This is a genomic window from Pseudomonas sp. R84 (assembly GCF_009834515.1).
Classification (GTDB): Bacteria; Pseudomonadota; Gammaproteobacteria; order Pseudomonadales; family Pseudomonadaceae; genus Aquipseudomonas.
This window is the reverse complement of the sequence record NZ_CP019426.1, coordinates 5,190,981-5,248,651: the sequence shown is the minus strand read 5'-3', so window position 1 is coordinate 5,248,651 and position 57,671 is coordinate 5,190,981. Positions and strand designations below refer to the sequence as shown.

Annotated in this window: 48 protein-coding genes (2 of these 48 cut by a window edge); 17 read left to right on the top strand and 31 right to left on the bottom strand. The window is 58.5% G+C overall.

Translation table 11 applies throughout. The features are described 5' to 3' along the window. Window positions 1-3,080 carry the 3' portion of a hypothetical protein gene (locus PspR84_RS23180; RefSeq protein ID WP_160059275.1) on the top strand. The gene continues 169 nt to the left of window position 1, outside the view, so only the last 3,080 of its 3,249 coding nucleotides appear in the window; the start codon falls outside the window, past its left edge; the stop codon is at window positions 3,078-3,080. 240 nt (window positions 3,081-3,320) lie between these two features. Further along, window positions 3,321-3,683, top strand: coding sequence for a polysaccharide synthesis protein GtrA (locus PspR84_RS23175; RefSeq protein ID WP_160060134.1), 363 nt, complete (start codon window positions 3,321-3,323; stop codon window positions 3,681-3,683). Between the two features lie 36 nt (window positions 3,684-3,719). On the opposite strand, the gene PspR84_RS23170 is transcribed toward PspR84_RS23175, so the two are convergent. Further along, window positions 3,720-5,339 carry an FMN-binding glutamate synthase family protein gene (locus PspR84_RS23170; protein ID WP_160059274.1) on the bottom strand — a complete coding sequence of 540 codons (1,620 nt, stop codon included), beginning with the start codon at window positions 5,337-5,339 and terminating at the stop codon, window positions 3,720-3,722. Window positions 5,340-5,510: 171 nt separating this feature from the next. Beyond that, window positions 5,511-6,311 (bottom strand): LuxR C-terminal-related transcriptional regulator, encoded by an 801-nt coding sequence (locus tag PspR84_RS23165; protein ID WP_038368479.1) that lies wholly within the window; start codon window positions 6,309-6,311, stop codon window positions 5,511-5,513. 125 nt (window positions 6,312-6,436) lie between these two features. On the opposite strand from PspR84_RS23165, the gene PspR84_RS23160 reads away from it, so the two are divergent. The 5 genes from PspR84_RS23160 to PspR84_RS23140 all read left to right on the top strand — a co-directional run bounded on the left by PspR84_RS23160 (window position 6,437) and on the right by PspR84_RS23140 (window position 10,553). Next, window positions 6,437-7,258, top strand: a complete 822-nt coding sequence (locus PspR84_RS23160) for a carbon-nitrogen hydrolase family protein (RefSeq protein WP_160059273.1) — start codon at window positions 6,437-6,439, stop codon at window positions 7,256-7,258. A 316-nt stretch (window positions 7,259-7,574) separates the two neighbouring features. Further along, window positions 7,575-8,900 carry an APC family permease gene (locus PspR84_RS23155; RefSeq protein WP_160059272.1) on the top strand — a complete coding sequence of 442 codons (1,326 nt, stop codon included), beginning with the start codon at window positions 7,575-7,577 and terminating at the stop codon, window positions 8,898-8,900. 68 nt (window positions 8,901-8,968) lie between these two features. Beyond that, window positions 8,969-9,388: an NUDIX domain-containing protein gene (locus tag PspR84_RS23150; protein ID WP_160059271.1), complete on the top strand. Its 420-nt coding sequence runs from the start codon at window positions 8,969-8,971 to the stop codon at window positions 9,386-9,388. A gap of 23 nt (window positions 9,389-9,411) precedes the next feature. Next, complete coding sequence (locus PspR84_RS23145) at window positions 9,412-10,050, top strand: LysE family translocator (RefSeq protein ID WP_160059270.1); 639 nt, start codon at window positions 9,412-9,414, stop codon at window positions 10,048-10,050. A gap of 2 nt (window positions 10,051-10,052) precedes the next feature. Next, window positions 10,053-10,553, top strand: a complete 501-nt coding sequence (locus PspR84_RS23140; RefSeq protein WP_160059269.1) for a GNAT family N-acetyltransferase — start codon at window positions 10,053-10,055, stop codon at window positions 10,551-10,553. A 94-nt stretch (window positions 10,554-10,647) separates the two neighbouring features. Here the strand turns inward: PspR84_RS23140 and metR are convergent, their stop codons facing one another. The 4 genes from metR to PspR84_RS23120 form a co-directional block, all read right to left on the bottom strand. Beyond that, window positions 10,648-11,565 carry a transcriptional regulator MetR gene (gene metR / locus PspR84_RS23135; protein ID WP_007916739.1) on the bottom strand — a complete coding sequence of 306 codons (918 nt, stop codon included), beginning with the start codon at window positions 11,563-11,565 and terminating at the stop codon, window positions 10,648-10,650. A gap of 203 nt (window positions 11,566-11,768) precedes the next feature. Continuing rightward, complete coding sequence (locus PspR84_RS23130) at window positions 11,769-14,660, bottom strand: hypothetical protein (protein WP_160059268.1); 2,892 nt, start codon at window positions 14,658-14,660, stop codon at window positions 11,769-11,771. A gap of 206 nt (window positions 14,661-14,866) precedes the next feature. Then, window positions 14,867-15,520 carry a hypothetical protein gene (locus tag PspR84_RS23125; protein ID WP_160059267.1) on the bottom strand — a complete coding sequence of 218 codons (654 nt, stop codon included), beginning with the start codon at window positions 15,518-15,520 and terminating at the stop codon, window positions 14,867-14,869. Further along, window positions 15,507-21,068 carry a DUF6543 domain-containing protein gene (locus PspR84_RS23120; RefSeq protein ID WP_160059266.1) on the bottom strand — a complete coding sequence of 1,854 codons (5,562 nt, stop codon included), beginning with the start codon at window positions 21,066-21,068 and terminating at the stop codon, window positions 15,507-15,509. The genes PspR84_RS23125 and PspR84_RS23120 overlap by 14 nt, the downstream gene beginning before the upstream one ends. Window positions 21,069-21,282: 214 nt before the next feature. Between PspR84_RS23120 and PspR84_RS23115 the strand changes: the two genes are divergently transcribed. Together PspR84_RS23115 and PspR84_RS23110 are read left to right on the top strand one after the other, a co-directional pair. After that, window positions 21,283-22,317, top strand: a complete 1,035-nt coding sequence (locus tag PspR84_RS23115) for an alpha/beta hydrolase (protein ID WP_160059265.1) — start codon at window positions 21,283-21,285, stop codon at window positions 22,315-22,317. 178 nt (window positions 22,318-22,495) lie between these two features. Beyond that, complete coding sequence (locus PspR84_RS23110) at window positions 22,496-23,161, top strand: DsbA family oxidoreductase (RefSeq protein ID WP_160059264.1); 666 nt, start codon at window positions 22,496-22,498, stop codon at window positions 23,159-23,161. 198 nt (window positions 23,162-23,359) lie between these two features. Here PspR84_RS23110 and PspR84_RS23105 read toward each other — a convergent pair whose 3' ends face one another. From PspR84_RS23105 to PspR84_RS23035, 15 genes are all read right to left on the bottom strand, one after another. Next, entirely contained in the window at window positions 23,360-23,698 is a 339-nt protein-coding gene (locus PspR84_RS23105; protein WP_160059263.1) for a GlpM family protein, read from the bottom strand. An 11-nt stretch (window positions 23,699-23,709) separates the two neighbouring features. Further along, a complete protein-coding gene (locus PspR84_RS23100; RefSeq protein ID WP_160059262.1) occupies window positions 23,710-25,038 on the bottom strand; it encodes a sigma-54 dependent transcriptional regulator in 1,329 nt (442 codons plus the stop codon). Then, window positions 25,035-26,936 (bottom strand): sensor histidine kinase, encoded by a 1,902-nt coding sequence (locus tag PspR84_RS23095; protein ID WP_160059261.1) that lies wholly within the window; start codon window positions 26,934-26,936, stop codon window positions 25,035-25,037. The genes PspR84_RS23100 and PspR84_RS23095 overlap by 4 nt, the downstream gene beginning before the upstream one ends. A 144-nt stretch (window positions 26,937-27,080) precedes the next feature. Next, complete coding sequence (locus PspR84_RS23090; protein ID WP_007916729.1) at window positions 27,081-27,815, bottom strand: amino acid ABC transporter ATP-binding protein; 735 nt, start codon at window positions 27,813-27,815, stop codon at window positions 27,081-27,083. Continuing rightward, a complete protein-coding gene (locus PspR84_RS23085) occupies window positions 27,812-28,483 on the bottom strand; it encodes an ABC transporter permease subunit (RefSeq protein WP_095190467.1) in 672 nt (223 codons plus the stop codon). Before PspR84_RS23085 ends, PspR84_RS23090 begins: the two co-directional genes overlap by 4 nt. Beyond that, the gene (locus tag PspR84_RS23080; protein WP_160059260.1) at window positions 28,483-29,229 is read right to left on the bottom strand and encodes an amino acid ABC transporter permease; all 747 of its coding nucleotides are present in this window, start codon (window positions 29,227-29,229) and stop codon (window positions 28,483-28,485) included. Before PspR84_RS23080 ends, PspR84_RS23085 begins: the two co-directional genes overlap by 1 nt. Before the next feature lie 194 nt (window positions 29,230-29,423). After that, complete coding sequence (locus PspR84_RS23075; protein WP_095112346.1) at window positions 29,424-30,338, bottom strand: glutamate/aspartate ABC transporter substrate-binding protein; 915 nt, start codon at window positions 30,336-30,338, stop codon at window positions 29,424-29,426. A 261-nt stretch (window positions 30,339-30,599) separates the two neighbouring features. Then, window positions 30,600-31,859: a tryptophan permease gene (mtr, locus tag PspR84_RS23070; protein ID WP_160059259.1), complete on the bottom strand. Its 1,260-nt coding sequence runs from the start codon at window positions 31,857-31,859 to the stop codon at window positions 30,600-30,602. A 136-nt stretch (window positions 31,860-31,995) separates the two neighbouring features. Further along, a complete protein-coding gene (locus PspR84_RS23065) occupies window positions 31,996-33,324 on the bottom strand; it encodes an amidase family protein (protein WP_160059258.1) in 1,329 nt (442 codons plus the stop codon). A 30-nt stretch (window positions 33,325-33,354) separates the two neighbouring features. Next, window positions 33,355-35,064: an NAD(P)/FAD-dependent oxidoreductase gene (locus PspR84_RS23060; protein WP_160059257.1), complete on the bottom strand. Its 1,710-nt coding sequence runs from the start codon at window positions 35,062-35,064 to the stop codon at window positions 33,355-33,357. An 18-nt stretch (window positions 35,065-35,082) separates the two neighbouring features. Beyond that, the gene (locus PspR84_RS23055) at window positions 35,083-35,568 is read right to left on the bottom strand and encodes an aromatic-ring-hydroxylating dioxygenase subunit beta (protein ID WP_160059256.1); all 486 of its coding nucleotides are present in this window, start codon (window positions 35,566-35,568) and stop codon (window positions 35,083-35,085) included. After that, complete coding sequence (locus PspR84_RS23050) at window positions 35,549-36,847, bottom strand: Rieske 2Fe-2S domain-containing protein (protein ID WP_160059255.1); 1,299 nt, start codon at window positions 36,845-36,847, stop codon at window positions 35,549-35,551. Before PspR84_RS23050 ends, PspR84_RS23055 begins: the two co-directional genes overlap by 20 nt. A gap of 14 nt (window positions 36,848-36,861) precedes the next feature. Beyond that, window positions 36,862-37,794 carry an iron-sulfur cluster-binding domain-containing protein gene (locus PspR84_RS23045; protein ID WP_160059254.1) on the bottom strand — a complete coding sequence of 311 codons (933 nt, stop codon included), beginning with the start codon at window positions 37,792-37,794 and terminating at the stop codon, window positions 36,862-36,864. Then, window positions 37,791-38,207: a DUF4440 domain-containing protein gene (locus PspR84_RS23040; protein ID WP_160059253.1), complete on the bottom strand. Its 417-nt coding sequence runs from the start codon at window positions 38,205-38,207 to the stop codon at window positions 37,791-37,793. Before PspR84_RS23040 ends, PspR84_RS23045 begins: the two co-directional genes overlap by 4 nt. Next, on the bottom strand, window positions 38,188-39,555 hold the full coding sequence (locus tag PspR84_RS23035) for an MFS transporter (RefSeq protein WP_160059252.1): 1,368 nt from the start codon (window positions 39,553-39,555) through the stop codon (window positions 38,188-38,190). Before PspR84_RS23035 ends, PspR84_RS23040 begins: the two co-directional genes overlap by 20 nt. Before the next feature lie 105 nt (window positions 39,556-39,660). On the opposite strand from PspR84_RS23035, the gene PspR84_RS23030 reads away from it, so the two are divergent. Then, complete coding sequence (locus PspR84_RS23030) at window positions 39,661-40,548, top strand: LysR family transcriptional regulator (RefSeq protein ID WP_160059251.1); 888 nt, start codon at window positions 39,661-39,663, stop codon at window positions 40,546-40,548. A 306-nt stretch (window positions 40,549-40,854) separates the two neighbouring features. Here the strand turns inward: PspR84_RS23030 and glpD are convergent, their stop codons facing one another. From glpD to PspR84_RS23010, 4 genes are all read right to left on the bottom strand, one after another. After that, on the bottom strand, window positions 40,855-42,393 hold the full coding sequence (gene glpD, locus PspR84_RS23025; RefSeq protein ID WP_160059250.1) for a glycerol-3-phosphate dehydrogenase: 1,539 nt from the start codon (window positions 42,391-42,393) through the stop codon (window positions 40,855-40,857). Window positions 42,394-42,652: 259 nt separating this feature from the next. Beyond that, entirely contained in the window at window positions 42,653-43,408 is a 756-nt protein-coding gene (locus tag PspR84_RS23020; protein ID WP_007916700.1) for a DeoR/GlpR family transcriptional regulator, read from the bottom strand. 95 nt (window positions 43,409-43,503) lie between these two features. Next, window positions 43,504-45,006, bottom strand: a complete 1,503-nt coding sequence (glpK, locus tag PspR84_RS23015; RefSeq protein ID WP_007916698.1) for a glycerol kinase GlpK — start codon at window positions 45,004-45,006, stop codon at window positions 43,504-43,506. A 77-nt stretch (window positions 45,007-45,083) separates the two neighbouring features. Then, window positions 45,084-45,935 (bottom strand): MIP/aquaporin family protein, encoded by an 852-nt coding sequence (locus PspR84_RS23010; protein WP_141128446.1) that lies wholly within the window; start codon window positions 45,933-45,935, stop codon window positions 45,084-45,086. A gap of 362 nt (window positions 45,936-46,297) precedes the next feature. Here PspR84_RS23010 and ybaK point away from each other — a divergent pair, with 362 nt between their 5' ends. Together ybaK and PspR84_RS23000 are read left to right on the top strand one after the other, a co-directional pair. After that, window positions 46,298-46,768 carry a Cys-tRNA(Pro) deacylase gene (gene ybaK / locus PspR84_RS23005; RefSeq protein ID WP_160059249.1) on the top strand — a complete coding sequence of 157 codons (471 nt, stop codon included), beginning with the start codon at window positions 46,298-46,300 and terminating at the stop codon, window positions 46,766-46,768. A 95-nt stretch (window positions 46,769-46,863) separates the two neighbouring features. Further along, on the top strand, window positions 46,864-47,646 hold the full coding sequence (locus tag PspR84_RS23000; protein WP_160059248.1) for a PhzF family phenazine biosynthesis protein: 783 nt from the start codon (window positions 46,864-46,866) through the stop codon (window positions 47,644-47,646). A 118-nt stretch (window positions 47,647-47,764) separates the two neighbouring features. Here the strand turns inward: PspR84_RS23000 and PspR84_RS22995 are convergent, their stop codons facing one another. Continuing rightward, on the bottom strand, window positions 47,765-48,874 hold the full coding sequence (locus PspR84_RS22995) for an ABC transporter ATP-binding protein (RefSeq protein ID WP_160059247.1): 1,110 nt from the start codon (window positions 48,872-48,874) through the stop codon (window positions 47,765-47,767). After that, window positions 48,871-49,791, bottom strand: a complete 921-nt coding sequence (argF, locus tag PspR84_RS22990) for an ornithine carbamoyltransferase (RefSeq protein WP_042704963.1) — start codon at window positions 49,789-49,791, stop codon at window positions 48,871-48,873. Before argF ends, PspR84_RS22995 begins: the two co-directional genes overlap by 4 nt. 404 nt (window positions 49,792-50,195) lie before the next feature. Between argF and PspR84_RS22985 the strand changes: the two genes are divergently transcribed. The 3 genes from PspR84_RS22985 to grxD all read left to right on the top strand — a co-directional run bounded on the left by PspR84_RS22985 (window position 50,196) and on the right by grxD (window position 53,165). Then, window positions 50,196-50,486 carry a hypothetical protein gene (locus PspR84_RS22985; RefSeq protein WP_016986650.1) on the top strand — a complete coding sequence of 97 codons (291 nt, stop codon included), beginning with the start codon at window positions 50,196-50,198 and terminating at the stop codon, window positions 50,484-50,486. 134 nt (window positions 50,487-50,620) lie between these two features. Beyond that, window positions 50,621-52,726, top strand: a complete 2,106-nt coding sequence (locus PspR84_RS22980) for a molybdopterin oxidoreductase family protein (RefSeq protein WP_160059246.1) — start codon at window positions 50,621-50,623, stop codon at window positions 52,724-52,726. Window positions 52,727-52,823: 97 nt separating this feature from the next. Beyond that, window positions 52,824-53,165 carry a Grx4 family monothiol glutaredoxin gene (gene grxD / locus PspR84_RS22975; protein ID WP_007916674.1) on the top strand — a complete coding sequence of 114 codons (342 nt, stop codon included), beginning with the start codon at window positions 52,824-52,826 and terminating at the stop codon, window positions 53,163-53,165. 188 nt (window positions 53,166-53,353) lie between these two features. Here the strand turns inward: grxD and bfr are convergent, their stop codons facing one another. Together bfr and PspR84_RS22965 are read right to left on the bottom strand one after the other, a co-directional pair. Further along, the gene (bfr, locus tag PspR84_RS22970; protein ID WP_007916671.1) at window positions 53,354-53,827 is read right to left on the bottom strand and encodes a bacterioferritin; all 474 of its coding nucleotides are present in this window, start codon (window positions 53,825-53,827) and stop codon (window positions 53,354-53,356) included. A gap of 200 nt (window positions 53,828-54,027) precedes the next feature. Beyond that, a complete protein-coding gene (locus tag PspR84_RS22965; protein ID WP_160059245.1) occupies window positions 54,028-54,246 on the bottom strand; it encodes a bacterioferritin-associated ferredoxin in 219 nt (72 codons plus the stop codon). 314 nt (window positions 54,247-54,560) lie between these two features. On the opposite strand from PspR84_RS22965, the gene PspR84_RS22960 reads away from it, so the two are divergent. Then, entirely contained in the window at window positions 54,561-55,163 is a 603-nt protein-coding gene (locus PspR84_RS22960) for a peroxiredoxin (RefSeq protein ID WP_003227723.1), read from the top strand. A gap of 78 nt (window positions 55,164-55,241) precedes the next feature. Here the strand turns inward: PspR84_RS22960 and rnt are convergent, their stop codons facing one another. Beyond that, the gene (gene rnt / locus PspR84_RS22955) at window positions 55,242-55,919 is read right to left on the bottom strand and encodes a ribonuclease T (protein WP_007916667.1); all 678 of its coding nucleotides are present in this window, start codon (window positions 55,917-55,919) and stop codon (window positions 55,242-55,244) included. Further along, window positions 55,916-56,962, bottom strand: a complete 1,047-nt coding sequence (gene pyrC, locus PspR84_RS22950) for a dihydroorotase (RefSeq protein ID WP_007916661.1) — start codon at window positions 56,960-56,962, stop codon at window positions 55,916-55,918. The genes rnt and pyrC overlap by 4 nt, the downstream gene beginning before the upstream one ends. 160 nt (window positions 56,963-57,122) lie before the next feature. Here pyrC and PspR84_RS22945 point away from each other — a divergent pair, with 160 nt between their 5' ends. Next, a protein-coding gene (locus tag PspR84_RS22945) for an OmpA family protein (RefSeq protein WP_160059244.1) crosses the window boundary here: on the top strand, window positions 57,123-57,671 show its 5' portion. The gene runs 360 nt beyond the window's last position; only the first 549 of its 909 coding nucleotides appear in the window; it begins with the start codon at window positions 57,123-57,125; the stop codon falls past the right edge of the window.

Sequence of the window (57,671 nt, the reverse complement as noted above, 5' to 3'; positions counted from 1 at the left end):
AAGTCTTGCAAGTCACCAGCCTGTATCTGGACAGCCTCGATCACATTTCGACACCCGGGGCAGGAGTGCTGGATTATTTGAACAGTGAAAATCCTCTTTCAGATACGGCACTCCGGGATCCGTCCTCGGCATTGGCAACACTGATTACCGGTTCCCGTGGGCAAGCGCTGGGGCAAGCGATACAAACCCGTCTGAACGCAATAGCTACGGATGTCAGCATCAGTGAATACACCATGGCCGGCATTCATTTGAGCCTGCATCAGGGTGAGATTGATCGTCCGACGCGCACCACCACTGCGGGTTTTGATCTGCTGGATGAAAAGCTCTGGGGCAAACCTGCTTCGGCGGTATTCGATCGTCTTGTTGATTACTTGACCAACGCAGGCTTGAGCAGCTCCAGGTTGGCCGGATTGGCCGCCAACTTGTTACTCGCGCGCAAGGCGCCCGAATGCCTTATCGAGAAGCTGCCCGACAGTTTGAAATACGGCAGCGCGGCATGGGTCAACCTGACTGTTGCAGCGCGGACGATTGAAGTTCACACGCCCGGCAAAGTCCCGCAAATGACATTTGCCCAAGTCATGGCCAGCGCGGACAGCGCTGCAATGATCGACCCACAAGTCGCTCCGCCGGTCCATGCCGCCGCTTTGGCGGACTGGGGTGTGATCAAGGGTGTGATCAAAAAAAACCACGAGGAGCATTACACTCTCGACGAACTGGACAAAGTCAAAACGCAGTTCAATCAGCAACTGACCGACCGCCTCAATATTTCGATCCTGTTGAACAGCGAACTCCCAAACCGCAAAGCAATCGCGCTGACCAGGCTCAAGGCGACGTTCAAGGGTGACGTCCCTTTTGAAGAGCGGCTTCTGGAGCAGCCAGCGGCAGATCCGAGCGGTTTGTACCCGACGCTCAATGGCAGATATTCCCTGCTGGACATCGTGATGATGGGAGGACCTCCTTACTACCGATGGACTACTCGTGATCCACGCTTGCGTCCGCTTCTTGACGAAATCAACACGCCCCTCGAACTGGGCGTAAAAGATATCTTTCAAACGCAGTTCGACAGTGCACTCCGCAACATCAAGGAAGGCGCTCGCCTGAGCGTAAAACATCTGGTAGCCGAGTTACCGCTGAAGGACAGAAAAAGTCTCGAATATGGCAATGTCTCGTTCTATCAGCATAAGACTTATAGGCTCAATCTGGATTTCTTTGGCAAAAAACTGGAATCCACACGTAGCGCCCTGACAATGAAAGTCGAGTGGGACGGTGACACAAAACTCTATGAAATTGATTTGAAGCGCAGCGTTATCGAGAGCAAACCTTATGACCCGGCGGAGCCCGTAAAGCGCGTCAATCCCTTGGTCCCGAGCCTCATATACACGATCGAACCCATGGATCTGACTGACAAATCGAAAGCCGGGAAGCTGTCTCCACAACCCGTCAATGATTCGTTACCGCTCAACAGTTATTCCAGCGAGAGAACCGAACTGATCGCCCAGGCCTTCGTTCAACATCTGGACCTGGATAACGAGGACATTCTGCAGGCAGCCAAAGGCCAGACGACTCAAGAGCGGGAAGACGCGGTCACGCAGAAGGTAATCGATTTCGTGGTTGACTTGGTTCCCTTCAAGTCAGCCATTACCAACTTTATAAAAGGAAACTATTTCGACGGTGCGGTGGATCTGTTCTTCGATGCCTTGGGATTCATTACCGCCGGAGCGTCGACCGCAGCCAAACTGACTCAGGTCGTGGGCAGGACCGCTTCGGCAATCAGCCGGGGACTCCGGGCCGCGAGGATAATCGGAGCATTCGTCATTGGCGAACTCAATCCGTTCAGTGGTTTGCCCGCTCTGGCGGTGGCAGGAAGTAAGCTGTTAGGAAAAGGGCTCGGCTTGGTAGGTGCCTTCGCCGTACGACAACTCGACAAATTGCGCAATGCGCCGGATGGCTTCAAGTTTCTCCACGCAGTGGGCCAACAGCATGGGCCTACCCTGATAGGTACCTTCAAGGTAGGTGAACAAACTATCGACAGTGTGGGCGTGCTGAAAAATGACAATTGGTATCAGTACAACATTGATACCAGTCAACTTTATGGCCCTCCGAGAGAGTTCACGGCGCGTGGGGTCAGTTGGGGAGGGACGCTGGGCAGTGAGGCCAACTCCCGTGTCTACGTTGGCTTTTATCACAACATTGAATTTGCGAAAAACCCGAGAAATATTGCTGATTTCAATCATGGCTACCTCGAAGGTCGGTTATTGGATATCAGTGGCTATCGACCGAGAATGAAGTTTGATGACCTGATTGATCTGGCATCGGAACCCGGGCTCACGCCAACAGAGATAGGCGCTCTGACAAAAGAACTGAAAACAAGAATGATTCAGGACGCCAAGTATTCTTCCGCGCTGCTTGTTCAGGATTTGAAGGGCGTAAATGTCAAAGTCACTGCCTATTCGCAAGGGCATTATCTGGCGCACGTCAATATGGTTTCCAAAGGTCAGTGCGCAGGGCTTTCAAACGCGATGGCACTGGCCATTCTCAAAGGCAATGAAGACAAGCTGATGGAGAACCTGTCCAAGGCGGCCAAGATGCCCTACAGTCCTGACGCCACAAAATTTATCTCCAACCTGGAGCAGTTCCACAATACGGTGAATAACAAATACACCTTTCATATGGGCGCACCCCGCACAAAAATGGATGCTGACGATATTATCGAAGCACTGGAAACTTCTCCGAATTCGAAAATTCTACGACTGACCAGTAAAGACCATGCAATGCTTGCAGCAATAAGAGTCAGGAACGGTAAACCCGAGTGGCTTTTTTACGAACCCAATTCCGGATTAGTGAAGTTTGCCACTCCAGAAGCCATGAAGGAGGGTTTGCATAAAGCATTGGAAAGCGGAGCGTTGAGCGTTACGTTCAATACCTATGGGAGCAAGCGTGCTGGTCGTGATTTCAATGTCAGCGAGTTTCATCCCGCCGACATCGACAATGGTTTCATCAGTCGCAACCATGTTGAAGATCTCTCATCCTTCGAGTTGCCTGATCCTGACGTACTGATTGCGGTTAACGTCGTCGCCTGAAACATTAGTTGCAACCGGGCAATGCAATGCAAAGTGCGAGCGTTTGGCGTTGCAGGTCGGAAAACCCGATAGCAAAAAAGATCGCAGCCTCGGGCAGCGCTTCAACGTCTTTGTGGGCTTGGTGAAGTGCTGACCGTTGGTCGCAATCAGCCCTGTACCTGTAATTTCTGACAGTAGACCACCAGCGTGTAATGACCTAGGTTGGCTGTTCGCCAAAAACGGCTTTGGCAAGGAACCGAGATGAAAGGATTCTCTGCATTGACTGTGATCGGCCTCGCCGATGGACTGATTCACTGGCAGATATTTTTTGTCCTGTTCACCGCCGCGGGGCTGACGCAGGCTGCCAGTAATTTCACCGCGTTTTGCGTGGCCGCGGCGTTCTCGTTTTACGTGAATGTGCTGTATACCTTCGAGCGCAATACGTCGCTGCTCCGCTACCTGTTGTTTATCGGCGGCATGGGCGGAGTGAGTTTTGCCATCGGCGCTATTGCCGATGCGCAGCATTGGCATGGATTGGCCACAGTGGTGTCTTTCACACTGTTCAATCTGTCGTCGGGTTACCTTTTTTTCCGGTTTGTCTTGTTGCGCCAAAATCAGCAGTAACGCGCCGGTCCGTTGCGCAGACCGGCGCATTGGCCGTTACGCGGCCGCGACTTCCTGCGGCTCAAAACTGTCCGCCCGCGCCATCTGCCACATCCGCGAATAGAACTCGCCGTTGACTTCCCCGGTGAGCAATTCCCCCGGTTTCAGGAACACGTGCAACTGCGAAAACAGTTTGATCTCGGTCGCCGACATGCGCCGTACCAGATGCTTGGCCGACAGTTGTGATGGATGTTCAAGCCCGGCCGCTGCGAGCATTTCCGCCAGAGCCTTCAAGGTATTGCGGTGGAAGCTGAAGACGCGCTGCGCCTTGTCCGGCACCACCAGCGCGCGTTGACGCAGAGCATCCTGAGTGGCCACGCCGGTCGGGCATTTGTTGGTGTGGCAGCTTTGCGACTGGATGCAGCCGATGGCAAACATGAAGCCGCGTGCGGAGTTGGCCCAGTCGGCGCCGATGGCCAGCACGCTGGCGATGTCGAAGGCGCTGACGATCTTGCCGCTGGCGCCGAGTTTGATCTTGTCGCGCAGGTTCAGGCCGACCAGGGTGTTGTGGACAAACAGCAGGCCTTCGCGCATCGGCACGCCGATGTGGTCGGTGAATTCGACCGGGGCGGCGCCGGTGCCACCTTCCTTGCCGTCGACAACGATGAAGTCCGGGAGGATGCCGGTTTCCAGCATGGCTTTGGCGATGCCCATGAATTCCCACGGATGGCCAAGGCAGAACTTGAAACCCACCGGTTTGCCGCCGGACAGCTCACGCAATTGCTGAATGAACTGCATCATTTCCAGCGGTGTGGAAAACGCGCTATGGCGCGACGGCGAGACGCAGTCTTCGCCCATCAGGATCCCACGGGTTTCGGCGATTTCCTTGGTGACTTTGTGCTTGGGCAGGATGCCGCCGTGGCCGGGTTTGGCGCCCTGGCTCATCTTGATTTCAATCATCCGCACCTGCGGATTCTGCGCCTGGGTAGCGAAGCGTTCCGGGTCGAAACGGCCGTCGCTGGTGCGGCAACCGAAGTAGCCGCTACCCAGTTCCCAGGTCAGGTCACCGCCATGTTCGCGGTGATACGGGCTGATGCTGCCTTCACCGGTGTCGTGGGCAAAGTTGCCGAGTTTCGCGCCCTGGTTCAACGCGCGAATGGCATTGGCGCTGAGCGAACCGAAGCTCATCGCCGAGATGTTGAACACCGACGCCGAGTAGGGCTGGCTGCACTGCGGGCCGCCGACGGTGACGCGGAAACTGCTCGGGTCGCTCAGCGGTGCCGGACGCATCGAGTGGCCGATGAACTCAAAACCCGATTGATAGACATCGATCAGCGTGCCGAACGGTTTGTCGGCGGTTTCGTTTTTCGCTCGCGAATAGACCAGCGAACGTTGCGCGCGAGAGAAGGGCAGGGCGTCGCTGTCGGACTCCAGCAGGTACTGACGGATCTCCGGACGGATGCCTTCGACCAGATAGCGGATGTTGCCGAGGATCGGGTAGTTGCGGCGCACCGCGTGCGGGCTTTGCAGCAGGTCGAACAGACCGAGCAGGCTCAACACACCGGTGACGGCGGTGATCGGCCACAGCCAGTCATGTTCGAGAAAGGGCAGGCTGGCGAGGGTAAATATCACGCAGACGGCAAAGAAGGCGTAGCGGCTCAGGAGTGACAGGCTCATACGGTTTCCTTGGTTCGGACTCGGAATAATCAGCGAAGATTCAGGGATAAACACATTCCCCTGTAGGAGTGAGCCTGCTCGCGATAGCGGTATATCAGCTACAAATGATTTGACTGACCCGACGCCATCGCGAGCAGGCTCACTCCTACATGAGGCAACTTCACCAAACGATCAGGCGTTTTGCGCCTGAAGAAAAATCGAAAACAGCTCGGACTGGGATTTGATCCCCAGCTTGCTGTACATGTGTTTCTTATGGACTTTCACGGTTTCTACGGAGATTTCCAGCTTACGGGCGATTTCTTTACTGGAGCAACCGCTGAGCATCAAACGCCCTACATCCAGCTCGCGGGCGGTCAGTTGCGCACCTTTGAGTTGTTGCACCGACGCCTCCAGTTGCACCCGCCAGTCTGCCCGGACAGGGGCGGCGGCGAGGGCCACGGTTTCGTTGATCTCATAGGGTAGTCGTTGGCGCAGCAGGCCCAGCACCCAAGGCTGGATCAATGACAGCAAGGCGATGTGTTCGCCAGTGAAACGTTTTTCACTGCCTAGCGACAGACACAGCGTGCGATCACCTTCGAGCTGACAATTGAACTGGATTTCGTCGGCCACGACATTCAGACGAAAGTATCGCTGGTAATACTCGGTCAGTTCGAAATGCTCCGGCGCCACCTCGGACAAGCGATACAGACCGGTGCGCGTTTGCTCGCGACAGGCGATGTAGAACGGGTCGAGCAGGTACAGGCCGCGCAGATAATCCTGAAACAACGGGTCAGGGCTGCCGTCTGCGCCCGGGCATTCGGCGAAGACCTGCGGGTGTTGATCGGCGCTGAACAGCAGCACCACCCAGCTATCGAACGGCACGTACTGATCGAGCAGTCGCACCAGTTGCGCCCAGAAGTTCGGCTTGTCCAGCGCGTCGATCAATTGCCCGACGGCGCGGTGCCAGGTGATGTCGTCAAACGAAAGTGTCATCGATCTACCCCTATCGGGTTACCCCGGCCGCGTAATTCCCTGGCCGCTCGCTTGCTGCGCATACTGGCCCACAGACAGCCACCGGGCAATCTTTCAGCGCCCGACGCTCATAACAAGGAACTCCCATGAAAGTCGAACTCGCCCAACTGGCGGGCCGTGACAATGCCACGGCATATAACCTCGAACGCGCACTGGCAGCGATCGCCGCGTGCGCTGCCGACACGCAATTGATCGTGTTCCCGGAAACCCACCTGATGGGCTTCCCGACGGCCGAGACCGTGGCGCAAACCGCCGAATCCGTCGACGGCCCGACTGTCAGCGCCGTGTTGGCCGCAGCGCGCAAACGCAATATCGCTGTGGTGATCGGCATGGCCGAGAACGACCACGGTCGCTTCTACAACACCACGCTGCTGATTACTCCTGAAGGCATCGCCCTGAAATACCGCAAGACGCATTTGTGGGCGTCGGATCGCGGCGTGTTCGAGGCCGGCGACCGCTACGTCACCTGCGAGTGGAACGGTGTGCGCGTTGGCCTGCTGATCTGCTACGACATCGAGTTTCCGGAGTCGGCCCGTGCCCTCGCGCAACTCGGTGCCGAGTTGCTGATCGTGACCAACGGCAACATGGACCCGTACGCGCCGACTCACCGCACCGCGATCATGGCCCGTGCCCAGGAGAATCAGGCCTTTGCGTTGATGGTCAATCGCGTGGAGGCGGGGGATGACGGTTTGATGTTTGCCGGCGGCAGTGCGCTGGTCGATCCGCTGGGCGCGCTGTTGTTCGAGGCCGGACGGGAAGAAGGGACGTTCTGCGTTGAGCTGGATTTCGCGCGGTTAGAGATTGCGCGCAGGGATTACCGCTATCTGGATGATCAGCGCTTGAAGTTGCCGGGGGAAGTGGTGGAGCACGGCGATGGTGTTCGCGAGTTGCTGATTCCACGCCGTTGACCGATGCCCTCACCCTAGCCCTCTCCCGGGGGGAGAGGGGACTGACCGAGTTGATTGTTCGAGGTACGCCGACCTGACGGATCCAGTCGCACTCAGGGTTTGAAACTGCGAGTTCAAGTCCTACTCAGGAGTTGAAACCCATGGATATCGGCTCCCTTCCCCCACTACCCCCTGGGGGAGAGGGCTGGGGTGAGGGGGAAAAGATTTCAAGCCGAACAAAAAACTCAAACAACACCAGAACAACAAAGCCACACCCGAAAATATTCGCCGAACTCGGCTCTGCCATAAATCCAATAAAATTCGGAGTAAGTCGCCCATGGCTCGTTTGCAACGCACCCTTTCATTAGGGTCGGTGGTGCTGTTCGGCATCGCCTACATGACGCCGATCATTGTCCTCGGCACCTTCGGCATCCTCGCCCAATCGACCGCCGGCATGGTGCCCGCCGCGTATCTGGCGGCACTGATCGCGATGTTCTTCACCGCCATGAGCTACGGCCGCATGGCTGCCGCATTCCCGGTCGCCGGTTCCGCTTACAGCTACGTACGCAAGGCGATCAGCCCGAAACTCGGCTTTATCGCCGGTTGGGCAGTCTTGCTCGATTACCTGTTTCTGCCGATGGCGATCTGGCTGATCGGCGCGGCGTATCTGGCCTCGGCATTCCCGTCGATCCCGCAATGGATCTGGGTGCTGGCGTTCATCGGCATCACCAGCGCAATCAACATCATTGGCCTGAAACTGGCCAACGGCATCAATGCCTTGTTGATGCTGGTGCAATTCCTCGTGCTGATCGCTTTCGTCGCGCTGTGCGTGCACTACATCGGGGGCGATGCGAGCACGCCATTGTGGTCGATCAAACCGTTCTTCAGCGGCGACATGCACATGCCGCTGATCATGAGCGGCGCGGCGATTGCCTGCTATTCGTTCCTCGGTTTCGATGCGGTCAGTACCTTGACCGAAGAAACCCGCGACCCACGCCGCACCATCCCGCGGGCGATCATGTTGATCACCTTGATCGGCGGGCTGATCTTCGTCGGCGTTTCGTACTTTGTGCAGATAGCGCACCCGTCGTTCCAGTTCGACAGCGTCGATTCGGCGGCCTATGAAATTGCCCGCAACATCGGTGGCGACCTGTTTGTGTCGATCTTCCTGATTGGTCTGATTGTCGGCCAGTTCGCTTCAGGGCTGTCGGCACAGGCCAGCGGTTCGCGACTGTTGTTCGCCATGGGCCGTGACGGCGTTCTGCCGAAGTCGTTCTTCGGCACCTTGCACACGCGCTTCGGCACGCCGGTCAACAGCATCCTGCTCTGCGCCGTGGTGGCGTTGCTGGCGCTGAAACTTGACGTGACCACTTCGACCTCCTTCATCAACTTCGGCGCGTTCCTGGCTTTCAGCCTGGTCAACCTGTCGGTGATTTTCCATTACTGGATCGGCGGCGAGAAAAAAGGCCTGCGTGAGCTGGTGCTGTTTTTGCTCTTCCCGTTCATTGGTCTGGTCGCGGATCTGTGGCTGATGGTCAGCCTCGATCATCTGGCGGTGTATCTAGGCCTGAGCTGGCTGGTGATCGGCGTGGTGTATCTGGCGGTGCTCACTGGTGGTTTCCGCCGGCAGCCGCCGGAGATGGATTTCCAGGAAGCGAGCTGAACCTTGCGGCTTGGCATACCGTTGACCGACATGTGATCCTTGGCGCTTTTGCGCCAAGGATTTTTCGTATGTCGACTGCTTCCACGATTCGTATTGCCGCCGCATTGTTGCTCAACACTCAAGGGCAGACCCTGCTGGTGCGCAAACGCGGGACCACGGCGTTCATGCAACCGGGCGGCAAGATCGAAGCGCACGAGTTGCCGGTGCACGCACTGGCGCGTGAGCTGGAAGAGGAGCTGGGTTTGCAGATCGATCCTGCGCAGGCGGCATTTCTCGGGCAGTTTTCCGCTCCCGCCGCCAATGAGCCGGGGTGCGTTGTGCAAGCGCAAATCTTTCAACTGACGATCGACACTGACGTCATGCCGGCGGCGGAAATCGAAGAGGTGATCTGGGTCGATCCGGCCACTGATCCTGAAGTCGATCTGGCACCATTGACACGCGACCTGATCCTGCCGTTTTATCGCAACTCGCTAAGCGCAATCGCCTGATCATCCACGCAAAGGACTTTGCCATGATCCCGTTGCAAGACCTGCTGATTTTCGCCGCTGCTGCACTGCTGATGGTGCTGACGCCGGGGCCGAACATGATCTACCTGATCTCGCGTTCGATCTGTCAGGGACGCAAGGCCGGGGTCACGTCGTTGCTCGGCGTGGTGGCGGGGTTCTTTGTGCATCTGTTTGCGGCGGCGGCTGGTTTGACGGCGGTGTTCCTCGCGGTGCCGATGGCCTACGAAGTGCTCAAGTGGGCCGGCGCGCTGTACCTGCTGTGGCTGGCCTGGCAAGCGCTGAAACCGGGGGCGCGCTCGCCGTTCGAAGCGCAGCAGTTGCCGGTGGACTCGTCGCGCAAGCTGATCACCATGGGCTTTCTCACCAGTGCGCTGAACCCGAAAATCGCCGTGTTCTACCTTTCGGTATTCCCGCAATTCATCACGCCAGAACACGGCTCGGTGTTCACCCAAAGCATCATTCTCGGCCTCACCCAGATCAGCGTCAGTTTCTGCGTGAATTTGCTGATCGCACTGTTCGCGGCGGGCATTGCTTCGTGGTTTGTGCGCAACCCGACATGGCTGGTACTGCAGCGTTATTTCATGGGCTTCGTGTTGGCTGGTCTGGCCGTGCGCCTGATGTTTGAGCAACGCAGGACGGCGTGAGCATGTGGATCGAACGGCTGGACGCCAGCCATGCCCTGGCATACCGGGAACTGATGCTCGAAGCCTATGACCGTCATCCGCAGGCCTTCACCTCAAGCGTGCGCGAACGCGCGGTGATGCCATTGAGCTGGTGGGAAGGGCGCCTGACCAGCAAACTCGATGTGGTGCTTGGCGCGTTTGAAGCCGGTACGTTGGCCGGCATAGTCGGCCTGGCGTTGGAGCCTCGGGAAAAGGCTCGTCACAAGGCCACGTTGTTCGGCATGTACGTGTCGGCGGATTTTCGCCAGCATGGCCTGGGCCATGAACTGGTGCAGGCGGCCATTGCCGAAGCGCAAAACCATCCGGCGCTGAAACTGCTCCAGCTCACCGTCACCGCCGGCAATGACGCCGCGTTCAACCTCTACCAGCGCTGCGGTTTCATCCAGTTCGGCCTCGAACCATTGGCGGTGCGGGTGGGTGAAGACTACTTCGACAAGATCCATATGTGGCGTGAATTACCTTGAGAGGGGGGCTAGATCAAAAGATCGCAGCCTTCGGCAGCTCCTACACTGATCTCTGTAGGAGCTGCCGAAGGCTGCGATCTTTTGATTTTTAGCGTCAGCGCACGGCGCTGACACCATCAAGGGTCGAGAACGACGTGTCCTTCGCCGTCAGCAGAAAATCACGCATGTACGGTGCATCGAGCATGTCGGTACGAATCGCCGCATACAACGTTGCAAACAAACCCTTTTCCCCCAGCCGTTTACCCTTCACATATCCGCGCGAGCTGTACTCGTGCAGCGCCCAGTGCGGCATGCCGCAGACGCCACGGCCGCTGGCGACCAGTTGCATCATCATCACCGTCAGTTCCGAGGTGCGTACTTGGGCCGGCTCAATGTCGGCCGGTTCCAGGAAGCGCGTGAAGATGTCGAGGCGGTCGCGTTCCACCGGGTAGGTGATCAGCGTTTCCGTGAGCAAATCTTCGGGGACGATGTACGGTTTGCTCGCCAGTGCATGCTGATTGGCCACGGCCAGCATGGCTTCATAAGTGAACAGCGGCACATAGGTGATGCCAGCGATTTCCAGTGGATCAGACGTCACTACCAGATCCAGATCGCCACGGGCCAAGGCCGGCAGCGGCGCGAAGGCGAAGCCCGAGGCGAGGTCGAGTTCGACTTCCGGCCAGGCATCGCGGAACTGGTCGATGGTCGGCATCAGCCACTGGAAGCAGCTGTGGCATTCGATGGCCATGTGCAAGCGCCCGGCGGTGCCACCGGCCAGACGACCGATATCCCGTTCGGCGGCTCGCAGCAGCGGCAGGGTTGCGTCGGCCAGTTGCAGCAGGCGCAAACCGGCGCTGGTGAAACGCACCGGTTTGGTCTTGCGCACGAACAACGCCATGCCCAGACGTTCCTCCAATTCCTTGAACTGATGGGACAAAGCCGATTGCGTCAGGTGCAGCCGGTCGGCGGCATCGACCAGGCTGTCGGCTTCGCGCAGGGCATGCAGGGTTTTCAGGTGGCGGATTTCAAGCACCGATGGCTCCATGAGTAAAACTTGTGGTAAGCACTAAAAGGTTGAGTTTGTCTCATGATTGCCTGGCTGTCGACAAAAGGGTTTATAGAACCTGAAGCGCCATGAGGGGCTGCGAATGCTGAGGCTTACCGCAAAAAAAACGCGCTGAGGCAACGTCTCAGCGCGTTTTTACTGTGCATTGCGAGTTCCCGTTTTCGCTGGTTTCACGCCGACGGTGGGTTAGTCAGCTGTTGCACCAGCAAATTGAAGATCAGGAAATCGTTTCCGTCTGGAGTGCCTTGATGGCTGACTATCTCAAACAATGCTGTGGCGGAATTGGCGGTGAAGTCGCCCTGCAAGGTGTAATTCTGTTGTCTGCCAAGCGTGAACAACGGTGTATTTAGCATATTGCCCGCGCGCAAATTTATTACGGGCAAATGCCGCCCTCCCGACCCCGTAAAATCGCCTACTTGCGCTACGAAGCGATAGCTTGCTCCGACAACAAGCTGCAAATATTTGTACAGAATGGCTCCGGCATAGTTACGGCCCGCAGGTGTGATGTTCCAGAACGCCTGTGTATAGGTATGGGCCGCGAGGTATCCAGTTGCGCCACCTGGCCCAATACTCCAGCCGTTGAAGCCGCCGACGAAGCTGGTGTCGTCATAAAGATCCGGGCGAATGGTGACAACCCAGGGAGCGGATATCAGTTGCCCATCGGGAGTTTTCGCCGTTAATACATGGCGACCCAATCCGATATTGACGTTCGTACGCCAAAGTCCTGAAGACTCCACATCAAAAATACCTAACAGGTTGTCGCCGTTGAACAAATGAACTTTGCTTGCGGGCGTTGCCGTGCCGACCAATTGTGGTGACGTGGCATCGCAGGCACCACCGTTCGCAACGGGCCCGGTAATGGCGCCCTGATTGTCTATTAATTGTGTGATCGCCGGTCTCGCCAGTATTTGCGTTTTGATCGTCAATTCACGCACAGGGAAAAAGGTATCGACGCCGCCCCGATCACTGTAGTTGGCGACTGACAGGCCGAAGACCTGTGTGCCGTCTTTATATTTTTTCAGTTCTTCCCGACTGATCGTTCCCTTCAAGCCTTCTCGCTCATGGGTGGCGTTGATCACGGCATCGAAAAGCATGATGACGTGCTCGTCATCGCTCATGGCAACGCGCATACGGGTACCGATGGCTTGAAACAGGTACGGCGGCAATATCCAGTGTGCGTCGCCGCTGAAGTTATTGAGATCGAGTACGCCTCCCTTGGCTTCCTCGATGCTCATTTGCGGGAAGTTGATTTGCGGGTTGGCGACGGGGAGTACCTCATAGCGGCTGACACCGGAAGGCTGGTCGGGTTTGCCACTCTCGGTTTTCACACAACTGATTTTGATGTAACTGCCAATATTGGCGGGGATAGCCGTCGGCGGCAGGTCGAATAGCAGTTCACCACTGTTGTTACCCGGTTTTGACGTAATGACCGGGCTGCCGAAACCTGCACGCCCTCTGATCGTCAGGGTGTAGGTTTTTCTCGGATTCATGGCCGGGTCGCTGACCCGCACGGTCGCGGTGTTGCGAGTGTCCAGTGGCTGAACCCGATTTCCGGGCAGTGCTTGTACCAGGAGTGGAGCCGGTAATTCGGCTGCGGCGCCGATAGTGATTTTCAGCGATCCGGACTGCACCACGGTTTTGCCGGGATTTTCGATCTTGTAAAGCACGGTCAGCGGGCAGCTCTCGAACCGGTCGATGTATTCGCCGGTTACGGTAAAGATCACAGGTTGCGTGATGTCATTGATGATCTGGCTAAAGATGTACAGGTTCTCGACACCATTGGACAAGGTGACTTGCCAATACAGGCTTACGGTCGCTCCCTCGAGCAGCGGCCAGTAGGTGGGGATGTGCACATGGGCCGGCGAGGTGTCAGCGGGCAGTTCGTTACCTTGCTGTTCCTCAATGGTGGGAGCCGCGGCGGGGAGGGACGTGCCGCTGATGGTGACTGTGGTGCATTTTGAATGCTGCGTGATGCCACCGCTCAACTTGGTGTAACTGAGTACCATCGACGCACGGATGCCGTTCTGAATGAACGAATTCTCAAGAGGAATTCGCAGCGAACGTGATGTGCCTTTCACGTCCTCTTTGATAATGCGCTCCAGCCGATCACCCACCGAGGTAAACAGGACAACGGTAAGGTTGATAATGTCACCGGACTTGAACTGACCCGTGATCACTACGGTTGCCGACCCGCCGTCCAGTGCGTCGTGATCGAGATTGTCTTCGGCATCCGATTCATCAACCAATGGTGCTGCGAGCAACACCGTGTTCGGCTTCAAGGCAAGCGAAACGGCCGATGACCAGCCGCTGCCGTTTTCCACGATATCGACAATCTCGTAAGTGATCGCCACCTTGTCGGTGTCGGGCAATGTTTTTAGAAATCCCGGTGTCAGTTCAAACAGCACATCACCCAATGCAGTCACTTCCAGGCTCAGTTCGCGCGGGCCTATCGCCAGGTAGATCAAATCGCCGATGGCTTGGTACAAATACTGCGGAATCGTGACGAACATGCCGTTTTCAATAACGGTTTTGTCGATGACGGTTTCCGAGGGCACTGGCAGAGCCAGTCCCTGGTTGTTCGGCAGGTCGTGTCGGGTATCGAGTTCGCCGGGATCAAAAGGTTTGTACAGGAGCGGCAGGGGAGGGAAGTTTCGCTCGTTCTCGCTAACCCGCTGAATGCTGCAGAAGAGCTCAAGCGTTTCGGGAATCGGCACAGGCGTCGCATACATCTGTTCGAGAAACGCGACTGGAATATAAAACGGTACCAGTTGGTTTATATACGCGCCAACGGGAAAAGGTCCGGCAACCAGCGTTGGACGGGTCCCAAGGTACACACGCAACTGGTCGGTGCTGTCCATGTTCAGGTACGGAAAAACATAGCCGAGCAAACCTCGGCGGTCGCTGTTGACCATGTTTCGGTTAACGCCAGCGATATCCCCGGACAGCGACTTGTAACCTGGAATGAATGGAGGGTAATCCGTCAGAATTCTTACCGGATCCGGGTCGGTGGAGAAAATCAGCACTTGCGTCAGGTTATTGCTATTGGTTGACAAGTCGTTCATTTCCGGTGACTCCCTGTGGGATTGAAGCGCTCAATATTCAGCTACGGCTCTGAACCCTGATATTGAGCACTGCGGAAATTGTCTTGCCTACTGTCATACCTGACAGGTTGGACACATTGCCCGATGAGCGGTCATTCGCTAGGTGGCTGTCATTTTGAGTATTGTTGTGCGCTAGGTAATCCGCGTCGTCGTGGTAGGTTTGCGTATCACTGACTCCAGCGTGTTGTATGAATCGACCCTGGCGAATCGAGCGAATAGCTGACGTTATCGATGTAGAGCGAGCCCTTGACCTGAAGAGGGTCAGAGGGAAAGGACACTTGCAACTCGACTTCTACGACACCGGTCAGCATGACGCCCGAATAGATGAAGGACTTCTGCTTGGGTTTCAACCACCAGTTCCCCACGTCGAATTGAACAAGTTTGCCGTCTGCGTTATAGCCTGAGATGAAAAAAAACAGAATCGGGTGGGTATCGATGTTCGGCGGATCCTGATGATATTCGGCCCCGGGCGCGGAGGCATCGACCTTGATCGTAAAAGCACCGGGCGGGGCGGTGAATTTGTTCAACAGTACGACGCCGGTGTCCACACCGGGCAGCACCTTCGCTTGAGCACTGAGATTATGCTGAACGACACTCGCCTTGCCTTGGAATACGTGGACCTCCCAAGGCGCAAACTTGCCAGTGCTGAAGTTGCCGTTTTGAAGAAAGTTTTTACTCATGTCGGTCATCCCGTGCTCGTATCGACGGTTCACCATGATTTCCGTCGCCGAACCATTGGCTACGCAAACACCCGACTGCGCTACTGTCAGATCTGACAGTAGCGACGGACGGTCGATGGATTTTCGTTCAAACGTCTTCAAAAAAACTCAAAACCGCCGATTGCTTGCCAATCTTCGAATACGGCAGGGTGGCATCGTCGGCGTGGGTCAGGAAGCGGTGCTCGCGCAGTTTCAGGTGCGCGGTTTCGAACCGGCGAAACGGAGCTGTTGCACTGCGGTAATGAAAATGCGCGTACCACAACGGAGCGGCAGGCTGCGCGAAGAGATTCCATATCTCGTATTCCTGCATGTAGTCCGGATGGCCTTGGTGCCTGCCCAAGTGTTTGATCGCTTGGGTGCGGCGTATCTCCACGGCATGCTGGCCGATGAGGTCGTAGAGCATGCCGTCGGTAGGCTGCTGGCTGGTCAGTGAGCGTTCGGTACGCAGGGTGCGCCCGGCCACTTTCAGTTCAGCGGCCTGATCGCGCAACGTCTGGATGATCGGGTGCTGCGCAGACTTGGCGGCGATGCGCTCGGCACGGGTGCTGAGTTCGGCGGCCTGACTGTCCAGCATGTGTTGCAGGTCGACGGGGAGCATGCCCGTATCGGCGTTTCTCAAAACCGTTGAGCGGTAGCTCGGGACGTTATCCAGACGCTGCCGGGCTTCGTCCACCAAGCTTGCCAGGCTCAATGTGGCGGGCGAACGGGCGGCTATGATCTGCGGGTTGAGCAGAATGATGGTGCCGTCACCCCGGTGTTCCCAGATTTCCTCATGGCCACCAGGCCCTGTGCATTTGTAGCGGCGGGTCTGGGTCACGTTATCCCACTGTTCGAAGCCATGGCGCAGTTGATTGTCTGCGGTCATGAATACGCGCTGCAGAGGTTGCTCCGCGACCCTTGGTACCGGCGCCGGCGGCTTGTTGATCCCGGCGCGCGCACGATCGGCCAAACGGTCAATGCCGTCGAGCAAGGGCGCGACCACTTCCTGATGGAAGAATTGCGGGTAACTGGCAGTCCACACGCCCATCTCGCGACGAAAGCGCTCGCTCAGGTCCACACATTCCTGAAGCATCTGGTTGCGTTGGGCGGTGGTGGCAGCGATATTCGGCAGATCGTACTGGCGGTACAGGACGCGATCGATGTCCAGTCGAAGCGGATCGGCAAGCCCGAGAAAATACAGCCACGACGCATCGTCGGGATCGCCGGCCTTCTTGACGATTTCCAGGCGTTGCGAGGTCTTCAGGTAGAGCAGGACGGCATCGCTGTGACGGGTGTTGATGTCCTCGATGTACGCCGAGATCTTCGGTCGGTCTTTGGCCAGCATGCGCTCATACCAGTGATTGACCTGCGCCTTGAACGCCTCCATCTCGTCGAGCTTTTTCACGATCTCGATACGCAGTCCGCGTATTTCTTCCATGATGCTCAAACGTTGCGCCAGGGTACCGAGAGGCAAGGCCTTGCGGGTCTCCTTCAGCTCCTTGATTTTCAGGGTCATCGCATGAACATTGTGCGAGGCGTGAAGAGCGCGGCGCCGATAGCGATCGGTTAAAAGCCATGCGCTCTTGCCTTGCATGCCGACGACTTCCTTGAGTTTTCTGCCGTGGGTCAGCTCGGTCAGTTCGGTCAACGTTTGATAGCGCCGCTCGGCCAGGCGGATATCGTTAACGCAAACGGCTTCGAGTTCCGGCCACAGGGCCGGGCGGTCTTCTATTGCGGTGACGCGGTAGGCGTTGAGCACCCGATCGCTGTTGGTTCCGGCGACCTGCATTTGATCGGCCAGATCATCCGCGGCGGCGGTCAATTGATGCTGGCGGCGGAAGTTGCGATCCGCCAGCCAGCGCGGCAGGCGTTGGCGAATCACCGGCGGCCAGTAGGGATCCAACGTATCGGCCACGCGCCCGACGACGTTGCCGCCACCGGCCAGACCGCCGTCAAAGGTTGTGCCGTAGACGCCGAACCACGTATCCCAATGCCCGGTTTCATCCAGCACGATCGGTTGCTTGTAGGTTTTTCGCGAGTTGCCGAACAGGCGCCACTGGCGCGAGTCCTTGCTCAGCTCAACCTGGTAAAGGCGGCCCTGACGCTCGATGAAGTCGCCGTCGGCATGCCGGTAGACACCACGGTAGACACCATGACTGGACGGCTCTGTGCCAGCGAGGGAAATCGGTTTTTCATATTCGTAATCCTTGAAGCGTGCCAGCACATGCCGGGCCTGACGCTGCGTCCTGCCATGCAGCGCCGCCACGTTGCCGGTTAGCGTGTGAAGTTGACGAGCGCGGGTCAATGCGCGCGTGGTTCGGGACAGGGTCGAGGCCACCGCTTCGCCCGGGAGCAGGTCCATCAGTGCGTCAACCAGCGACAGCAGCATGGACTCGATTTCCGCCAGACCGTCAGCCACTTCGCCGCGCAAGAATGCTGTGACCGCCTGATTGGCGGCGGTCCAGGCCTGATACAGAGCCAGCACACTGCCGACAAAGGGCACCATGCCCAGCGCCATTTTTATGTAATTGAAGGCACGCGGGCCTTTCAAGGCGTAACGCTCGAAGAACAGTTCATCGTTGGAGCGCGAAGTGCCGCGATGGGCTTCGACCAGGCGTCCCATGTGCGCATCCAGCAGGTGCGCGGCCAGCGAAGTACTCGCCGGCCAGCGCGCGCCGACTTCGATAATGGCATCGAAGTTTTTCTCTACGGCCTGGCCGATTCGGCTGACATGTGCTCTGACGTTGCCCTGCAAGGCTTTGCCGGCGAAGTAGGCGATCCACTTGTCGCTGCTGCACAACCTGAACAGCCCTGTGCGCGCCGCTTCGAGGTTGTCGTAGCGACGGAAAAACTGTTCGTCATGGCTGTCGGGCAAGTACAGCAAGGTGACGCCGCTGATCTGTTCTTCGATGAAGCTGACGCCGGACAGGGTCACCGGGCCTTCGCCGGGGGTGTCCTTGCCACCGACTTTCAGCGACACCGGCAGCAGGACAATGCGCTTGCCGTCGGCTTGCCACGCTTCTGGGGTGCTGGCGTCGATGGCAATGTTGAGCAGCGCAGCTTCATCGCGGCTGAGGTGTTTTTGCAGCCGCGCATTTTCACTCTGAATCCTGAGCATCAGACGCCATGGCTCGATCAGGCTTTCGCGGCGATGCTGTTTGACGAACGCGGACTCACGGGCCGCGCCGTGGAACGCGTCGCGGATCTTCTGTTCGTAGGCCTTGGGCAGGTCCAGTTCCGGCAGGACTTTGCGCAGATAGGTCAGGTTGATGCCATTGAGCAGGCGCGTGCGATCGTTTTTCAGCGTCGCGCTCACTTTCGGGCGCAGGAATACCAGACGTTGCGACAGCGCGTCATTGAGTACCGATTGCACATTATCGATATTGAGCTGTGCCAGATCCTCCAGGGACATTTTGCTGCTGGTTTTGCTGGGTACAATCACTGTTTCCGAACTGACACCCCCCGGTCCGGACTGGCGGACCTGTTCGGTTTTGGTCGAGTCGGGCAGTTCGATCTGTACGGAAAAATGCCCCTCAAGCGCAAAGTCCTTGCGCAGTCGCGCGTGCAGATGTCGGCGGGTGAAGTCATCCCGGGGTTCCAGCGCGAGGGTCATCAGGGTGTGGCTGTGATGCATCGCCGCGATGTACGCCTTGATGTTCTGTTTGAGCCCGCTACGTTCGACGTTCTTGAGTTTGATCAGCCAGTCCGGCAACTGGCGGGCAAGGGTGGCGCTGCGTTCCTGTTCATGCAAGTGGGCAAAAGACAGGCTTCTGGCCGCGTGAACCGGCACCTGAAGATTGGCCAGACAACCTTGGCGCAGCGTTTCCAATGCATCAGCCTGTTCAGGTTTGGCGCGCAGGTCTTTGGCTTTGGTTTCGAAGCCGGCAATCAGCTCATTGAGGCAGTGGTGCAGCGGATCCGTGGTCAGCAGATTCAGCTGCAAGGTCAGTTCGCTGTCCGGGTGGTGAATCTTGAACAGCTCGCGCTCCAGTGCGCGGCGGTCTGCAAAGCGTTGCAGGCCACCGCCGGTGCCGGGCCAGTAGAGCAACAGGCTGGCGCTCGATGCGTGGTCCGCGAGGGCCGCCTGGCGTGTGATCACCAGCGCGCCTCTCAGCGTTTCACTTTGCGTGGTGGTGACCTCGTCCTTTGTTGCGGTCAGCGACAAGGTCAGGCTGGCAGCGCAAAAATCAGCGTCACGTTCGGCGGCGACGGGTGTTTCCAGCACGGCTTTGAGCAGGTCGTGCTCGGCGCTGTCGAGTTGCCCGAGCGCCGTTTGCAATTGAGCTTCAGCGTGCAAGCCGTCCTCATGTGCCTGCTGGAGGGTTTTCAATGCCGTATTGAACGCGGTCATGTCCGAGGTGCTTTCGTGGTAAAGCACGGATGTGGCCGCAGTCTCGCCGGCCAGTTCGGCAGCCTCCAGCGCTTTGAGCAGGTCGTTGCACTGCCGGTAGCGGGAGCCGTCGCTGTCATTGGCGAGCAAGCGTTCGAACGCCTCGCGCTCACGCTTCAGCGCTGCCTGCCGTACGGACAGTGGAATACTGGCCGACAGACTGCCGAACAGGGGTTTTTCGTCCACCTCGATATCGCTGGCGGCCAGCACCGGTTTCGGCGGCGCAGCCACAATGACAGCGCTGCTGCGTTGATGATCGATCAGGTCGACATGGGCCAGTGATTGCGCACCGTGCTGGCTTATCCCGGGTTTACCTTTGTTGGTGTTGCGCAAGGCATCCAGTTGGGCGTGTTGTCGGTCGGCGAACAGATCGCTTGCCCCTGTGACCATCGGGTCTTGCGCAGCGCTGTAATCAAAGCGCTGGATGTCCTTGGGCAGACCAGTGGGGATCTGCACCTGGCCAGTCAGCCAGGTTTGCAGGTCTGCGCGGTTCTTGAAGGCCTGGATCGCTACCGGCCTGCCCGGCAGATACAGCAACGGTCCCGCCGTGGCCGGATCGCCCGCGCTGATGACCCACGCTCCCGGTAGTTTGACTTTGCTGCCGTTGCTCAGCACCAGTGCCGGTTTTTCCGTGTGGATGGATTGACCGTCGATGGTCAGTGCACCGGCACCTGAATCGATGATCTGTTGCAGAAGTTTGAATTGCGCAGCGGTAATGGCTTTGTGGGCGAGGGCGGTGTGCGCAGTGGCTTCGAAATGCGCACGGTATAGCTGCGTGGCGCGGGTGCTGCGTGATATCGGCGTGTGTGGTGCGCGTGCTTCCCAGAATGATCGCCAGCGCGTGGCGTGGCTCTGTTTGGGGTCGAGCGATTTGAGCTGTTCAAGGAGTTGCAGCGGTTTCAACGCGTACAACGGGTGATTTTTGCTGATGCCGGTAACGTGACAACGCTGATCCAGATCTGATTCCAGCGTCGGGTGCTGAACGACAAAGGCACAGGCATCGGTGAGCCTGACGATGCATTCCGCTTGCCCATCGGTGGCAGTAAAGTGCAGCGTGGTTTTCTCACCGTCCAGTTGCAGGTGTTGTCGCAGTAGCTCATTGACCGTGTCGCGCAAGGCAGGACTGGTGCTAAACAACTCGCGCAACCCTTCGCTGCTGGCGCGCCAGCGCTGGCTGGCCTGCAATAACAGGCTGACATCGGTCACTGCCGGCAAATGCTCGGCTACCGTCGGCAGCGGGGAGGGGGCGGAGGGGTCATCCAGAATAATTCGATCGGGCATGTGGCGGACTCGCAGTGGAGCGGGAAATCCGCTCCGTGAACGCGTCATTCAAGAGAAATCGCGCAAGGCGATGGCGGTACATAGATATTGTTTGCAACGTGCCTGCATGACCGCTCGGCAGTCTTCATCAAACTGTCATCGAACTGTGGCAGCGCGCTTGTACAAACTTCATCAGACTCGCGCTCTACTGGGGTTCTGCGTTTCGGTGTTTTTCATGGCTAAGGGTTTATTTTCTGTCGCGGCTTTGTTGGCCGCGATTTTTTTCGCTCCGTCGTCGTTTGCGGCGGCGCGCTGCGATGTGAATGTGCCGACCGAGCATGTCGATCTGCAGCAGGTGAGCCTTGCTTACCAGAGTATTGGCCGCGCGTCGGACCCGGCGTTGTTGCTGGTCATGGGCCTGGGTGGACAGTTGATCCACTGGCCGGATGAAGTGGTGGTCGCGCTGTGTCAGCAGGGCTTTCGGGTGATTCGCTATGACAACCGCGATGTCGGCCTGTCGACCTGGCGTCGGGCGCCGGCTGAAGCCAATCTGACCTTTGAAGTGCTGCGTTACAAGCTCGGTCTGCCAGTGGCAGCGCCGTACAGCCTGACCGACATGGCTGACGACGCGCTGGGTTTGATGGACGCGTTGCACGTCGAGCAGTTTCACGTTCTGGGCGCGAGCATGGGCGGGATGATCGCCCAGCACATGGCGGCGATGGCGCCGCAAAGGGTCGAAAGCCTGACGTTGATCATGACCAGTTCCGGTGCCGAAGGTTTGCCAGCACCGAGTGCAGCGCTGGTGCAACTTCTATCGCGACGCGGCGCACCGAATCGTCAGGTGGCACTGGAGCAACAGGCGGATTTGCTCGCGGCACTGGGCAGCCCGGCGGTCACCGATGATCGGCAGGTCTTGTTGCATCAGGCGGCGCTGTCGTACGACCGTGCGTTCAACCCCGAGGGCGTGAAACGGCAGATCATGGCGATCCTCGCCGAGCCGAGTCGGGTGGCATTACTCAACCAGTTGCGTGTGCCGACGCTGGTGGTGCATGGCACGGCGGATCCGTTGCTGCCGGTGATGCACGGCGTGCATCTGGCGGCGCATATTCGCGGCAGCCAGTTGAAGCTGATTCCGGGGTTGGCCCATCGTTTTCAGGAGGCATTCAAGGAACCGTTACTGGCGGCGGTGCTGCCGTATTTGCAGGCGCATCGTGAAGACACCTCGCATTGGGCGCAGATCGAGCCGGTGGTGGGCGCGAATCTGCTGTAGCCGAGGTATTTGTGTTGTCTGAGCGGGCCTCTTCGCGAGCAGGCTCGCTCCCACTGGGGAACGCACTCCAAGGGTGGGAGCGAGCCTGCTCGCGAAGGGGCCGCTATGGTCACCAAAAATCTGAAGCAGGTGTATCGTGCAAACTTTCCCGCACGATTTCCCCCCCGCGAGGTGTGTGATGAGTTCCGCTTTGAAAATCGATTTTGTCAGCGACGTCTCCTGCCCGTGGTGCGTCGTCGGTTTGCGTGGTCTGTTACAGGCGCTGGAGATCCTGCGCAACGAAGTGCAGGCCGAGATCCGCTTCCAGCCCTTCGAACTGAACCCGAAAATGGGCGCTGATGGGCAGAACATTGCCGAGCATATTCAAGAGAAGTACGGTTCAACCCCGGAGCAGTCGCAGAAGAATCGCGAAGCGATCCGGGCTCGTGGTGCTGAACTGGGGTTTGCTTTTCGTACTGATGGCAATAGCCGTATTTACAACACCTTTGATGCGCACCGTTTGCTGCATTGGGCGGGGCTTGAGGGTTTGCAGTTGCCGTTGAAGGAGGCGCTGTTCAAGGCGTATTTCAGTGATGGCGGCAATCCGTCGGATCCTCGGCAACTGGTACAGATTGCGGAAAGTGTCGGGCTGGATCGCCAGCGGGCTGAGGCCGTTCTGGCGTCGGACGAGTTTGCCGATGAGGTGCGTGAAGAAGAGCAGTTGTGGTTGCAGCGCGGGGTGAGTTCGGTGCCGACCGTGGTGTTCAACGGGCAATACGCGGTGACGGGCGGGCAGCCGGTGGAAACGTTTGTCGGAGCGATTCGGCAGATTATGGCTGAGTCCAAGGGCGGCACTGTCAACTGATATCGGCAGGAGCCAAAAAAGCCCCTCACCCTAGCCCTCTCCCTGAGGGAGAGGGGACTGATCGAGTTGTATTTGGCTATCCGCCGACCTGATGCAATGAGTCGATTATGGATTCGGTACAGCACTTTCACGTCGACGGAGATTTTCAATATTCAGCGGTCGGCCCCCTCTCCCTCTGGGAGAGGGCTGGGGTGAGGGTCAGCTGTGCAACCGTACCCAAACCGTCACCAACACGGTGGCGGCTATCAACCAGGCCATCGCCGCCACCGCCAGCGACGCCTCCAGCCGCAATCGATCAACCATCACATACAACGTCGCCAGATAGACGAAGTACGGAATGATCGACCACATCCCGAACACGATCGTGGTCTTCAAATCCTCGATCGAACGTCCCTTGCCGACGATGTAATGCGCAATCAGCGCAAACGTCGGAAACAACGGCACCAAGCCTGCGATGTAATAGTTTTTGGTCTTCGACAGCGCCGCGATGATCAGCACCACCGCAGCGCCCAACAGGGCTTTGAAAAACAGGTCCACGTCGTTCTCGCTTAATGGCTCAGACCGTATTTTTTCACTTTGTCGAACAGCGTGGTCTTGGCCATACCCAGTTCCAGGCTGGCCTGAGTCAGGTTACCGCCACTGCGTTGCAGGGCATCGCTGAGCAGGTTGCGTTCGAACGCTTCCACTGCTTCGGCGAACGCCAGCCCTTGTCCGCCACTGTTGGCCCCCGACTTCTTGAACGCCGGCAGACCGAGGGCGAAGCGTTCGGCGACGTTGCGCAGTTCGCGCACGTTGCCCGGCCAGTCGTGGCTCATCAGGTTCGACAGGGTCTGGTTATCCAGCTCCGGCAGCGCGCGATCAAAGCGCAGCGCCGACTGCTGGGTGAAGTGTTCGAACAGTTGCAGGATGTCTTCGCGGCGTTCGCGCAGGGGCGGCAATTCCAGCGTTACCACGTTGAGGCGGTAGTACAAGTCGCTGCGGAACTCGCCGGCCTTGCTTGATGCGTCGAGGTCGGATTTGGTCGCCGCGATCACCCGGCAATCGACCGCCACGCTCTGGTTCGAGCCGAGGCGCTCGAGGGTACGTTCCTGCAACACGCGCAGTAGTTTGATCTGCAACGGCAGCGGCATGCTTTCCACTTCGTCGAGGAACAGCGTGCCGCCGTCGGCGTGTTCGATCTTGCCGATCCGGCGTTTGCCGGCGCCGGTAAACGCGTTGGCCTCGTGGCCGAAAATCTCGCTTTCGAAGAGGTTTTCCGGCAGACCGCCGCAGTTCAGCGCAACGAATTGTTTGCCGTGGCGACGACTGAAATCGTGCAGGCAACGCGCGACCAGTTCTTTACCGGTGCCGGTCTCGCCCTCGATCAACACGTTGGCCGAGGTGTCGGCGACGTTGGCGATCAGTTCGCGCAGGTTCTGCATGGCTGGCGAGCGGCCGATGATCCGTCCTTCCAGGGAGTCACGCTCGGCCAATTGCCGACGCAGCGAAGACACTTCCCGAGCCAGACTGCGTTGCTCCAGCGCCCGTCGCGCAACGTCGACCAGACGCTCCGGCGAGAACGGTTTTTCCATGAAGTCGTAGGCGCCTTTCTGCATCGCGCCGACGGCCATGGAAATGTCGCCGTGGCCGGTGATCAACACCACCGGCAGGCTGCGATCGCGCTGCTTGAGGCGGGTCAGCAGTTCCAGGCCATCGATGCCCGGCAGGCGGATATCGCTGATGACGATACCGGCAAAGTTGTCGCCGACACGTTCCAGCGCTTCCTCGGCACTGCCGACGCCGACGCAGGGAATGTCTTCCAGGGTCAGCGCCTGCTGGCAGCCGAGCAGCACATGGGGGTCGTCTTCGACGATCAGCACACTAAGGTCGTGGTTCATATTGGCTCGGCAGGAGTAGGGCTTACCAACGGTAAACTGAGGACGAAGGTGGTGCCACCGCTGGCCGGGTGTTCAACACCCAGGTGTCCGCCGGTGGCGGCCGCGAGGCTGGCGGAAAGGGTCAGGCCCAGGCCCAGGCCTTGTTCGCCGGGCTTGGTGGTGAAGAAAGGCTCGAACAGATGCTTGCGTGCTTCGGCGTCGATGCCGTGGCCGTTGTCGCGCACGCGCAGGCGATACTTGGCGTTGAACTCTTCGCCCTCCAGCCACAGTTCGGGCTGTGGTTGCGCCTGCATGGCGTCGAGGGCGTTGCCGATCAGGTTGACCAGAATCTGTTCGAGGCGGGTCTGGTCGATCTGCACTTGCACGTCGATGAACTGGCGGTGAATGTTCACCGCCGAACTCTCCAGGCGTGCACCGAGCAATTGCAGCGCTGCCTCTACGGCTTTGCCGAGGCTGGCCTGGCCCTGGTTGTCGCCGCGCCGGGCGAACGAACGCAGGCTGGCGGTGATCCGGCCCATGCGGTCGATCAGGTCATTGATGGTCTTGAGGTTGGTGCTGGCCACATCCAGCTGACCGCGCTCGAGAAAGCGTACGGTGTTGCCCGACAGCGTGCGCATCGCTGCCAGCGGCTGGTTCAGTTCGTGGGCAATGCTGGTCGACATCTGGCCGATGGCGGCGAGTTTGCCGGCCTGGACCAATTCATCCTGAGCGCGGCGCAAAGTCTCTTCGGCCTGACGACGTTCGCGGATCTGGCTCTTCAAACGTTCGTTGCTGGCGCGCAGGTCGGTGGTGCGTTCGGTAATCCGACGCTCCAGCTGATTGTTGGCTTCCTGCAAGGCTTCACGGGCCGCTAGGCGGGTGGCGATGACCTTGCGCCGCTCGTTCCAGGCGATCAGCAGAAAGGCCACCAACGCGAAGGCGACCGCGACCAGAATCCCTTGATTGATCGCTTCACGGCGCAGGTCCTGCAACGGCGTGAGCAGGGTGAAATTCCACGGCGTGTCGCTCAGCGGTCGGGTCTGCGCGAGATAGCTGATGTCGTCCTCGCCGGACTGCACTTCGCTGTTGGCCGGGAAGGTGAGTTTCTCCACGCCTTCGGACAAGGTTTCGCGAGCCAAAGGTTGCAATTCATTGAGCGGGAACCAGTAGTACTGCAGGCTGCGCGCGAGTTTTTCCTTGATTTCATCGGTGAGCGGAATCACTGACTTGAGGCGTCGCGCCGGGTCACTGGAAAGAATGATGATGCCGTTTTCATCGCTGACGAACGCTTCGAGACGCGCGCGTTGCCAGCGTTCCTCCATGGCTTCCATGCGCACTTTGACCACCGCGACACCGATGATCTTGCCGTGCTCTTCGAGGCCGTGGGCGAGGTAGTAACCCGGTTCGCCGTTGGTGCTGCCGATGCCGTAGAACCGCCCGGGTTCGCCACGGATGGCTCTCTGGAAGTAGGCACGAAAGGACAGATCTTCACCGAGGTAACTGTCGACATCGCGCCAGTTGCTGGTGGCCATGACGCGGCCGGTGGTGTCCATGACGTAGATGGCCCGACTGCGGCTGCGCCGGTTCAGGCCTTCAAGGTAATCGTTGACCTTTTGCCGGTGCTCCGGGCTCGGGTCGGCTAGCAGCTGCGACACACTGGTTTCGAGTTCCAGCAGGCTGGGCAGGTAGGTGTATTTACTGATCTCGCTTTCGACCGCGCGGGCGTGCAGTTCGAGCTGGCGCTGGCCATTTTCGCCGAGGCTGCGAATGCCGAAATGTTCACTGGTCCAGAAGCCGATAAAACCCAACCCGATCATCAGGGCGATGATCAGTGGCGGCAAAAACAAATGACGAATCAGACGAGGCTTCACGGCAAGTGATGGCGGCGCGGCGCGATAAAGATTGGGGTCGCATTTCATCACAGTTGCCTTGGGTCAACCACCACAACAAACTTCACCAATCCCCTGTAGGAGCTGCCGCAGGCTGCGATCTTTTGATCTTTAAAAACAAAGTCAAAAGATCGCAGCCTGCGGCAGCTCCTACAGGGGGAGGCGGTGTTGCTTTTAGTGCTGCAGGATTTTCTCGAGGAAGTGCTGCGCGCGTTCCGAGCGGGCACTGATATCGCCGAAGAATTCCTCTTTCGGGCAGTCCTCGATGATCTTGCCGGCGTCCATGAAGATCACCCGATCAGCCACTTTACGGGCGAAGCCCATTTCGTGGGTCACGCACATCATGGTCATGCCTTCGTGGGCCAGTTGCACCATCACGTCGAGCACTTCGTTGACCATCTCCGGGTCGAGCGCTGAGGTCGGTTCGTCGAACAGCATGACGATCGGGTCCATTGCCAGCGCACGGGCGATCGCCACACGCTGTTGCTGGCCACCGGACAGTTGCCCCGGATGCTTGTGGGCGTGCGCCGACAGGCCTACGCGTTCGAGCAGTTGCAGACCTTTCTTGGTCGCCTCTTCCTTGCTGCGGCCCAATACCTTGATCTGCGCGATGGTCAGGTTCTCGGTGATGGTCAGGTGCGGGAACAGTTCGAAATGCTGGAACACCATGCCCACGCGCGAGCGCAGTTTCGGCAGGTTGGTCTTCGGGTCCGCAATCGACGTGCCGTCGACGACGATGTCGCCTTTCTGGAACGGCTCGAGCGCGTTGACGCATTTGATCAGGGTCGATTTGCCGGAACCCGACGGGCCGCAGACCACGATCACTTCGCCTTTTTTGACCTCGGTGCTGCAATCAGTCAGCACCTGGAAGTCGCCATACCACTTGTTGATGTTTTTGATAGAGATCATACGGCGAACCTTTTTTGCAGACGCTTGACCAGCAGCGAGGCGGCAAAGCTGATGATGAAGTAGACGACACCGGCGAAGATCAGGAACTCGTTGGAACGACCGATGATGTCGCCACTGGCGCGGGACGCGTTAAGGAAGTCAACCAGACCCACGGTGTAAACCAGCGAAGTGTCCTGGAACAGAATGATGCTCTGTTGCAGTAACAGCGGGGTCATTTTGCGGAAGGCCTGCGGCAGGATGATCAGACGCATCATCTGGCCGTAGCTCATGCCCAGCGCTTGCGCTGCGCCCATCTGGCCTTTGGGGATCGATTGCACGCCTGCCCGGACGATTTCGCAAAAATACGCCGCTTCGAACATCATGAACGCCACGATGCACGAGGTGAATGCGCCGATCGGTGTATCTTCGCCAGTGATCCAGCGCAGCACGAACGGCACCGCCAGATAGAACCAGGTGATCACCAGCAGCAGCGGGATCGAGCGGAAATAGTTGACGTACGCGCCGGCAACATTCGACAGCAGCTTGTTGTGCGACAGACGGCAGAGCGCGAGGATCGTGCCGAGAATGATCCCGCCGACCACACCCATGGCCATCAGCTTGAGGGTCATCACCATGCCGTTCCACAAACCGGGAATGGCCGGGACGATGCCACTGAAATCGAATTCCATTATTTACCCCCCACGGAAATCAGGCCGGGCACGGAGACTTTCTTCTCGACCATGCGCATCAGTAGCATCAGGCTCATGTTCAGGGTGAAGTAGATCAGGGTCGCCAGGGTGAACGCTTCAAACAGGTTGGCCGAGAACTCGGCAGTCTGTTTGGTTTGCGCGAGCAGCTCCATCAGGCCGATCAGCGAGGCCACGGAGGAGTTCTTGAAGACGTTGAGGAATTCCGAGGTAAGCGGCGGAATGATGATCCGGTAAGCCTGGGGCAGCAGCACATTCCAGTAGATCTGTGGCAGCTTGAAGCCCATGGCGCGGGCGGCGGATTCCTGGCCACGCGGCAGCGCCTGGATACCGGTGCGCACTTGTTCGCAGACACGGGCGGCGGTGAACAGACCCAGGCAAACGACTACGCTGAGGTAAGCCGAAGTGGTCGGGTTGAGGTCTTGCTTGTACCACTCCTGCAGATCCGGCGGCAGCAGGTCGGGCACCAGAAAGTACCAGATGAACAGCTGAACCAGCAGCGGCACGTTACGGAACAGCTCGACGTAGCACGTCGCGATACCCGACACGATACGGTTCGGCACGGTGCGCATGACGCCCAGTATCGAGCCCAGCAGCAGGGCGATGATCCAGGCCACGATGGCGATGGCGATGGTCCAGCCCAGACCGGAGATGAACCAGTCGAGATAGGTCTCGCTGCCCACGCCGGTGGACTTGAAGAACACGCCCCAGTCCCAGTTGTAATTCATTAGGGTCTCCCCTCGATTCGATCGATGTACAAGTGCCCGCTTGGGGAAACTCCGTTCCCTCCCTGACCTTGACGGTCAGGCACACGCGATCGGCTCGACAGCCACCGGTTCGAGTGTTTCCAGAAAATGCCAGCAGGGAGTGACCATCCCCTGAAAAAGCAGAAGCCTCCTCAGGGGATAAGGTTAGTCAGAAATCAGGATTTCTTGTCGTCAGCCGCTTTGTCGGTCGGATTGGCGATCAGGGCCTTGAGCTCGTCGCTCATCGGGAAGTTCAGATTCAGGCCTTTTGGCGGAATCGGCTGCATGAACCACTTCTCGTAGATCTTGTTGATCGCGCCCGAAGCGTAAGTGGCCTTGATGGCGTCATCCACAGCCTTTTTGAACGGCTCGTCGCCTTTGCGCATCATGCAGCCGTAGATTTCGTACGACTGTGGAGTGCCGGTCACGGCCCAGTCGGTGGCTTTCTTGGCCTTGGCGGCTTCACCGGCCAGCAGCGCGTCGTCCATCATGAACGCAACGGCACGACCCGATTCCAGCATCTGGAAGGATTCACCGTGGTCTTTGGCGGAGATAACGTTCATGCCCATCTGTTTGTCGGCGTTCATCGCTTTCAGGATGCGCTCGGATGTGGTGCCCGCGGTGGTCACGACGTTCTTGCCTTTGAGGTCGTCGAAATCCTTGTACTTGGAGTCAGCCTTGGACAGCAGACGAGTACCGATTTCGAAGATGCCGACGGAGAAATCAACTTGCTGCTGACGCTCGACGTTGTTGGTGGTGGAGCCACACTCGACGTCCACGGTGCCGTTCTGCACCAGCGGGATACGGGTCTGCGAGGTCACCAGATTGTATTTGACTTGCAGGTTTGGCAGGTCGAGGTCTTTCTTGATCGCTTCGACGATGGCCAGCTGGATATCGTGGGAGTAGCCAACCGGCTTGCCGGAAGCGTCAGCGATGTAGGAAAACGGGATGGAGGCGTCGCGGTGGCCCAGTGTGATCACACCGGACTCTTTGATCTTCTTCAGGGTGCCGGTGAGTTCGGCGGCGAAAACTGGCGTGCTGATCAGAGCGGCCGCAATGGCTGCGCCCAGGATATGGGGAACGATGCGCATCAAATTTTCCTCGAATTGTTTTTTTTATGGAGCCAGTTCGTCGGCCCTTTTGTGCTTCGAATGCCTGACGGCTCCTGAAGTGTTGGCGCAACAGGCATTCGTCGAGAGAGTGTAGAGCATGACTCGTGCCAGACCAGTCGCCGATAGCTAAGCTGATGATTTATAACGTTATTAAAGTTTTGTGGCGGTATTTTTTACCTTGGCTGATCCGGTTAGCCGAATCGACCGTGAAGTCGCGTTCGGAAAACCGAACGCAGTGCCTCAGCGCCACACTGGCAGACAATCCAGCACGAACAGCACATGGGAGGTCGCGCAAATTACCCCGAAAAACAGCACCAGCGCGATCATCGGCGTGCCGCCCCACACGCGATAACGCGGGCTGCCAAAGCGTTTGCGCGAAGCCCGCGCCAGCAGCGCCGGGGTGATCACCGCCCACAACGTTGCCGCCAACCCGGCGAAGCCGATGGCATGCAGAAAACCTTCCGGCCAGAGAAAACCACCGAGCATCGGCGGCCCGAACGTCACGGCTGCGGTCTGCAGGCGACCGAGGGGGCTGTCGTCGAACTTCAGCACATCGGCCAGGTAATCGAACAGACCCAGGGTTACCCCGAGAAACGAACAGGCTACGGCGAAGTTGGAAAAAAACGTCAGCAGCAAATCGACATTGGCGCTGTTGAGCCGTGCACCCAGGGCGCTGATCAGCACATCGATGTTGCCGCCGCGCTGGGCGATGTCCTTGAACGTGTCGCGGGGAATGTTGCCCATGCTGCAGAGCATCCACACCAGATACAGCGCGAGTGCGATCAAGGTGCCGCCAACCAGACAGGCGCGAATCCGCTGTGGATCCTTGCCGTAGTGCTTCATCAGGCTCGGCACATTGCCGTGAAAACCGAATGAAGTCAGGCAAAAGGGCAGGGTCACCAGCAAATAGGGCCAGTAGTGGCTGTCGCCGCTGTTCAGATCAAGCAGCGTGGTGCTTTGCACATGGCCCAGCAAACCGCCGAAGGTCAGAAAGAACGCGAGGATTTTTGCCCCGAACACCAGCGTGGTTATGCGACTGACCGCTGTGGTGCTGAGCCAGACAATGAACGCCACCAGCAGCGTGAACCCCAAACCGCCGGCGCGCGATGACAACTCAAGCCCGAAGGTTTGCGCGGTGTGGTGAATCACTGAGCCGCTGGCGGAAATGTAGGCGTACGTCAGGGTGTACAGGACAAAGACAATGCTCAAGCCGTTCAAACGGCTCCAGCTACTGCCGAGCAGATCGCGGGTGATCGTGGAGAAACTCGCCCCTTCACGGTAGTTGAGATTGGCTTCAAGAATCATCAGGCCCGAGTGCAACGTGCAGAACCAGGCAAACAGCAGCACGGCAACCGAGCCGTAGAACCACAGCCCGGACATGATCACCGGCAGCGAAAACATGCCGGCACCGACGATGGTGCCGCCGATGATCATGGCACCGCCGAGGATCGACGGCGAACGTTCGACAGCGGGAACGGAAGATATTGAGGTGACGCGCATGGCAAGGCCCGCAATTTGAATTGTTATAGGTGCATCGACGCAGAGCCCCTGTAGGGGCGAGCCTGCTCGCGAATGCGGTCTGGCAGACGAAGTTGATGTCGACTGACACGACGCCTTCGCGAGCAGGGATCGTGGGTTAACCGATGTCGAGCAGGTGCGTCAGATGCTGCACATTCGCCAACAAAAAGCCGTCCTGCCCCGGCAACGCATCAAACGACAGGCCCACCGGCAACTCACCCGCCGCAGCCACCGGAACGCTGATACTCGGCGCCGCCAGGTTGCTCGCCGGGTCGGTGTTGCGCACGAAGGTTTCGAAGTTGCTCTCATCCGCGCAAGCGCTGAGCAGTGGCGCGCTGCAAGTGACGGTCGGGTAAGCCAGCAGATCCAGTTGATGGCGGCTGAAGAGGGCGCGGTATTCCTTTTCCAGACGCAGTTTGCTCATCAATGCCTGCACGTAGTCGGTGTAGGAAATCGCCGGGCTTTCCAATTGGGCAGTGAGGATTTTCTTGATCGCCGGGTCGCGAATCTGCGCGAGGATGTCGAGGAACTGTTCGCCGCGGCCTGCTTTCATCAGGAAGCGTGGAAAGTCGATGAAGAACTCATAGATCGGCAGGGGAAACTGGATGCTCTCGTTGATCTCGCCAATCACGGAATCGTCGACCGGCACGATGATCACGCCACGCGCGGCCAGGTTATCGATGGCCGCGCGGCAAGCGCGTTGCACATTGTCAGCGAGGTCGGTCCAGAGAAAACACTCGGGAATGCCAATGCGCAACGGCCGGGTTTCTGCCTGTTGCAGGCTGCCGGTCAGTTGTGCGTGAACGAACTGGCAGTCTTCCACGGTGCGGGTCAGCAGGCCCGGGGTGTCTTTGGTTTGTGACACCGGGACGATGCCATCGGCGGGGTACACGCCCGTAGTCGGACGAAACCCGACGATGCCGCAGAACGCCGCCGGTATCCGCACCGAGCCACCGGTGTCGGTGCCGACCGCGCACGGGACCAGCCCGGCGGCGACTGCCGCCGCGCAACCGCCGCTGCTGCCACCGGCACTGTGGCGTTCGTTGGCGGGATTGATCACAGCACCATGGGAATGGTTGGCCGAGGTCACGCCGAACGACAATTCGTGCATGTTGTTCTTGCCGACGATCTGCGCACCCAATTGCCGAAAGCGCTCGACGATGCCGGCATCGGCCTGCGGCACATAGTCGGCCAGCCCGGGCGTGCCGGCGGTGGTCGGCAGGCCGCTGACATTGATGTTGTCCTTGAACGACACAGGCAGGCCATACAGTGCGCTGTCGCGCGCGGCAGCATTTGCCTTGAATGCTGACGGGTCGAAGGTGATGAAACTGTTCAGGTGTTGCATCTGCACGTGGCGCTCGCGCAGGGCGTGCTGCCAGGTGTCCGGGCAGTGTTGACCACTGCGAAAGCCGTTGACGAGCTGTTCAATTGAAAGCTGGCTGTACATGGATGATTCTCGGCGTGGAAAGGGACTGGGTCAGCAGTAGCGGTACTGCGAGTGCAAGTCGTCGAGCGGGTTGCCGGCAATCAGGTCGCCGCCCAGGCTGCTGATCACCGCGCACGCGCCATTCAGCGCGGTCTGGATGGCGCCTTCGGCCCAGCCGCCAGTGAACGAGGCGCCGCAACCGGCCAGGTACAAACCGGTGTCCTGTTTCGGGTCGAGTGCGGTGCGGAACTGATAGAACAGGCGCTCGGAGTAAATATCGTCACCGGGGAAATTCAGCTTGAAAGCGCCCAGCGCGTGTTTGTCGGTCAACCAGTCGTACTCCAGAACGTAACGCTGGTAGTCACCGTCCAGCGGCAGCAGATGGCTGGCAAAATCCGGTGCACTCATCGCCAACTCGTCGACCAGACGCAGGCAGCGCTGCACTTTGTCGGTCATCGAAACCATCTTGTGCGAGTCGTCTTCCCAGGTGTAGCTGATCAGCACCACGCCCCAGGAATCCGGATCGTGCGGCGCGTAGTCGAGGCAATACACGCCCTTGACCAGGGTGTCGGTCTGGATGTTGTGCGCCAGGCCATGTTTGAGCCAGAACTTGTCCTTGGTCAGGATGAACAACTTGGATGAACCGACCATGTGCGTTTCGTTGATCGCCCGCGCGACGTCGCGATTGACGAAGGCCTGGTTCTGCGTGAGCTTGAGGTTCACTTGCAGGGCGCGGGTCGTGGTGGTGGTGATCACCCGGTCGCAGGCGTAGGTTTCGCCATTGCTGCCGGCCAGCAGAATCTCGCCGTGTGCTCCCTTGTTGATCGACTCGATGCGCGTGCGGCAAATCATGTCGCGCACCTGAATTCCGTTGAATTCGGTGTCGGCAATCCGCTCGGCCAGCGAGGAAATACCGTTGGGCACCAGACGCTGATTGACCTCCAGCGCATTCACGACCAGCCGCAGGATTTCGGTGAACGAGGCGCGGTACACCGACTGGAAACCGCCGGAGCCAATGCCCAGCGAGCCGAACAGATGGAAGTCTTCAGGCTTGCGCCACGGCTTGCCGCCCGGCGGTTTTTTGCTGGTGAAGATGCGCACCATCGCCGAGTAAAACGAGCTGTCGCCGAAACAGTCCAGATAGCGTTGCCACTCGGGCTGCACTTCGCAGTAATTGTGCTGCTTGAGCAATTCGGTGATCAGCAGTGGCGGTGCCAGGCACGTGCCGTCATCGAGGGTCACGCCTTCGCTGAGAAACGCGATCCAGCCTTGGTGCACAGTGCTGAACAGCGCCGGCGGCGGCTGCATGGCCGCCCAGTGATGAGCTTCGCCGCGGTAGTGAATTTCAGTGTCGACAACGCCCGGGTCAGGAAACGCTTCGGTGGTCTGGATGCCGAAACGATTAAGGTAATGAAACAGACCGACTTCACTCGGCGGAAAGCGCATGGCGCCCATTTCCGCGATGAATTGCGGCTTTTCCTCATCAAAACACTGCGTCAGCAGACGCCCGCCGACATGCTCAGGTTCCGCTTCAAACAACGTCACGCGACGCGCACCGGCGCGCAGCAATTCGTAAGCGGCGACCAGCCCGCTGAGGCCGGCGCCGACGATGCCGATGTGTTTTTCGGCAGTTTCCGCTGGCAGATAACCAATCGCCTCATCGGCACTGCGCAGGAACTGGCCATAGTCATACAGCAGATCGACGTAGGGAAAAGACAGGCACGCGGACGCCTGACTGCAATCATGGGGAATAGGCTTCACAGGGGACTTCTCGATCAATCAGATAATTAACTGCAGGCTTTCAAGGGCGCGTGCGGGGTTGAGCAACAGGATCTTCTTGCCGTGAATCTTCCACGTGCCATCGATGTTGATCAGTTGATGTTCGACGGTTACCGGGTAGTGCCATTCGTTGTCGCCGCGGGCTTCGCAATAGAGCATGTTGGAACTGGCGAAGGCGCTGAACGTGGCTGCGTCGAGGGTGATGCGCGGGCGCTGGGCGATGTGCAGGCTGCGACTCTTCGGTTGCTGGGAAAAGTTGCGCGCATTGGCCAGCCGGTTGATCCGCAGCGTGGTCAGAAAACGGTCTTCGTACACTAGTGATGATTCGTGCAACGGGCTGACCTGCTCACGGGTCATGGGAATCCAGTAGTGGTAGTCATCGCTGAGCAGTTGCTGCCAGGCGGCGAAATCCTGCTGGTCGAGCAAGAGCAGTTCGGTTTCGATCAGTTGCTCGATGGCGTGGTGATTAGATTGATCGTGTTGCATGGTCGTCCCGCATCAAGTGCTGCCAACTGTTATAGAAATTACGCATGGCCATTTCGCTGGTGCCGGACACCACTTGGGTCTGCGCATAGGATTCGTTCGGGCTGAACAGGCGGGCGACGTTGACCCATTCGTTGGCGTCGCTGCCCAGGCCTTCCATGGCCCGTTCGTACATTTCCACGTCGTCGTGGGCGACCATCGAGCACGGCGAGTTGATCAGGTTGTTGTACTGCACGGTTCTTTCCAGCAACTGCACGGGGGCGCCTTGCAGTTCGAAGATCCACGACTCGACGATGGTTTCGCGGGCGCTGACCGGTTTGATCACGCGCAAGGTCTGGATCGGTCCCTTGACCATCAGGTTGGGGAAATACACGGTGTTGTGGCGGGTGTCGTCGAGGATCGCCCGGGCCTGCTCTTCACCGTAGCTTTCGACCATCAAGTCCCAGTAACCGGGGATGTCGGTGTACGCCTTGTGGATCGAATTGCTGACCCCGGTGTGCCCGTGGCCGTTGGGCCAGACCCGAATGCCCATGCCGGCGAAAAACTCGTAGGAGGCCATGAACGGCGAGAACAGTTCGACCGCCATCGGTGGCTTGCCCTGATCACCGGTTTCCTGCCACAGGCGGATGGCTTCGCCGGCCGAAGATTCGTGGGCGATCATCGGGTGGCAGGTGTCGGTCTGGTTGTCGACGACCATTTTCCAGTTGCAGCGATGGCGGTGCAGCAGTGGCTGGCCGATCACTTTCAACTCGCCTTGCGGCGAGCGCATGACCATGTTGTCGAGCGTCGACAGCGACTCACCAAAAAACTCCTCGAAGCCGAGGCCTTCTTCCGTCAAACGGACAAAGACGAAGCCGCGATAGTTGTGCACCGCGTTCACCGGGCGCATGCCTTTGTGCGCAGAACAACTGCTGAGGTCGCAGTCGTCGTATTCCTTTTTCACTGGAATGCTCAGCAGCTCGCCGTCAGTCTTGAACGTCCACGCGTGGTACGGGCAACGCATGAAGCGGCCGACATTACCGCGGGCTTCGGCCAGCACTTTCACGCCTTTGTGCGGGCAGCGGTTGTGCAGCACGACGATGCCGCCGTTCTTCTGCCGAACCATCGCCAGCGGCTGTTGCGCGAGGGTGGTGGTGAAGTAATCGCCGGTCTCGGGGATCAGGCTGTCGTGACCCAGGTAGCACCAGCTCGCGGCAAACACGCGCTGTTGTTCCTGTTCGAAAAGCGCCTGATCAAGGAACAGAGATTTATGCACTTCTCTGCCATTGAAATAGTTGTCCAACGGGGTGTCCTCTCTCAGATCGCCAGTTTCAGGCGCGGGCTTTTGGCGCGGGAGACGCAGGGGTAGATTCGCGCACTGCACGCCGCTTCCTGTTCGCTCATGATGAAGTCGCGGTGATCGACATCGCCCTCCAGTACATCCAGCGCACAGACGCCGCATTCACCACGACGGCAGTCGTACAGCGGATCGAGTCCGGCCGCCTCCAAGGCTTCGAGCAACGACTGTTGCGGGCCGACATTGACGCTGATGCCGGAGTCGGCCGCCTCGATGACAAAGCCTTGCGCGGCGTCATCGCGGGCAACGTTGAACACTTCCAGATGGATCTGCTCACGCGCCAGGCCAACGCTTTCGGCATGGCTGAGCACTGCGCTGAGCATCGCCGCCGGGCCGCAGACATACAGACGGTCATCGGCGCTCAAGTCGGCAAGCACCTCGCTGATTGCCGGGCGACTGCCGGAGAGGTGCAGTTGCAGGCGTTCTTGCAGCTGTTCTTGCAGGTGCCGGGCGTAGACCGCGTCGTCGGCGCTCTTGGCGAAGTAGTGCAGGTGCGCAGGGCGGTTCAACGCGTCCAGGTGGCGCAGGATGCCGGTCAGCGGCGTGATGCCGATGCCGCCGGCAATCGCGATATCGCGCCCGCTGTCAGCATTGAGCGGGTAGTTGAAGGTGTTCAGCGGACCTTCAAGTTCCACGCTGTCATTGACCGCCAAGGTGCGGATGTACTGGCTGCTGGCGGAGTCCGGCGAGAGGCGGATGGCGAAGGTGAACTGACCATCCGCAACCTCGTCCACATGCACAGTCGAGTAATGCCGACAGTCGTCCAGCCCCGGGATCAGCCATCTGAAGTGCGCACCGGCATGAGTCATGTCTGACAAGGAGGCTGGACCGCTGACGGTGACTTCCTTGATCGACGCCGAGAGCATCCGGCAGTGGGTGACGGTGTATTTCATGCAGGCTTTTCCTGGCTGATCGGTGTTTCGTGCAGGTACAACCACTGGACGTCGTGGTGCTGGACGCGAAGGATCGCCAGCGAAATACGCGAGGTTTCGCTTTGATTCAGACGATGGGTTTCCTTGTAACGCAGGGCTACGGTCGAGCCTTCGTGCCAGACCGTGTGCAGGTCGCTGATCAGAATCTCCAGACCTTTGCGGGCCCCGACAGCGCCGCTGAACAGTTGCTCGACTTGCGCCCGACCGACCACGGCGGCCGACGTGGTGACCATGCTGAAGTGCTCGGCGAACACCGCCATCAGCGGGGCGATGGCGTCTGCGCCGGCCCCGTCGGCGTCGGTAAAGACGCGGTGAATCAGTTCGTGCACGTGATGAATACTGTGTTGCGCTCGTTCAACCAGGTTGTTGTTCATGGCATTCCTTTGGAGGGTTCAATTGACTCATCTGAAACAGCGGGAACAGCCCGACCAGTGCCGCAATCGCGAACGTCGCGTGATAGGCCTGTGTGGTGTCGAACTGCTTGAGCAGCACATTGAAGATCATCAGAAACAACGCGGCACCGAGGCTGAACGACATCTGCCGATTGATGTTCCAGATCACGCTGGCCTTGTGCGTATCGCCACCGGCGAAATCCATCAGCGAGGTGGTTTGCGCGGTGTTGGCGCCGATACCGCCACCGATGCCCATCAGGCTGTAAGCGATGACGATCACCCACAGGTCCGTCGGCGCGTTGACCAGAATCAGCGTGGCGATGCCGGCGCTGTGCAGCAGCATGCCGAGGGTGAACAGGCGTTTCGCGCCGACGCGGTTGTAGACCCGGCCGCAAATCGTCATCGCAATGAACGCGCCGATGGCATAAAGGATCATGAACATCCCGGTCAGTCGGGCGCTGAAGTGCAGGGTGTTCTGCAGGAAGAAAATGCTCATCAGGTTGACCCCGGTGAACACGCCGGGAATCGCGTAATAGATGAAGATCGAGGTGCTGAGTTTTTTACTTTTGAGCAGGCTCAATTCGATAATCGCGTTGCTGCAGCGGCGGTAGTGCCGCAGGTACAGCGCGATGAACAGCAAACCCGCCGCGACACAGCTCAACGCGGCCAGCGCCGGGTAGTCGCCGCCGTACAGCGACATGCCCATCAGCAGGCTGGCGAGTGCTGCGCTGACCAATAGCAGGCCTTTGATGTCCGGACGAGGCAGGTCCGCTGGTTTGCTTTCCTTGATCCACAACCACGACAGCCCGGCGGCGATCAGCGAGAACGGAATGTTGCTGTAGAACACCCAACGCCAGGAACTGCTGTCGACGATGATGCCGCCGACTGTCGGCGAAATGGCCGGGGCAATCAGCGCGACGGCCATCACCAGTGTGGAGATCTTGGCCCGCTGCTCGCCCTGGAACAGATTGAAGGTCAGTGCCTGACCGACCGGAATCAGCAAGCCACCACCGACGCCCTGAACGAACCGCCAGATCACCATTTCATGGAAACTGTCGGCCATGCCGCACATCCACACAGAACCGGTGAACACCAGCATCGAAGCGGTGAGAATCTCGCGGCTGCCAAAACGCCCGGCCAGCCAGGTGCTGACCGGAATAATCAGGGTCAGGCCAAGAATATAAGCATTGGCGACCCACGCCACCGATGAAGTACTGACCTGCAAAGTTGCCGATATACTCGGCAATGCCACAGCCGACATAAATATGTTTATACAGTCAATAAAAAAGCCGATCAAAAAGATCAGCGCAATCTTGTAGCGATAGTTCATGTTGTATCCCCTTTGCCGCGCAGCATAGGGGCGATGGACTTGAAGTGTCGATACGACTATGCTTAAAACAATGTTTGACAGGATTTAACAGTGAGCCATAGCGCCATGCATTCTCATCTTAATCGGGTTCAGACGTTCCTTGCGGTGGTGGATTTTGGTTCTTATACCAAAGCTGCAAATTATCTGAGTATCAGCAAAGCCATGGCCAGCCTGCATGTCAAGGCGCTGGAAGAAGTTTTGTCGGCAACGCTGTTGATCCGCAATACTCGCAATATATCGCTGACCGAAATAGGTCAGGAGTTTTATGAGGAGTTCAAGGGGATTGTCGCGGACATCGACAATGCCTTCGATAATGTTCTGAAAGGTAATAATCGGGTCTCCGGAAAGTTGCGGATTAGTTCAACCAGTGAATACGGTGAAAAGTATATTTTGCCGTTGATCCCACTGTTCTCCGAGCGTTATCCGGAAATTCGCCTGTGCTACAACTTCAACTCTTCGTTGAATGATCTGGTGGCGGAAAAGCTTGATCTGGTGATTCGTCTGGGCAACTTGGCGGATTCGGCATTCAAGAGTCGCAAGTTGGCCGATTATGAAATCGTGCTGGTGGCCACCGAGGCATTTCTCGCCCGGTATCCGGTGCGGGAACCGCAGGATCTGAACAGCGTGCCGTGGATCGCCAACAGCAATTTGCAGGCGCCGACCCAGTGGACATTACGTCATGGGTCAGGGCAGGGCGTCGAGGTCGGCGGTACCAGCCACTTCGAATCGAACTCGTCGACGGCGATTCGCTCGATGACGTTGTCGTCGCTGGGCGTGTCGGTTCTGCCGGCATGGGTGGTGGCAGATGACATTGCCGCCGGGCGTCTGGTGCGCTTGCTGCCGGAGTATTCGCTGCCTTCGCAGTCGATCAATGTCGTTTTTCCCAACACCCCGCATCTGCCGCACAAGTCGCGGGCGTTCATTGATTTTCTGTTGTTGCATTTGGCGCAGTGATAACGGCCCAAAAGCCCCTCACCCTAACCCTCCCGAAACGTCGGACCGCCCAGTAGGAGAGGGGACTGATAGTGTTGCTCTTGCAAGTTACGCCGACCTGGAATATCGAGTCGACCTCAGGATTGGAAAAGCCCTCGATCGGCTCCTTTTTCCCTGCGCGGTATTTGAGCGAGCCCCGATCTGCTCCCTTTCCCCCTCGCCCCTTGGGGGAGAGGGCTGGGGTGAGGGGGGCTGGATCTCATTGGCACAACAAAAAGCCCCTGAATCTCTCAATTCAGGGGCTTTCGTTTAAGCGACGACCTAAAATCAGGCCGCTTCGATCTTGCGGTTCTGTTCAACCTTGCCCAGATACGCCGCCAGTTTTTCCTGCTCTGCCGGTGTGGTGAACAAACCGAGTTTGCTGCGCCGCCACAGAATGTCGTGCGCCGTGGTTGCCCACTCTTCGCTGCACAGGTAATCGACTTCACGGGTGTAGAGCCCGCCGCCCAGGTGCTCGCCCATGTCCGCCAGGGTTTCCACACCTTCAAGCATGCGCCAGGTGCGGCTGCCGTAGGTGGTGGACCAGCGACGAGCGATCTCGGTCGGCACGAAGTCGAACTTGTCGCGAATCTGCGCGCACAAAGCCTGTGGCGTGGTCATGTCTTCGCCGCCGGGCAGGGTAGCGGTGGCTGTCCAGCTCGGGCGCATCTGGGTGAAGAACGGCAGCAACTGCGCCATCGCCGACTCAGCGAGTTTGCGGTAGGTGGTCAGCTTGCCGCCGAATACCGACAGTAGTGGCGCTTCTTCGCCGCCAGCCGACAAGGCCAGGGTGTAATCGCGGGTGACAGCCGACGGGTTGTCGGATTCGTCGTTGCACAGTGGGCGTACACCCGAGTAACTGTGCTGGATGTCGTCACGGCTGATCTGCTTTTTGAAGTGCGCGTTGACCACTTTCAACAGGTAGTCGGTTTCGGCGTCGGTGATTGCCACTTTCGCCGGATCACCGGTGTATTCACGATCGGTGGTGCCGATCAGGGTGAAGTGGTTGTTCAGGTACGGAATGGTGAAAACGATGCGCTGATCTTCGTTTTGCAGAATGTGCGCGTGATCGCCTTCATACAGCTTCGGCACGATGATGTGGCTGCCCTGAATCAGGCGGATGCCGTACGGCGACTCCATCTTCAGGTCATCACGAATGAACTTGGCGACCCACGGGCCGGCGGCGTTCACCAGCGCTTTGGCGGTGATCGAAAACAGGCTGCCATCGACACGTTCCAGGTTCAGGTGCCACAGGCCCTTGGCACGGCGGGCGCTGACGCAACGGGTCTGAGTGTGCACGTGGGCGCCTTTTTCGCGGGCGGCCATGGCGTTCAGAACGACCAAACGAGCATCATCGACCCAGCAGTCGGAGTATTCGAAGCCTTTCTTGATTTCGCTTTTCAGCGCGCTGTCGGCGCCGAACTTCAGGCTTTTCGAACCTGGCAGTTTTTCGCGCTTGCCAAGGTTGTCGTAGAGGAACAGGCCGGCACGGATCATCCACGCCGGGCGCAGGTGCGGACGGTGCGGCAGCACGAAGCGCATCGGTTTGACGATGTGCGGCGCCTTGGCCAGCAGCACTTCGCGTTCGGCCAGCGCTTCACGCACCAGACGGAATTCATAATGTTCGAGGTAGCGCAGGCCACCGTGGATCAGCTTGCTGCTGGCCGACGAGGTGTGGCTGGCCAGATCGTCTTTCTCACAAAGGAACACCGAAAGCCCGCGACCGGCGGCATCCGCTGCGATCCCCACGCCATTGATCCCGCCGCCGATAACGGCGATATCGTAGATCTCGGAGATTGGGGGCGTACGCAAGGTAGAGGTGGACATCGGCTGGCCTCGGGTTCTTTTGATTTTCTATATTGGAAATCGAACATGAATGTTCATTTGCGAAAATGGTAGCCCATAAACACGCGCGCAGCCAGTCACGTTCGATTGAAAAAACTCATCGAAGGGCGGTTAAAAGAAAATTTTCGAACATTAAAAGCAAAAGATCGTCCGATCGCGGCCCGAGCCTTCGGCAGCTTCTACATGGGGTCACTTCACCTGTAGGAGCTGCCGAAGGCTGCGATCTTTTGATCTTGGGGGGTTAAACGACTTCCAGACGAATCTTGTGCTGACTCAACAACTGCGCCAGCGCCGGCACTGGCTGCTGATCGGTCACCAGGCAATCAATCAGACTGATTGGCCCCAACCGGATCATCGCATTACGCCCGAACTTGCTCGAATCCGCCGCCAGAATCACCTGTCGTGCATTGGCAATGATCGCCTGCGAAACCCGCACTTCCTGATAATCGAAATCCAGCAAGCTGCCATCTTCATCAATACCGCTGATCCCGACCAGGGCGAAATCAACCTTGAACTGATTGATGAAATCCACACTGGCCTGGCCGACCACGCCGCCATCACGACGAACATTACCGCCGGTCAGCAGTACATCGAAATCATCCTTGGCACTGAGCATTGACGCTACGTGCAGGTTGTTGGTGATGATCTTCAGGTGATTGTGATTGAGCAGGGCGCGGGCAATCGATTCGGTGGTCGTGCCGATGTTGATGAACAGCGAGGCGTGATCGGGTATCTGTGCGGCGATGGCTTCACCGATGCGTTGTTTTTCATCGCGCATCTGATCGGCGCGCATCGCATAGGCAGTGTTTTCGACGCTGGAATCGTAGGCAGCACCGCCATGGTAGCGACGCAGCAGATTGGCTTCCGCGAGCTGATTGATATCGCGGCGGATGGTTTGCGGGGTTACAACGAACAGCGTGGCCATTTCCTCGATGCTCACATAGCCGCGTTCGCGGACCAGCTCGAGGATTTGCTGCTGACGGGGAGGCAGATTCATGGGGCTTCCTTTGGGCTGCCGTGCAAAATTTGCCCATGATGCCGCAGGAATCCGCTCCCTACCAGTTACATACAGATACGAGTACTCAGGTTGGCTTATTCAGCGTCTTCACGCGCCCAGTCACGGGTACGGCTGACGGCTTTTTTCCAGCCTTTGTACAACTTCTCTTTTTCGACTTCGTCCAGGCTCGGTTCGAACTCGCGCTCGATTACCGCTTTGCCGCGCAGTTCTTCCAGGCTGCCCCAGAAACCGCACGCCAGACCGGCCAGATATGCCGCACCGAGTGCCGTGGTTTCGCGCATTTGCGGGCGCTCAACCTGCGTGCCGAGGATGTCGGCCTGGAACTGCATGAGGAAGTTGTTCGCTACCGCACCGCCGTCCACACGCAGGGCCTTGAGGCGTTCGCCGGAGTCCTGTTGCATGGCGTCGAGCACGTCGCGGGTCTGATAGGCGATCGATTCCAGCGCGGCGCGGATGATGTGGTCGACGCGAACACCGCGCGTCAGGCCGAACAGCGCGCCACGGGCATACGGGTCCCAGTATGGAGCGCCTAAACCTGTGAACGCCGGCACCAGGTACACGCCGTTGCTGTCCTTCACTTTATTGGCGAAGTATTCGGTGTCGTGGGCGTCGTTGATGATCTTCAGTTCATCGCGCAGCCACTGTACGGTCGAACCGCCGTTGAACACCGCGCCTTCAAGCGCGTAAGCGACTTCGCCACGCGGACCGCAGGCGATGGTGGTGAGCATGCCGTGCTGGGATTTCACCGCTTTGTCGCCGGTGTTCATCAGCAGGAAGCAGCCAGTGCCGTAGGTGTTTTTCGCCTGGCCCGGCTCGACGCACATCTGACCGAACAGAGCAGCCTGCTGGTCGCCAGCGATACCACCGATGGCGATGCCGCTCTTGGTGCGACCGTAGATTTCCGAAGAAGCCTTCACTTCAGGGAGCATTTCACGCGGAATGTCGAGGATTTCCAGCATCTTCGAATCCCACTCCAGCGAGTGAATGTTGAAGAGCATGGTGCGCGAGGCGTTGGTGTAGTCGGTGACGTGTACCTTGCCGCCGGTGAATTTCCAGATCAGCCAGCTATCGACGGTGCCGAACAGCAGTTCGCCGTTGCGCGCACGCTCGCGGCTGCCTTCGACGTTGTCGAGGATCCACTTCAGTTTGGTGCCGGAAAAGTACGGGTCGGTGACCAGGCCGGTGTTGTCGCGGATGTACTCTTCGTGACCGTCGCGCTTGAGCTGCTGGCAGATCTCGGTGCTGCGGCGGCACTGCCAGACAATGGCGTTGTACACCGGGCGGCCGGTGGTCTTGTCCCAGACCACGGTGGTTTCGCGCTGGTTGGTGATGCCGATGGCGGCGACCTGGTCGTGGTGCAGACCGGCCTGGGCCAGCGCTTCAACCATCACCGCGCTTTGTGTTGCGAATATTTCCATCGGATCGTGTTCGACCCAGCCGGCCTGAGGGTAATGCTGAGCGAACTCGCGCTGCGCGGTGCAGACCACGTTCGCATCGCGGTCGAAAATGATCGCGCGAGAGCTGGTCGTACCCTGATCGAGGGCAATGATGTAGTTCTTATTCTGAATGTCGGTCATGTCGATTGCCTTGGACGAAATAAGGGAGAGTGGGCCGTGGCACAGGCTCTATTGGGCAGGAGCCTGCGCCGACTGTTTCAAGAAGTTCTTGGTTTGCCGTCAATGGCCGGTTCTGCATCCTTTGTAGCAGGTGTGGCGCCGGTCAGGTGACGGGCGATGAGCCCGCGATACCCGGCAGCGCCGAGGCAGGCACCGACAATCGGTGCAAAAATCGGAATCAGGAAGTACGGAATATCGCGGCCGCCAGTGAAGGAAATTTCACCCCAGCCAGTAAAGAAAGTCATCAGTTTCGGACCGAAGTCACGTGCCGGGTTCATCGCAAAACCGGTCAGCGGGCCCATCGAACTGCCGATCACCGCGATCAGCAAGCCGATCAGCAGCGGCGCCATCGGGCCTCTTGGCAGGCCATTATTGTCATCGGTCAGGGCCATGATCACGCCCATCAGGATTGCGGTGATGATCATCTCGACGAGGAATGCCTGCGCGGTCGACAGTACCGGATTCGGGAAGGTTGAGAACACCGAGGCCAACTCGAGGCTGGCGGCCGAGCCGCGAACCATTTGGTGAGTTTGTTCGTAATCGAAGAAAAGATTGCTGTACAGCGTGTAAACCAGCAGCGCTCCGCAGAAGGCGCCGGCGATCTGGGCAAGAATGTAGAACGGCAGTTTGCGCTTTTCGAAGTCGGCGAAAATGGCGAGTGCGATGCTCACGGCCGGGTTCAGGTGCGCGCCGGAAACGCCGGCAGTGAGGTAGATCGCCATGCTCACGCCGACGCCCCAGATGATGCTGATTTCCCACAAGCCGAAGCTGGCGCCCGCGACTTTGAGCGCGGCAACACAGCCGGTGCCGAAAAAGATCAGTAGTGCAGTACCCAGAAACTCGGCCATGCATTGGCTCGAGAGCGTTGGTTGCTGTAAAGCAGTTGTCATTGAAAACCTCGGTTTTTGTTGTTGTCTGGCGTCTTGCCGATAGGGCAGGGCGCGATTTTCACCAGGTAGGAATCCCCATTCCGTTCCCGGTTTACTGCTGGGTGCTGCGGTGACGATAATTCTTACATTATTCAGATTCGAAAAAATATAGACAAGAAACAAACCTGTCAAAGGTCGAAAGTGAACCGTCGGTCACAATAAAACTATTCGTTGCGTGAATGATCCTGTGTCGTCCACGCGCGATGGTGTTTGCAGAATGTCTGCAAGCCACGGGAATCGTGGCTTGGGATAGAGCCTTTTGGGGGCTGATCGCCTAGAATCCGACGCAGCATTTTTCTGTCACTGCCGAGCCTGGAGCTGCCATGACCCCTGCGTTGGACTTGTTGAAAAAAGTTCGTGCCGAACATCGCGTGCACAGTTACGAACATGACCCCAAAGCCGCGTCCTATGGGCTGGAGGCCGCAGAGAAACTGGCACTGGAACCGGCGCAGGTGTTTAAAACCTTGCTGGCGGCCAGCGAAAAAGGCGAGTTGCTGGTGGCGGTGGTGCCGGTCGTCGGAAGCCTCGATCTCAAAGGTCTGGCGCATGCGGCGGGGGTGAAAAAAGTCGAGATGGCTGACCCTGCGGCGGCCCAGCGCTCCACCGGTTATCTGTTGGGAGGCATCAGTCCGTTGGGGCAGAAAAAGCGCCTGCGCACCTTCATCGATAACTCGGCTCAGGGTTTTGCGACTGTTTATGTCAGCGCCGGTCGGCGTGGTCTGGAAGTCGAATTGGCGCCGGCCGTGCTCGCCGAACATACCCAGGCAAAATTTGCCGACATTGGCCGCGCGTAATCGTTATCGCTGTATGCAGAAAATTGCCCGGTTCTGTCACTGGCGCTGAGCGCATCGTGGTTGCATGCTCTGGCGACTGACTTAGGGAGAAGGTTATGCAGCTCGAGTTTCATCAGGTCGACGCGTTCAGTGATCGGCCGTTCAGTGGCAATCCCGCGATGATTTACCGGTTGGATGCATGGCTTGCGGATGAGCTGATGCAAAACATCGCAGCGGAACACAATCTGGCGGAAACCGCGTTTCTGGTCCGCGAAGGTCAGGCGTGGCACATTCGTTGGTTCACCCCGACCACTGAAGTGCCGTTGTGCGGGCATGCTACGCTGGCCAGTGCTTATGTGCTGTTCGAGATCTACAAAGAAACCGCCGAGCGTATCGACTTCACCAGCAAGTCCGGGCCATTGAGCGTCAGCCGTGAAGATGGCCGCTTGTGGCTGGATTTCCCTTCGATTGTGCCGTCAGAGATTGGTGTGACGCTGGATGTCGAACGCGCATTGGGCGTTGAAGCCGTTGATGTGCTCGGCTCCAACGAATTGTTTGTGGTGTTGGAATCGGAGCAGGCGGTGCTTGATTGCAAACCGGACATGGTTGCACTCGCCAAGCTGCCGTGGCTGGGCGCGATCGTCACGGCGCGGGGTAATCAGCACGACTTCGTCTCGCGCTATTTCGCACCGGCGATCGGCATCAATGAGGATCCGGTGACCGGGTCGACGCATTGCAGCCTGATTCCGTATTGGTCGAAGCGACTGGGTAAGTCGAGCCTGACCGCCTGTCAGCGTTCGGCGCGGGGTGGGGAGCTGTTCTGTCGGCTAGAGGGCGAACGGGTGAAGATTGGCGGCAATGCGACGCTGGTTGCGAGCGGTACATTGTTGTTGGACTAGCCCAAAAACACTGTGGGAGCGAGCCTGCTCGCGAATACGGTCGGTCAGTCAAATCATCTGTGACTGATACATTGCATTCGCGAGCAGGCTCGCTCCCACAGTTTTGATCCAGAGCAGATCAGAGGGCGGTGCTGTAGCGGCGGACGCCGTTTTCCGCAGCCGGGATTTGTGCGGCGGTGCTGCCCGATGCCTGGAACAACACCAGGTGTTCGGCGGCAACACGAATTCCCACTTCCGCGCCAACCTGATGATCCGCATGGCTTGGGAAGATCGATTCCAGCTGCGCGCCCGTCGGCAATTGCAGACGATACAGCGTCGACGCGCCAAGGAACGTCTTGCCGACAATCCGCGCTTTCAGCGCACTGTCCGGCGCATACACAATGTCATCCGGACGCAACAGCACATCCACCGCGCCGCCAATCGGCCATGTATAAGCGCGATTGCCGCGCAACTCACCCAGTTCGGTCTGCACCGATTCCGGGCTGCCGAGCTGGCCGCGAATAAAGTAACCCTGACCGATGAAGCTGGCCACGTAAGGCGTTGCCGGCTCGTGATAGAGGTTGTACGGCGTATCCCACTGTTCCAGTCGACCTTCCTTGAACACGCCAACGTGGTCGCTGACGGCAAAGGCTTCTTCCTGGTCGTGAGTCACCAGAATCGCACTGGTGCCACGAGCCTTGAGGATGTCGCGCACTTCATGGCTGAGCTTGCGCCGCAGTTCGCCATCGAGGTTGGAGAACGGCTCATCGAGCAGCAGCAGTTGCGGTTCCGGCGCCAAGGCTCGGGCGAGGGCGACGCGCTGTTGCTGGCCGCCGGACAACTCGTGCGGGAAGCGCTTTCCAAGGTTCTTCAGATTGACCAGTTCGAGCAGCTCTTCGGTGACGCGCTCCTTGTTCGGATGCTTGCGAATACCGAAGGCGATGTTGTCGGCGACGCTCAGGTGCGGGAACAGCGCGTAATCCTGGAACACCATGCCGATCCGGCGTTTCTCCGGCGCCAGGGTGAAACCGGCGCTGGAAATGGTTTCGCCACCGAGGGTGATCTCACCTTCGTGCACCGGTTCGAAACCGGCGATGGCGCGCAGGGTGGTGGTCTTTCCGCAGCCGGACGAGCCGAGCAGGCAGCCGATGTCGCCGGCGTTGAGGTGCAGATTGAGGTTCTGCACCACACGTTGATCTTGATAACCGCAAGCGAGGTTGCGCAGGTTCAGCAGTAATTCATGGCTCATGCGTGGTGATATGCCGGTTCGACGAGGAACTCGAGCAGGGCCTTCTGTGCGTGGAGACGGTTTTCTGCCTGATCCCAGGCGACGGAGCGCGGGTCATCAAGCAGGTCGAGACTGATTTCTTCGCCACGGTGCGCTGGCAGGCAATGCATGAACAGCACGTCCTCGGCAGCGAGGTCGAGCAGGGCACGGTTGACCTGGAACGGCGCGAACAGCTTGAGGCGCTTGGCAGTTTCCTCTTCCTGACCCATCGAAGTCCAGACATCGGTGCTCACCAGGTGCGCGCCGCGCACGGCGTCGGCCGGATCGCGAACGATGGTCACGCGATCGCCGGCCTTGGCGACGAACTCAGGATTTGGTTCGTAGCCTTCCGGGCAGGCGACGCGCAACTGGAAGTCGAACTGGATCGCCGCTTCTATATAGCTGTTGCACATGTTGTTGCCGTCGCCGATCCAGGCCACGGTTTTGCCCTGGATCGAGCCACGATGCTCAAGGAACGTCTGCATGTCGGCCAGCAACTGACACGGATGCAGGTCATCGGACAGGCCGTTGATCACTGGTACGCGCGAGTTGGCGGCGAATTCGGTCAAGGTGCTGTGGGCAAAGGTACGGATCATCACCGCATCGAGCATGCTCGACATGACGATGGCGCAGTCGCCGATCGGCTCGCCACGGCCCAGTTGAGTGTCGCGCGGCGACAGGAAGATCGCCTGGCCGCCGAGCTGGATCATGCCGGCCTCGAACGAGATCCGGGTGCGGGTCGAGGATTTCTCGAAGATCATGCCCAGCACGCGGTTTTTCAGAGGCTCGAACAGTACGCCGCGGTTACGCAGGTCCTTGAGCTCAACGCCTCGACGGATCACGCTGACCAGCTCTTCGGGCGTGCAATCCATCAGGGAGAGAAAGTGCCTTGCGCTCATCATTGACTACCTTTTTGCTACAAACCGCAGATGCTCAAAGCCTTGTTTAACTGAACAACGGGCGAGACCTGCGGCGTAAGCCGCACGGGGCGACGAAATAGGGGGAGGCGCGATATTGACACTAAATGTCGCGTTTTTCCAATAGGCTACGGTTTTTGCGGGAATCGAAGGGTGCACTGGATGTTGCAGTCGCGTATTTTCAGCCTGGTTCAGAGGCGCCGCGAGACTCTTTGTACACTGGCCTCGCAGGGCTTGGCAATGCGGCGTGGCGGGGATTGTATCGCTTGGGTCGGTTTACGACCGTGGCGCCATGCCATCATTTGGTCGGATGCTCTGGCTGAAACATTTGCTAAAGCAAAGTGCTGGGTTATAAATAAGTTTCGAGCGACGCAGGAAGCCTCCGCATGGAATCGAAAGAAAAACTGTTAATGGAATTGCTGGGCCACACGGCTCGCTCACTGACTCATCTCACCGCGTCGGTCACCTCAATGTCTTTCGAACTGCTGCGCAGCGAAGACGAAGTGGTGAAGAGCGCCGGTCGCCATATGATCGATCGCATGGCGACCATCAGCGCCGGCCTCGACGAACACTGGCGATTGATCGGCGAACTCACCGGCGTGCACGTCGCCCACGAGCAGATCGAAACCATCCAGGAAATTCAGCTGGCCGCGCCGCCGCAGTTGCCGTCGAACTGATCATGGCGGTTTATCGGCTCACCTGATAGGCGTCGATTCACAAGACGAACGTCGCTGGCGCCTGAACGGCCCCGGGGCCATAGTTTTGTTCCCGCGGGCGTGATTACCCGCCCAGAACAAGACAGAGACTGGCCATGACCAAGACTCTCCATCACCGTGCCTGCCACCTGTGTGAAGCCATTTGTGGTCTGACCATAGAGACCACCGAAACCGACGGCAACGTCGCGATCACCTCGATCAAAGGCGATTCGCTCGACACCTTCAGCCGTGGCCATATCTGCCCCAAAGCCGTGGCGCTGCAAGATATCCAGAACGATCCGGATCGTCTGCGTCAGCCGATGCGCCGGGTGGGCAGTGAGTGGCTGCCGATCGAGTGGGACGAGGCGTTTACGCTGGTGGCCGAGAAACTGGCGGCAATTCAGGAGCGTCATGGGCAGAATGCAGTGGCGGTCTATCAGGGCAACCCGAGCGTGCACAATTACGGGTTGATGACCCACAGCAACTATTTCCTTGGGTTGTTGAAGACGCGTAATCGCTTCTCCGCGACGTCGGTCGATCAGTTGCCGCATCACCTGAGCAGCTATTTGATGTACGGCCACGGCTTGTTGCTGCCGATTCCGGACATCGATCACACCGATTTCATGCTGATCCTCGGCGGCAATCCGCTGGCGTCCAACGGCAGCATTATGACCGTGCCGGATGTTGAGAAACGTTTAAAGGCAATCCAGGCGCGCGGCGGTAAAGTCGTTGTGGTCGATCCACGGCGCAGCGAGACGGCGGCCATGGCTGATCAGCACTTGTTTGTGCGCCCGGGCGGCGATGCGGCGTTGTTGTTTGGCGTGCTCAACACGCTGTTCAGTGAAGGCCTGACCCGCGACAGTCATCTGCCGGTTGATGGTATGGACGAAGTGCGTGCAGCCGTCGCAGGTTTCACTGCTGAAGCCATGAGCCCGCTGTGCGCCGTGCCTGCTGAGCAGATCCGCCAACTGGCCCGCGACTTCGCCGCAGCGCCGAGTGCGGTGTGTTACGGACGGATGGGCGTCTCGACCCAAGCCTTCGGCACCCTGTGCCACTGGGTGGTGCAATTGATCAACCTGGTCACCGGTAATCTTGATCGCGTCGGCGGCGCACTGTGCACCGAACCTGCGGTGGATCTGGTGGCGTCGACTTCTGGCGGGCATTTCAACAAATGGCAGAGTCGCGTTTCCGGGCGTCCCGAGTATGGCGGCGAGTTACCGGTCTCGGCGCTGGCCGAAGAGATGCTTACCGAAGGCGAGGGCCAGATTCGTGCGCTGATCACCGTCGCTGGCAACCCGGTGTTGTCGACGCCGAACGGGCGGCAACTGGAGCAGGCGCTGGACGGTCTGGAGTTCATGGTCAGCATCGATCTCTACATCAACGAAACCACGCGCTATGCCGACCTGATTCTGCCGTCGACCTCGGCGCTGGAAAACGATCACTACGACACGACGTTCAATCTGTTCGCGGTGCGTAACGTCACCCGCTTCAACCGCGCGATCCTCGCCAAGCCAGAGGGCGCTTTACATGACTGGGAGATCTTCGTCGGCCTGGCCAAGGCATTCGCCGAGAAAACCGGTAAAGAGCTGAAGCCGACCATGCCACCGGCGAAGATGATCGACATGGGCCTGCGTATGGGGATGTACGGCGACGCGTCTGAGCAAAAGCTGTCACTGGCGACGTTGTTCGATCATCCGCACGGGATTGATCTGGGTGCGCTGAAAGCGAATCTGGCGTCGCGCTTGAAAACGCCGAATCAGCGCGTGCAGGCCGCTCCGCCAGAGATTCTCGCTGACCTTGCACGTTTCGCTGCCTTGCAGGCGCCGGCCGTCGATGAACTGTTGATGATTGGCCGTCGCCACGTACGCAGCAACAATTCGTGGATGCACAACTATCACCGTCTGGTGAAGGGCAAGCCGCGTCATCAGTTGCTGATGCACCCGGATGATCTCGCCAGTCGTGGGCTCAACGATGGTCAGCTTGTGCGTGTCAGTTCGCGGGTCGGCCAGATCGAGGTGGAAGTGCTCGGCAGTCTGGACATGATGAAAGGCGTGGTCAGTTTGCCGCACGGCTGGGGCCATGCGCGCCCAGGTGTGAAAATGGCGATTGCCAGTGGCCAGCCCGGATCGAGTGCCAATGACCTGACCGATGAATGCCAGCTTGATGAGTTGTCGGGTAACGCGGCGCTTAATGGCGTGCCAGTCACGGTGGCAGCGGCCTGAACGTGACTGTCGGGGAGACCGAGCATGGCGCTCGGGATTCCGTTACAATGCGTCACCGTGCCGACCCATGAGTCGGAAAGTTCAGCCGAGGTGCTCCATGGATATCATCGAAACGATTAAAGAGCAGATTGCCAACAACACCATTCTGCTTTACATGAAAGGCTCGCCGAATGCCCCACAGTGTGGCTTTTCCGCGAAAGCTGCACAGGCTGTGATGGCGTGTGGCGAAAAGTTTGCGTACGTGGACATCCTGCAGAACCCGGAAATCCGCGCCAACCTGCCTAAGTACGCCAACTGGCCGACTTTCCCGCAACTGTGGGTTGGCGGTGAGCTGGTCGGCGGTAGCGACATCATGACCGAGATGGCTGCAGATGGTTCGTTGCAAACCACCATCAAGTCGGCTGTTGAAGCGGCAGCGGCGAACAAGTCCGAAGCCTGATAAGGCTGGGTCTCACCCGACACTTCCTGCTTGTGTAGGAGCTGTCGAGTGAAACGAGGCTGCGATCTTCTGATCTTCAGCCAATAAAAAGCCCCGCCACTCGAAAGAGGGCGGGGCTTTTTAGTGCGTTCGAAAAGTTACTGCAAGTTGCCGGTGCAATCTGAAGCGATCGCAGCCGGCGGCAGCGCTTACTCTTCGCCCATCTGCGATTGCAGATAGTTCTCAAGACCTACTTTATCGATCAGGCCCAGTTGGGTTTCCAGCCAGTCGATATGTTCTTCTTCGGATTCGAGAATGTCTTCAAGCAGTTCACGGCTACCGAAGTCACCGACGGTTTCGCAATGCGCGATCGCGGTCTTCAGGTCAGCGTGGCCGGTCTTCTCGATACGCAGGTCGCACTCAAGCATTTCCTTGGTGTGCTCGCCGATGTGCAGCTTGCCCAGATCCTGCACGTTCGGCAGGCCTTCGAGGAACAGGATGCGCTTGATCAGCTTGTCCGCGTGTTTCATCTCGTCGATGGATTCTTTGTATTCGTGCTTGCCGAGCTTGTTCAGACCCCAATCTTCATACATGCGCGCATGCAGGAAGTACTGATTGATCGCGACCAGCTCATTGGCAAGGATCTTGTTGAGATGCTGGATGACTGTAATGTCGCCTTTCATGATCGGAGTCCTGCCCTGTATTCGCTGTATATACGGCAGAGTTTGAGCTTCGTACTTATAAGTGTCAAACCTAAGTTATTGAATAATATATGAAAATTAATCGGAATAAGAATGTTTGTGTTCCGCGTCTGGACGCTAAGCAATTGATTTTCAGGCATAAAAAAACCGGAAATAAGTCCGGTTCTTTGAAATAGGGGGTATTACGCGGCAGTAAATTCTACGGGATAGGGGATCGCAGCCTGGGACGTTTGCAGCTTGGTCAGGGTTTCGCGGACCACTTCCTTGGCAAGGCAGGCACATTTGCCGCATTGGCTGGCGACGCCGGTGGCCTGGCGGACTTCTTTATAGCTGCAGCAACCTTCATAGATCGCTTCGCGGATCTGTCCGTCGGTGACGCCAGTGCAGAGACAAACATACATAAGTGAGAACCGTCGCTGGTTGTGACTCAATTGCGATGGATCTTAATGTTAACGAGAATGATTGTCAAAGTGCTTTCGGAACGCTTCTGCTGATTCACAGCCATCACTGACGAACGGTATTTGCTGGCGATTTGCCTGGCCCCGTAAATGCAGCACCGTTATGCGTCTGCTTTGAAAAACCGTTAAGGACAGGCCAAATTCGCAGTGTATGATGGTCGGCCCTTGCGAAGGGGGTTCGTGTCACAGGGCTGTCGCCTGAGGGTGGCAGGCTGGCGCGGACCCTGAACTTCAAGTTTTTACACCAGGAGATATCAATGAGCGTACTCGTAGGCAAACAAGCCCCTGACTTCACCGTCCCGGCCGTACTCGGCAATGGCGAGATCGTTGACAGCTTCACCCTGTCCTCGGCCATCAAAGGCAAATACGGCCTGGTGTTCTTCTACCCACTGGACTTCACCTTCGTCTGCCCGTCCGAGCTGATCGCTCTGGACAACCGCATGGCCGACTTCAAGGCACGCAACGTTGAAGTGATCGCTGTGTCGATCGACTCGCACTTCACTCACAACGCATGGCGCAACACCCCAGTGAACAATGGCGGCATCGGCCAGGTGAAATACACCATGGCTGCCGACATGAAGCACGACATCGCCAAAGCCTACGACGTTGAATCCGAAGGCGGCGTGGCTTTCCGTGGCGCGTTCCTGATCGACGACAAAGGCGTTGTTCGCTCGCAGATCATCAACGACCTGCCACTGGGCCGTAACATGGAAGAGCTGATCCGTCTGGTCGACGCTCTGCAATTCCACGAAGAGCACGGCGAAGTCTGCCCTGCCAACTGGAAAAAAGGCGACAAAGGCATGAACGCTTCGCCAGAAGGCGTTGCGGCTTACCTGACCGAGAACGCTGCTGCCCTGTAAGGCGCAACGTCGAGGTACAAAAAAACCGGCTCATTGAGCCGGTTTTTTTATGCGCGGGATTTATCCGACGACCATCAATCAGTCGTCGAAATCTTCCCAGCCACCCATCTGTTTCCAGCGATTGACGATGCCGCAGAACAGCTCAGCGGTTTTTTCGGTGTCGTAACGCGCCGAGTGCGCTTCACGGCCGTCGAAATCGATGTCGGCGGCTTGGCAGGCTTTTGCCAGTACGGTTTGACCGTAGGCAAGACCGGCCAGCGTCGCGGTGTCAAAGCTGGAGAACGGGTGGAACGGGTTGCGCTTCATGTCCAGACGTGCGACCGCCGCGTTCAGGAAGCCGAGGTCGAAGCTGCTGTTGTGGCCGACCAGAATCGCGCGCTTGCAGCCGTTGGCCTTCAGCGCCTTGCGGATGCCACGGAAGATGTCGGTCAGTGCGGTTTCTTCGCTGACGGCCATGCGCAGCGGGTGATCGAGCTTGATCCCGGTGAACTCCAGCGCCGCTGCTTCGATGTTGGCGCCTTCGAATGGCTCAACGCGGAAGAAGTAGGTGTGATCCGGGTAAACGAAACCCTTTTCATCCATGGCGATGGTGGTCGCGGCAATCTCCAGCAACGCATCGGTGGCCGAGTTGAAGCCGCCGGTTTCTACGTCGACGACAACCGGCAGGTAGCCGCGAAAGCGTGCTGCCATCGGGTGACGGGAACCGCCACCACCACTTTGACCGTCCAGTTCGTCGTCGAAATGGTCTTCACTCACGCGTGTTCCTCCAGCAGGCGCCAGCGCAGTTTTTCACCGGCGCGCAGCGGGATAACGGTCAGCTCGCCGAAAGGCAGGCTGGTCGGGGCGGTCCATTCTTCACGAACCAGGGTGATGCGGTCGGTGTTCGCCGGCAGGCCGTAGAAACGCGGGCCGTTGAGGCTGGCGAAGGCTTCGAGCTTGTCCAGCGCGTTCCGCTGTTCGAAGGCTTCGGCATACATCTCGATGGCGGCGTACGCGGTGTAGCAGCCGGCGCAACCGCAAGCGGCTTCTTTGGCGTGCTGCGCATGTGGCGCCGAATCGGTGCCGAGGAAGAACTTGGCGCTGCCACTGGTGGCGGCGTCGAGCAAGGCTTCCTGATGTGTATTGCGCTTGAGAATCGGCAGGCAGTAGAAATGCGGCCGAATCCCGCCAACCAACATGTGGTTGCGGTTGTACAGCAGGTGATGTGCGGTGATGGTCGCGCCTACGTTGGCTGAAGCCTCGTTGACGAACTGCACGGCGTCGCCGGTGGTGATGTGTTCGAACACCACTTTCAGCGTCGGGAAGCGCTCGACGACTCGACGCATGTGCTCATCGATGAAAATCTTTTCGCGGTCGAACACATCGACGTCGCCACGGGTGACTTCACCGTGGATCAGCAGCGGCATGCCGACTTCGGCCATGGCTTCGATCGCCGGCAGAATCTTGTCGATGCTGGTCACGCCGGAGTCGGAGTTGGTGGTCGCGCCGGCCGGGTACAGCTTGGCGGCGTAGACAAAACCACTGGCCTTGGCTTCACGAATTTCTTCGGGCTGGGTGCGGTCGGTGAGGTACAGCACCATCAGCGGCTCAAAGCGACTGCCGGCCGGGCGGGCAGCGAGAATCCGCTGGCGATAGCCGTCGGCTTCAGCGGCGTTGCGCACCGGAGGTACCAGGTTGGGCATGATGATCGCGCGGCCAAAAGTGCGCGCAACATCGGCAACGGTATTGGTCAACACGGCACCATCGCGAAGATGAATGTGCCAGTCGTCGGGACGCAGCAGGGTCAGGCGGTCGGACATGAGGGGATTCCAGGCGGGTCAAACTGAGGCGAATGCTACCGGAAAAGACTCTTGCAGGCACTCGCTATCAAGTTTTGCGGGAACCTTCCGATATCCCGTAGGTATGCCGTAAACATAGTGTGAATCGGTCTTTGTGTTTCAGAAGCCAATGGAGCCTCCCGTGCGCCAGCGTTATTTAGCCTTGCTCAGTGTGTTTGCCAGCCTCCCCGCGATGGCGCTCACGTACCAGACCCGTCTGGAGAACATTGAGTGGACGGTCGCCGGCGACAAGTTCGAATGTCGTCTGACCCAACCGATCACCGATTTCGGCTCGGGTGAGTTCGTGCGCAAGGCGGGCGAGCAGGCGATCTTCCGCCTGAACGCCTACAACGCCATGCTTGGCGGTGGTTCGGCGACGTTGCTCGCGGCGGCTGCACCTTGGCAGCCGGGGCGTGGTGACATCAATCTGGGCTCCGTGAGGCTCGGCAGTGGCAACGTGCTGTTCAGCAGCTCACAGTCGCAGGCCGGCGGTCTGATCAGTGGTTTGCTGGACGGTCGCAGCCCGGTTGTACGTCGCGCGTCTGGCGATGGCCGTGTCTCGGAAGTGCGTTTATTGCCGGTGAAATTCAGCAAGGCGTTTAACGACTATCAGACTTGTGTAGCGAAATTGCTTCCGCAGAATTTCGACCAGATCAAGCAGTCGCAGATCGGCTTCCCCGGCGAGGGCGTT

Bases quoted from the DNA above. Each gene is read 5' to 3' on its own strand.
- ybaK (WP_160059249.1), top strand. From the start codon at position 46,298: ATGACCCCTGCGTTGGACTTGTTGAAAAAAGTTCGTGCCGAACATCGC.
- PspR84_RS22960 (WP_003227723.1), top strand. From the start codon at position 54,561: ATGAGCGTACTCGTAGGCAAACAAGCCCCTGACTTCACCGTCCCGGCC.
- PspR84_RS22995 (WP_160059247.1), bottom strand. From the start codon at position 48,874: ATGAGCCATGAATTACTGCTGAACCTGCGCAACCTCGCTTGCGGTTAT.
- PspR84_RS23085 (WP_095190467.1), bottom strand. From the start codon at position 28,483: ATGGAATTCGATTTCAGTGGCATCGTCCCGGCCATTCCCGGTTTGTGG.
- PspR84_RS23130 (WP_160059268.1), bottom strand. From the start codon at position 14,660: ATGAACGACTTGTCAACCAATAGCAATAACCTGACGCAAGTGCTGATT.
- PspR84_RS23080 (WP_160059260.1), bottom strand. From the start codon at position 29,229: ATGAATTACAACTGGGACTGGGGCGTGTTCTTCAAGTCCACCGGCGTG.
- PspR84_RS23110 (WP_160059264.1), top strand. From the start codon at position 22,496: ATGAGTTCCGCTTTGAAAATCGATTTTGTCAGCGACGTCTCCTGCCCG.
- PspR84_RS22965 (WP_160059245.1), bottom strand. From the start codon at position 54,246: ATGTATGTTTGTCTCTGCACTGGCGTCACCGACGGACAGATCCGCGAA.
- glpK (WP_007916698.1), bottom strand. From the start codon at position 45,006: ATGACCGACATTCAGAATAAGAACTACATCATTGCCCTCGATCAGGGT.
- PspR84_RS23075 (WP_095112346.1), bottom strand. From the start codon at position 30,338: ATGCGCATCGTTCCCCATATCCTGGGCGCAGCCATTGCGGCCGCTCTG.
- PspR84_RS23035 (WP_160059252.1), bottom strand. From the start codon at position 39,555: ATGAACTATCGCTACAAGATTGCGCTGATCTTTTTGATCGGCTTTTTT.
- PspR84_RS23065 (WP_160059258.1), bottom strand. From the start codon at position 33,324: ATGTACAGCCAGCTTTCAATTGAACAGCTCGTCAACGGCTTTCGCAGT.
- pyrC (WP_007916661.1), bottom strand. From the start codon at position 56,962: ATGTCCGACCGCCTGACCCTGCTGCGTCCCGACGACTGGCACATTCAT.
- PspR84_RS23020 (WP_007916700.1), bottom strand. From the start codon at position 43,408: ATGAATCTGCCTCCCCGTCAGCAGCAAATCCTCGAGCTGGTCCGCGAA.
- glpD (WP_160059250.1), bottom strand. From the start codon at position 42,393: ATGTCCACCTCTACCTTGCGTACGCCCCCAATCTCCGAGATCTACGAT.
- PspR84_RS23055 (WP_160059256.1), bottom strand. From the start codon at position 35,568: ATGCAACACGATCAATCTAATCACCACGCCATCGAGCAACTGATCGAA.
- PspR84_RS23000 (WP_160059248.1), top strand. From the start codon at position 46,864: ATGCAGCTCGAGTTTCATCAGGTCGACGCGTTCAGTGATCGGCCGTTC.
- grxD (WP_007916674.1), top strand. From the start codon at position 52,824: ATGGATATCATCGAAACGATTAAAGAGCAGATTGCCAACAACACCATT.
- PspR84_RS23115 (WP_160059265.1), top strand. From the start codon at position 21,283: ATGGCTAAGGGTTTATTTTCTGTCGCGGCTTTGTTGGCCGCGATTTTT.
- PspR84_RS23095 (WP_160059261.1), bottom strand. From the start codon at position 26,936: ATGAAATGCGACCCCAATCTTTATCGCGCCGCGCCGCCATCACTTGCC.
- PspR84_RS23040 (WP_160059253.1), bottom strand. From the start codon at position 38,207: ATGAACAACAACCTGGTTGAACGAGCGCAACACAGTATTCATCACGTG.
- bfr (WP_007916671.1), bottom strand. From the start codon at position 53,827: ATGAAAGGCGACATTACAGTCATCCAGCATCTCAACAAGATCCTTGCC.
- PspR84_RS23175 (WP_160060134.1), top strand. From the start codon at position 3,321: ATGAAAGGATTCTCTGCATTGACTGTGATCGGCCTCGCCGATGGACTG.
- PspR84_RS23165 (WP_038368479.1), bottom strand. From the start codon at position 6,311: ATGACACTTTCGTTTGACGACATCACCTGGCACCGCGCCGTCGGGCAA.
- PspR84_RS22985 (WP_016986650.1), top strand. From the start codon at position 50,196: ATGGAATCGAAAGAAAAACTGTTAATGGAATTGCTGGGCCACACGGCT.
- PspR84_RS23170 (WP_160059274.1), bottom strand. From the start codon at position 5,339: ATGAGCCTGTCACTCCTGAGCCGCTACGCCTTCTTTGCCGTCTGCGTG.
- PspR84_RS23100 (WP_160059262.1), bottom strand. From the start codon at position 25,038: ATGAACCACGACCTTAGTGTGCTGATCGTCGAAGACGACCCCCATGTG.
- mtr (WP_160059259.1), bottom strand. From the start codon at position 31,859: ATGCGCGTCACCTCAATATCTTCCGTTCCCGCTGTCGAACGTTCGCCG.
- PspR84_RS23030 (WP_160059251.1), top strand. From the start codon at position 39,661: ATGCATTCTCATCTTAATCGGGTTCAGACGTTCCTTGCGGTGGTGGAT.
- argF (WP_042704963.1), bottom strand. From the start codon at position 49,791: ATGAGCGCAAGGCACTTTCTCTCCCTGATGGATTGCACGCCCGAAGAG.
- PspR84_RS23140 (WP_160059269.1), top strand. From the start codon at position 10,053: ATGTGGATCGAACGGCTGGACGCCAGCCATGCCCTGGCATACCGGGAA.
- PspR84_RS23150 (WP_160059271.1), top strand. From the start codon at position 8,969: ATGTCGACTGCTTCCACGATTCGTATTGCCGCCGCATTGTTGCTCAAC.
- PspR84_RS23120 (WP_160059266.1), bottom strand. From the start codon at position 21,068: ATGCCCGATCGAATTATTCTGGATGACCCCTCCGCCCCCTCCCCGCTG.
- PspR84_RS23160 (WP_160059273.1), top strand. From the start codon at position 6,437: ATGAAAGTCGAACTCGCCCAACTGGCGGGCCGTGACAATGCCACGGCA.
- PspR84_RS23045 (WP_160059254.1), bottom strand. From the start codon at position 37,794: ATGAAATACACCGTCACCCACTGCCGGATGCTCTCGGCGTCGATCAAG.
- PspR84_RS22980 (WP_160059246.1), top strand. From the start codon at position 50,621: ATGACCAAGACTCTCCATCACCGTGCCTGCCACCTGTGTGAAGCCATT.
- PspR84_RS23010 (WP_141128446.1), bottom strand. From the start codon at position 45,935: ATGACAACTGCTTTACAGCAACCAACGCTCTCGAGCCAATGCATGGCC.
- PspR84_RS23145 (WP_160059270.1), top strand. From the start codon at position 9,412: ATGATCCCGTTGCAAGACCTGCTGATTTTCGCCGCTGCTGCACTGCTG.
- PspR84_RS23155 (WP_160059272.1), top strand. From the start codon at position 7,575: ATGGCTCGTTTGCAACGCACCCTTTCATTAGGGTCGGTGGTGCTGTTC.
- PspR84_RS23090 (WP_007916729.1), bottom strand. From the start codon at position 27,815: ATGATCTCTATCAAAAACATCAACAAGTGGTATGGCGACTTCCAGGTG.